Consider the following 56216-nt stretch of genomic DNA (forward strand, 5'->3'; position numbering starts at 1 on the left):
GAACTCCATTTCTGGCGCAACAACCGGTTTCCAGCCTCGGTTGTGATACAGCTGGACCACGCGTTTCAACACGTTGCGTGGGCTGTAAGGGATCGGATCACCATCCCGGTCATAGGCGTCGTGGATCACCTGCAGCGTCCAGTCCCCGGTCCAGGGCGCGGCTGAAGCCGTCGAATAGTCGGGCTTCAAGATCATGTCCTTTTCGATGAACCCGTCGTCACCTGCGGCTTCACCCCAGTCCCCCGTGATGGTCTGGAAGAATATGCTGTCGGGCAGGTGAAAATAGGATTGCTTGGCGAATTTCGTCGCAGGCACGGCCTTGCCGCGTGCAATTCCGGGAAGGTCCGAGATGATACATTCAACCTCGTCCAGCCGCTGTCCGTGGAAATAGGCTTTGGCGGCTTCCGGCAGTTTATCAGTCCAATCAGCCATCAGGCTCTCTCTTTCTTTAAAAACTCGGCCATATGGCGCGCGATTGTGGCGTTGTCATCCGGGGCGGTTTCACGATTTGCGGCCTCGCGCATCAGGTCTTCGGGGACGACGCCTTTTCCCCGTGTGCGCATCAGGCCCGCGACAAAACCATTGGTGAATTCAGGGTGGGCCTGAACCGTCCAGATCGTGTCTCCATAAGCCAGCATCGCGTTTTCGCAAAATGCGTTCTGACCAAGAACGCGCGCGCCTTCGGGCAACTCGACAACCTGATCCTGATGCCAGGCATTCAGCCAGACTGTGTTGCCGTCAAACTCGTATTCAGTGCGTCCGACGGCCCATCCGCCCTTGAACTTCTCGACCTTGCCGCCCAGTGCCTGCGCGATGATCTGATGCCCAAAGCATACGCCGATCAGTGGCTTTCCGCTTTGCTGTATCTCTCTGACCAAGTCTTCCAGCGGGGCGATCCACGGCAGGTCTTCGTACGCGCCGTGGCGCGAACCGGTTATGACCCAGCCATCTGCGTCATCCGCGCCGCTTGGGAATATGCCGTCGACCACGGCGAAGGTCTGGAACTCAAATCCGTTGCCACCGAGAAGTGCAGGAAACAGCTCATCATAGTCGCCGAATTCGCCATGCAACGCATCTGGTGTGTGGCCGGTTTGTAATATGCCGATTTTCATGTGTCACCAAATTTGATCAAATTAACTCTAGCTGAGTCCGAATGAGGCGGCAAGGGGGGTCAAACCGCTTCGAGATAGCTCAGCCAGTGATCTTCAGGAGCGATACGCTCAAATCGTTCAATTTCCTGTCGCTTGGTCATGATCAGGTACTGGATCAGATCCGCCGGGAAAAGCCGGGCGACCAGGGGGTCGGTCTCAAATCTGTCAATTGCGGCCGCCCAGTCTGGCATCAGTTGAGGCAGGTCTTCGATATCGTAGGCATTGCCTGTGATCGGGGCAGGGGGCCGCAGACCGTCTTCGATCCCGGCAAGGGCTGCACCCAAAACCGCGGTCAGCATCAGGTAGGGGTTGATGTCGCCACCTGCGACGCGGTGTTCGATGCGCCGCGCTGCTGTTGCCCCGCCCGGGATTCGAATTGCGGCGGTTCTGTTCTCATAGGCCCAGCAGGCCCCGGTCGGGGCATGCGCACCCGGTACAAGCCGGGTGTAAGAATTGCCGTGGGGCGCAAAAATCAACGTGCTGCCTGGCATGGCCGCCACACAACCCGCGACGGCGGAATGCAGAATGCCGGTCCCTTCAGGCCCGCCATTGTCAAACACATTGCGCCCCCGATGGTCCAGCACCGAGAAATGCACATGCATCCCATTGCCTGCATCATCGGCATAGGGTTTTGACATAAATGTTGCAGCAAACCCGTGTTTGCGCGCCAGGCCGCGTGTCAACGCCTTGAAAAGCCACGTATCGTCGGCACAGCGCATGGCATCCTGATGATTCAGGTTGATCTCGAACTGGCCAACGCCACTTTCCGAGATGGCGGTTTGGGCGGGGATGTCCATGGCGGCGCAGCCATCGTAGAGGTCTGTGAAGAAATCCTCAAACGCATCCATTTCAGCGACCGACAGAACGGATTCATGCAGCAGGCGGCGCCCGGTGATCGGGTTCAACGGAGGTTGTGGTTGCGCGCCCGAAGCATCGATGAGTGTGAATTCCAGCTCGGTCGCCGCAACGACCGACCAGCCGCGTTTGGCATAACGGTCAAGAATGGCAGACAGAGCGTGGCGCGGATCACCCGCAAACGGGGTACCTGCATCGTCATACAAGCTCATCGGAACCAGCGCCGTTTCTTTCGGAAGCCAGGGCACGGGCACCGGGCCCCGGTCGGTTGGGCGCAGCACGCCATCCGCATCACCGGTTTCAAACACCAGCGGGCTGCCGTGAATATCCGCGCCCCAGAGATCGACATTGAGTGCCGAGAACGGCATGCGCACGGCGCCTTTCTCCAGCTTGCCCGCATACTCAGGGGGCACGCGTTTGCCCCGCATCTGACCGTTCAGGTCACATGCAGTCACGCGAAAACTGTGCAAGGCGCTCAGGTCCATTGGGGGCTCCGTCAATTCTGTTTCCCCGTGATGTACTTCAATGGATCAGATTTGTCACCAAATTTGATCAAATTTTGATATTTGGGACAGATGTGACTGCTCGGCATAGTTTTTGGGCGAGTACGAAATTGGTCTTGCGGACAAAGCTCGCGCCTTGCGTTTCCTTCAGTGAAAACATCACGGAAACATCTGTTAAGCCATTGATCATATTATCCAATGGCGTTGTCTGCGGCAAGTCAGGGAGCGGCTGGATTTTCCCAGTGTTGAAAGCGCGGCGATCGGATTTGATACGACGTCCGAACCCGCAAATCAGCTTCGTTTGCCCAGTCCTCAAGAATTGGCTTATTTTGGCGATTTTTCTATGATAGCTGCGGGTTTCGTATTCTTGAGGATGGTTGAGTTGACTGCACGTGGAAGAGATAACATTCAACACCATGCTACTCTGAGCATTGCCCCCATGATGGATTGGACCGACCGCCACTGTCGGTATTTTCATCGGCGGCTTAGCACGGAAACCTTGCTGTATACCGAGATGGTAACGGCACCGGCGCTTGTCCGAGGAGGGGCGCTGCATCTGTTGGATCATTCACCGCAGGAACATCCCGTGGCTTTACAGCTGGGCGGGTCCGATCCGGAGGAGCTGGCGCAAGCGGCGAGATTGGGTGCAGATGCAGGATATGATGAGATCAATCTGAACTGTGGATGCCCGTCGGACAGGGTGCAGTCTGGTACTTTCGGGGCGGTTCTGATGAAAGATCCGGCGCGGGTTGCAGAATGCGTCGCAGCAATGCGCGAAGCGGCGAATGTAGATGTCACGGTCAAATGCCGCATCGGTGTGGATGACCAAGAGCCCGAAGAAGTTCTGCCTGCGTTTCTTGAGCAGATCAGTGCGGCGGGCTGTCAAAGAGTAACGATCCATGCGCGCAAGGCGTGGTTGCAGGGGCTGAGCCCTAAGGAAAACCGCGATGTTCCACCGCTTGATTATGACCTTGTGCATCGGATGAAAGCCGCGTTTGCGGATCTGCATATATCGATCAATGGTGGTATCGCCAGCTTGGATGAAGCAGCAACACATCTGGACGCGGGTCTTGACGGTGTCATGATTGGTCGGGCGGCCTATCATCAGCCCGGTGATATCCTGGCAGATGCCGACTGGCGCATCTTTGGCGTTGGAACCGTTCGCGATCCGCTGACGGTTGTTCAAGAAATGGTGCCCTATATTGAAAGGCACCTTGCCAATGGCGGGCGTTTGCACCAGATCACGCGGCATATGCTGGGTCTCTTTGCGGGGCGCCCTGGTGCGCGGGCATGGCGGCGCGCCTTGTCCGAAGGGGCCGTGCATGAAGGGGCCGGGCCAGAAGTCATGCTACAGGCCCTGGACCATATTGCGCCGATGGTCGAGGTTTAAACGGCAAGGGGGGGACGATGCCCGAGACAATGTTGCTGGCCCAGATGATGGGCCTTTTGCTTGTGATCGGTGCGCTGGCCGGTGTGCTTGCCGGGCTGTTGGGAGTGGGAGGCGGTATCGTTCTGGTCCCCGCGTTCTTCTATGCGTTTCAGACGCTTGGCTATGGCGGCCCGCAACTGATGCAGCTTTGTCTGGCGACGTCGCTGGCCACGATCATTGTAACGTCGATGCGGTCTGTTCTAGCCCACAACAAGAAGGGTGCCGTGGATTGGGATATCCTGCGCGGTTGGGGTCCGGGTATTGTCGTCGGCGCAATTGTCGGAGTGCTGGTCGCATCGGCGCTGCGGACCGAGGCTTTGCAGGCACTGTTCGGAATTCTGGGCATGGTGATCGGTGCCTATCTTGGGTTGGGTCGCGCAGAATGGCGGTTGGGCGACGCAATGCCCAACGGAATCAAGCGGGCCGTCCTGTCCCCTCTGGTCGGGTTTCTTTCCGTTCTGATGGGCATCGGTGGAGGCAGTTTCGGTGTGCCGCTGATGAGCCTCTATAACACCCCTATCCACCGCGCGGTCGCGACCGCGGCCGGGTTTGGCGTGATCATCGCCGTACCCTCGGTCATTGGGTTCTTGTTTGTAGATATCGCGCCCGAGCATCGCCCCCCGTTGACCATTGGCGCGGTTAATCTTGTGGCCTTCGGGATCGTTGTCGCAATGACAATGATCACCGCGCCCTGGGGGGTAAAGCTGGCCCATGCGATGGACCCAAAACCGTTGAAACGTGTCTTCGCCGTGTTCCTGACGCTGGTCGCGCTGAACATGCTGCGCAAGGCCGTGGGCTTATGAGCGATTTTTCTGCCCGGGGCTGGGTGAAATTCCCGTATGATCCGGTTTTGGCCGAATGGGTGAACCACGCTTTGCCTGCCGCACGGGCGTCGACAACGGACCCGGCCCACGCGGAATGGTTGGATTGCGAAGGTACGTGGTTCATCGGTGTCGACGCACTATCCAATGACACGAAGGGCAGGGTCGGGCAGTCCGGGCCTCTGACCGGAAAGGCCATGGCGTTCATCGACAAACACTTTGGAGATTTACCGCTGCACAAGGGGCAGGTTTCGGTTGTTTGTCCGGGTTATCCGCGCCCGCGCCGGGGCGAGAATGAAGCGGCCACCCGGTACCGTCGAAACAGGGATGCGGCCCATGTGGACGGTTTGCGCCCGACAGGGCAGGATCGCCGCCGCCGGGTTGATGAACCTCATGCCTGGATTCTGGGCATTCCACTGACTGAGGCCAGCTCAGACGCGTCTCCGATGGTGGTGTGGGACGGCAGTCATGACATTCTGCGGACCGCGTTCAGGCAGGCGCTTGAAGGGATGCCACCTGAGGTCCTGCACGAAGTAGACATAACCGACATCTACCAATCCGCCCGTCGCGAGGTGTTTGCGACCTGCCCAAGGATCGAGTTGCCTGCAAAGCCGGGAGAGGCCTATTTGCTTCACCGCCATTGCCTGCACGGCGTTGCTCCTTGGGCCGAAGGGGCGACGGCGGGGCAGGATGGTCGAATGATCGCCTATTTCCGCCCCGAATGCGCCGGTGGAGTAGCCGAATGGATCGAATCCGCCTAACGTCCTGTCATTATTTGGCTTTGGAGGTTTTGACCGATGATGACGGTTCATACGAATTCTGACGGTGCACTCATAGAAGTCGAGTTGTCGGGGCAAGTGACCAGCGCCGATTACACCAATACTCTGGTTCCCGCCATCGAGTCTGCGCTAACGGAACACGACACGGTTCGGCTACTGGCGATCATACAACCTGAATTCCAGGGGTATGATCTGGGCGCAGCCTGGTCCGACACCAAGCTGGGGTTAAGCCATTGGCGCGGTTTCGACCGGATCGCAGTTGTTGCTGATCAGGGTTGGGTGCAGACAAGCGTTCGTCTGGCGGCCCCCATCCTGCCCTGTCCGGTTCAGGTGTTTGATCTGGCCGAGCTTGAGGCGGCCCGACGCTGGATGCGCGAGTCCCTTGGGTCGATCCACGTGACTGACCTGAGCGGTCCATGTGTTCAGATCAGCCTATTGGGCAAGCTGGACCCTGAATGGTACAAACAGGCAGAACGTGATCTGGATGCAGTGTTACAGGACCGGCTAGGGTTTCGCCTGCTGATAGACCTCAGGGAGTTTGACGGCTGGCAAGGGCTGTCAGCGCTTGCGGCGCATTTTCGGTTGGCCAGCCGACATATCGGACAACTGGACCGAGCTGCCATCGTTGGGGACAAAAGCTGGCAGCGCATGGCGCAGAAGGTCGCCAGCCATGTGTTAGGGACCCGGACACAGTTTTTCCCGTCCGAAGAGTACGAGAACGCCAGGGCTTGGCTTGCCGCCGGATAAAACCTTCGACTGTGGAACGCCTGAGCAGGCAACACCCAATCGGTCAAGGTCGTGATGCAGCCTCAAATCCGGTCGTGCGATGTCAGGCATGATTCGACTGCTGACGGCGGGTTTCCCGCAGCTTCGGCCCCAGCTTTCCCAGTCCCGGCAAAGTCGGGTCGAATAGTGACGTTAGGAAATTATGTGCTTTTGAGAGTTTTTCTTGATTGAGGCGTCAAAAACGATCAAAGGCCGCGTGTTTTCCCCTACTTGTGACGGGAAATACCTTTAGCCACACCCTGTCGCTGCGGGTTACCACTCACGTTGAACCTCAATGTTCAAGAGCTAGACCCCCTCGGAGCTCGAACTCGACCCGCAGTGGCACGGTTACTGGAAACGGGACGTCCGCAATGCCACTTAAGACTTTGATCGGAAGACTCACTAATACAAGAAAGACCAAACGTGCAGCTGACGTGCTGCAATCGGAATGCGCGCGCAATGATGATCGGCGGCCCAAAACCAGCCAATCCGAGATTGCGCTTCTGTTTCAGAAAGAACTGCGTGGCACCGCGCCGAACACACCTATCCCGAGACGGGTCACACAGCCGCCAGAAATGTCATCAAAACGTATTCACTGATCGATCAGGAGCCATTCATACGAGCGGCACGCCCGCCGCGCCGCTTGCTGAGTCGCGGTTTACGAGACGGCAGGTCGTTCATGATTTCAGCGCGTTCGCTGCTGTCCATCCTGGACCAGCGAGAAATCTCGTCAATCGTGCGGTAACATCCGGTGCAGATACGCTCGGCCGGATGGACAACACAAATCTGGACACAAGGGCTTTCGACCTCATTGCGCTTCCAAACCATATTCGTCATCGATCGGTCTCCGACCTGTTACAAAAAGCGCAGTCTGTCCAGTGCTCCCTGCAAGATATAACCTGCTGCAACGTGATCAATAACCTGTCCGCGACGTTTTCGTGACGTATCCGCCTCAAGCAGTGCTTTTTCTGCCGCAACCGTACTCAGCCGTTCATCCCAGAATCCGATTGGTAAATCCGTCAGACGGGACAGGTTTCGCGCAAATGCCCGCGTAGACTGGCAGCGCGGACCCTCTGTGCCGTCCATGTTTTTGGGAAGACCCAACAGGATGCCGCCAATCTCGCGATCCGTAGCAATTTCGATCAACCGGGCGGAATCGAGTGTGAATTTCTTGCGCCTTACGGTCTCCAACGGGCTGGCCACGCCCCGCCTCCGGTCGGAAACCGCGACGCCGATGGTCTTTTCACCCAGATCCAGCCCTATCAGCGCTTGCATCGGGGGAAGCGCATTGGCGAAGTCTTCGAAAACGTCGTGGATCATTGCGCAATCCCGGCTTGCAGGGCTGCGGCATCAATGATCTGCAACGCCTCGGTGTTTCCGGCAAACACCTCCAGCGCCTCATTGTGGATATCCATGGCCCGTTGGCCCTGGCCCAGAACACCCAGAGCGGCGATCAGACGAGCCCATTCTTCGGGCGCGCCGCCTTCCGTCGCCAGGCGGTCGGATAACTGATCCACCATTCCCTGAATCATCTGTTGCCGTTCCTCGGGACTCATTTCCGCCGCTGCAGCCATGTCTTCGCGACTTGGACCAGACGGCGCGCTCAGGTCTGGTGGATTGAAAACCCCTGCCCGAAAGGCCAACTCATCAATCTGATCCCGGATCGCCCCCGCCCACGGCGCGCCTGCCGGGGCTTCCCTCAGCGTTTCGACCCAAATGCGGTAGGCAAGGTCCGGTCGACCTGTCTGAACCAGCATTTGCCCCCAATAATATCGGGCCGGGCCGTGATGGGGATCGCGATTCAAAGCTTCGGCAAGGGCTTTTTCAGCTTCGGGCGACACATATCCGCCCGCAGCCAGGATCATCATCTCGGCAAAATCCGCGTAGTGCTCGGCTGTGGCTGCGTCGCCTGACAGTTCGATCACCCTTTGTTGCGCGGTATATCCATCCTTGAAGTTCCCCGAATTGGTCTCATGCTGCGCCAAAAGCATTTGCCCTTGCAAATCATCCGGGCGGGCCGCAACGGTCTCTCGCAACTGCTTGAGAAGAGACGCGTAATTTTCGTCAAGATGCGCCGTTTGAGGTGGGGTCGCCAGCTCTTCTGCGGCGCTCTGGGACGGACGATTGGCGCGCACCTCCTCGGCCAGTTCCAGCCGCGCGGTCAGGGGCATGTCGGGCAACCCGACGGCACCAATACGATGATACATCGCCATCGCGCCCCCAATGATGATCAGCATGACAACCGGGATCGTCACAATCGAGACGGTCCGCGATGGCCCAGCACCCGAGCCACCCTTTTTCATCTGTTCATCAGCGGCAAGAATTCGTCGAGAGATTTCGGTGCGGACCCGTTCCGCATCGGCCTCACCAATCACCCCGCGCGCCAGATCCCGGTCCACACCGGACAGCTGTTCGCGATACACACGCAGATCGTAAGCCGCCGCAGGTTCATCCCCACGGCGTTTACGCAGCAGTGTGAAACTCAAAAACACCGCGATCAACAGCGCGACAAGAAAAATCAGAACCCAGAACGTCATGGTCCCTCCGAAGATGCTGTCCTGACTTAGACCTGTGCGACGTCCAACAAAAGGGACAAATGGCCGCGAATGAACGACATGTCGCAATAGTGCGATATTGCGGCGTTGCGCGGCGCGGTTAAACTGTCGCCGCGCGGCATATCTGCGCGCAATCACCGAACCGGATGGATTCGCTTATGAAACACTACTCAGCCTTTGCTGTCGCGCGGGAGGCCCTGCGCTATCACACCGGATGGGAACGCGCTTGGCGTTCGCCCGAGCCCAAGAAACGTTATGACGTCATCATCATCGGTGCTGGCGGGCATGGTCTTGCGACCGCGTATTACCTTGGCAAGAACTACGGCATTCAGAATGTCGCGGTGATCGAAAAAGGCTGGCTGGGTGGTGGCAACACAGGTCGAAACACAACGATCATCCGCTCGAATTACCTGCAGGACCCTTCGGCGGCGATCTATGAAAAGGCGCGTGGCCTATACGAGGATCTGAGCCAGGATCTGAACTACAACATCATGTTCAGCCCGCGTGGCGTGATGATGCTGGCGCAGACCCAGCACGAGATTCGCGGTTACCAGCGAACCGCACACGCTAACGCCCTGCAGGGTGTAAAGACCGAATGGATCACCCCCGAACGTGTCAAGGAACTGGTGCCAATCATCAACCTGGACGGCCCCCGCTATCCGGTTCTAGGGGCGCTGTGGCAGGAACGCGGCGGTACTGCCCGTCACGATGCCGTCGCGTGGGGCTATGCGCGCGCCTGTTCAGCCATGGGTATGGACATCATCCAGCAATGCGAAGTCACGGGTGTCCGATCTCAGGATGGCCGTGTCGTCGGCGTAGACACCACCAAGGGTGCCATCGATTGTGACAAGCTGGGTATCGTCGTTGCGGGCCACTCCGGTCAACTGGCCGAGATGGCGGGCTTCCGCCTCCCGCTGGAAGCCATTGCATTGCAGGCGCTGGTATCCGAGCCGATCAAACCCTGCATGGATGTGGTTGTCATGGCCAATACCGTGCACGGCTACATGTCGCAGTCCGACAAGGGCGAGATGGTGATCGGGGGGGGGACCGACGGGTTCAACAACTTCACCCAGCGCGGCAGTTTCCATCATATCGAGGAAACCGTCCGCGCCCTCGTCGAAACCTTCCCGATGATTTCACGCCTCAAGATGCTGCGCCAATGGGGCGGTATCGTCGACATGACCGGTGACCGCTCACCTATCCTGTCGAAAACTCCGCTGGGCGGGTGCTTTATCAACTGCGGCTGGGGCACCGGCGGTTTCAAGGCGATTCCCGGGTCCGGCTGGGGCATGGCACAGCTGATGGCCACAGGTCATTCGCCGTTGACCGAGGCCTTCTCGCTGGACCGCTTCAAGGAAGGCCGCTTCATCGACGAAAGCGTGGCCGCCGGGGTGGCACACTGAAGGTGGTTCCGAGGTTGCCAAATAACAGAATTCCGGTTGGCCGCTGCGCCAACCAACCGCCAAAAGGATGACAACATGCTGATCCTGAATTGCCCTTACTGCGGCGTTGATGCCGAAGAAACCGAACTGGCCGCCGGTGGCGAGGCGCATCTGAAGCGTTTTGGTCCCGGCTCGTCGGATGACGAGTTCCACGACTACCTGTTCATGCGCGAAAACCCCAAGGGCGTGCACTTTGAACGCTGGCGCCATGCCAATGGCTGCGGCAAGTGGTTTCATGCGGCACGCTGCACAAGCACGCTGGAAGTGTTCGGCACTTACACGGCTCAGACCTCTGAGCCGCCGCAGGACATCAAAGAGGCCATCGCCGCAAAGCGCCCTGGATGGACCTGGAGAGAGTTCTCCTGATGCTTCATCTTTTCAAAGATACTCCCGCCGGAGGCTCCGACGCCTCCACCCGCGAAAGGTCCGCACAATGAGCACCCGTCTCGCAAAACAAGGCCGGCTGATTGATCGGTCGAAAAAGGTCACGTTTACCTTCAATGGAACTTCGATGCAGGGCTATGAGGGCGACACGCTTGCCTCGGCACTGCTGGCCAACGATCAGATGATGATGGGCCGGTCGTTCAAGTACCACCGCCCCCGCGGTGTCGTTGCAAGCGGCGCCGAAGAGCCGAACGCCCTGGTCGGGCTGGGGCAGGGCAACCGGTTTGAACCGAACCAGCGCGCCACCACGACCGAGTTGTTCAACGGTCTGACTGCGATTTCGCAAAACCATTGGCCTAACTTGGACTTTGATATTGGGGCAGTGAATACAGCCTTTGCCCGGTTCCTGCCGGCTGGCTTCTACTACAAGATGTTCATCCACCCCAAACCGTTCTGGAAGCATGTCTACGAGCCGTTCATCCGTCAGTCTGCCGGTCTGGGCAAAGCGCCCGACAAGGACAGCCGCGATGCCGATACCTATGAGCACTTCTATGCCTTCACCGATGTTCTGGTCATCGGTGGCGGCGTGGCTGGCCTACAGGCGGCAAAGGCGGCAGCAGCTTCGGGTGCCAAGGTTCTGCTGATTGAGCAGAGCGCACATTGGGGCGGTCGCGCTCCGGTTGACGGCGGCACGGTCAATGATGAGCCTGTGGATAAGTTCGTGGAGCAATTGGTTTCCGAACTCGAAACAATGGACAACGTCACCATGCGCTCCCGCTGCATGGGTGCGGGCGTATATGACCATGGTTACATGCTGGGCTATGAACGCCTGACAGACCACACGCCGGGCGTGCAAGGCCCGCGCCACCGCCTCTGGCGTATCCGTGCCAAGCAAATTGTGACTGCAACCGGCGCAATTGAACGCCCGTTGTCCTTTGCTGGTAACGATGTTCCGGGTGTGATGCTGGCTTCTGCTATGCGCGATTATGCCGTGAACTGGGGTGTCACCCCGGGCGAGCGTGTCATCGTCGCCACCAACAATGACGACGCCTATCGCACCGCGATTACGCTGAAGCAAGCGGGTGTGGATGTTTTGCGTATTGTTGACGCACGGGCAACGGCTGGACCTTTGGCAGAGGAAGCCCGCCAGTTGGGGATCCGCGTTGATCCGGGCAAGGCCATTGCCAAGGTCAAGGGCGGCAAGCGCGTCAAAAAAGTCGCCATCTGCAACCAGGAAGGTGTTGGCGGCGCACGTGAAGAGGTTGAAGCAGATGCAGTGGCCATGTCGGGCGGCTGGTCGCCGGTCGTTCATATGTGGTCTCATTGCGGTGGCAAGCTGACCTGGGATGACGCGAATGCCTTTTTCCGCCCCGATCCCTCGCGCCCGCCGCTGGGCGCAAACGGTGAGGGCTTTGTTCTGGCCGCCGGGGCATCGAATGGTGCGTTGGCGCTGGGCGATGTTCTGACCGACGCCCACACGGCGGGAAAAGCCGCAGCCAAGGCCGCAGGTTTCAAGCCGAAAAACATCAAGGCTCCTGTTGGCGAAACCACTGCAGAAGCTCCTATGGAGGCTGTCTGGCTGATGCCAGCAAACGCAGAAATCCAGCTGCGCATGAAATCCTGGCTCGACTTCCAGAATGACGTCAAAGTCTCGGACGTCCAACTGGCTGCGCGCGAGGGCTATGAGAGCGTTGAGCACACCAAGCGTTACACCACACTTGGTATGGCGACGGATCAGGGTAAGTTGAGCAACATCAATGGCTTGGCAATTCTTGCTGATGCGTTGGAGTCCGAAATCCCGAAGGTCGGCACCACGACCTTCCGCCCGCCTTATACACCCATCTCGATGGGCGCAATCGGCGGTGAAGCGCGGGGTGAAGTGTTCCAGCCGATCCGACAGACACCAATGCACAACTGGCACGACAAGAACGGCGCCGATTGGGAGCCGGTCGGCCACTGGCGCCGGACCTACGCCTATGTCCGTCCCGGTGAATCCGTGCATGACGCCGTGAACCGTGAGGTGAAGAACACCCGCGAAAACCTTGGCCTGCTGGACGCCTCGACGTTGGGCAAGCTGATCGTCAAAGGCCCTGACGCAGGCAAGTTTCTGGACATGTTGTACACCAACATGATGTCCACGCTGAAGGTCGGAAAATGCCGCTATGGCCTGATGTGCTCGGAAAACGGCTTTCTGATCGACGACGGCGTGGTCGCACGCATCGATGAGGACACATGGCTGTGCCACACCACCACCGGCGGTGCCGAGCGTATCCATGGTCACATGGAAGAATGGCTACAAACCGAATGGTGGGACTGGAAAGTCTATGTCGCCAACGTGACCGAGCAATATGCTCAGGTCGCTGTAGTCGGCCCGAACGCCCGCAAGGTTCTAGAAAAGTTGGGCGGCATGGACGTCAGCCGCGAGACGCTGCCCTTTATGGAATGGCGAGATGGCAAGATCGGCGTGTTCGACTGCCGCGCCTATCGCATCTCGTTCTCGGGCGAGTTGTCCTACGAGATCGCCGTTCCCGCCTCGCAGGGTCAGGCGTTCTGGGATGCCCTGATGGAAGCAGGCAAGGAATTCGGTGTGATGCCTTACGGCACCGAATGTCTGCACATTCTTCGGGCCGAGAAGGGCTTTATCATGATCGGCGACGAAACCGACGGCACCGTGATCCCCCAGGATCTGGGGCTCCACTGGGCACTGTCGAAAAAGAAAGAAGACTACCTTGGCAAACGCGCCCATTCGCGCAGCCATATGGCCGACCCAGAGCGTTGGAAACTGGTCGGGCTTGAGACTGTGGATGGTTCTGTTCTGCCTGATGGCGCATATGCAGTGGGCGAGGGTGTGAATGCCAATGGTCAGCGCAACATGATCGGGCGTGTCACTTCGACCTATTTCTCAGCGAACCTTGGCAAAGGGATCGCTATGGGCCTGATCAAGCACGGCCCGGACCGGATGGGTGAAATCGTCGAGTTCCCGGGCACCGACGGCAAAACGTACAAAGCCAAGATCGTGGACCCGATCTTCTTCGACAAGGACGGGGAGAAGCAGAATGTCTGAACCCATCAGCGCACTGAACCACGCCAGCTATGATGGCATCGCTAATGTCAGGGAATGTGGCCTGCAAGGCATGATCACCCTGCGCGGCGACTTGTCCGACAAAAGCCTCGCCAAGGCCGTCAAGGACGCGACTGGGCAGAATGTGCCCGGTCAGCGCGCGGCGCTGGTCAGCGGCGATACCGGCGTATGCTGGATGTCACCAGACGAGCTGCTGGTGCTGGTCCCTTATGCCGAGGTCGAGGCCAAACTGGCCGCAATGATCAAAGCTTTGGGAAAAACTCACGCACTGGCCGTCAACGTCTCGGATGCCCGCGCGGTCTTCACGATATCAGGCGCCAGCGCACGAGAAGTGTTGGGCAAAGTCGCTCCGGTTGATCTGTCGACCGAGGCCTTCCAACCCGGCCAAATCCGCCGCTCGCGCCTGGCGCAAGTGGCAGGTGCGTTCTGGATGGACGATGCCGAAACCTTCCGCGTGGTCTGCTTCCGTTCGGCTGCGGATTACGTTTTCAAACTGCTGAAGGTTGCGGCGCAACCGGGCAGTGAGGTTGGCGTTTACTGACCAAAACTATTGCGCGTTAGAATTGAACCGTTCGCGATATGCGGGCGGTTTTTTCACGCTTACAGCCTACCATACAAAATCTGTAAGTTAGTGCTTTCCGTTGGTTCAGTGTTGAATTTGTGAGCGTCACACTCATAATCAGAGAAAGTTAACTAAGACTCGCGTATTGCATGTGGACAGCCTGAACTCTAAGTGTTTTAAAGCTAATCAAAAAAGTATACAGGAATTTGACGTTTAATGAATTTTATCAAGGCAGTCGCATTTTGCGCCTCGATCGTTATTGCATTCCCCGCAGTTGCTATTTCCGAAACGTACAAAGAAAGCTTTGAATGAAATTTTGGCAAAGGTATTGCTAATCGCCCGACCCCTGAGCGCGTGGTCTTCTCAATAGATAGGCTTGGCCGTTCAGCGTTGTTGCAGGAAGTAGACATCCCCAAGATTGACACCAAGTTCAGCACTGGTGAAGTGAAACGCGACTCCCCAAAAGTGCTTTTGATTGGATGGGGCGCACAGAATTATGTTTATACAGCCAGTGGGCGAACATACGCGACGAATGAATCGCGATACGATGCGATTGACCTGCTAAATTTAACATTTACGCTGAATCTGAATCGGAACACAATGAAAGCCATTGTTAAGTCTACCTCCACTTCCAGCTACCTGCCACGTGACGGCTTTGCGAAAGGCAAATGCAAAGTAATCGTGGTACCGGCCTCTTGAAACGTGGGATTGGTATGATGAAGCTTTCTGTTTTTGTTCTGATCGCCGGGATGTTTGCGGCGACTGCGCAGGCTGATGTCAAGAACTACGCATGTGATCTCCATAGCATTGAAGGAAGGGGATGGATTCCTCCCAAGGTTTATCTGAGTGTGGATAGCGAAAACAAACGCGCCCGAGCTTTCGATGGTGCAATACGCGCTTCGAATGAACTAGCAGGCATTTCCCCAGAAACCCCGGCTAACACGAAATTCAAAGTAACGCGAAATGGTGAATATCGTTTGTCTTAGCACTTGACCCTACAGGCTAAAGTGTCGGGTAGCTACAGGGTTGCTTACACGGCAACATTCGATCCCAATACCAGCAACTTAAAGCTCCGCGCCAGTTTCCCGCAAGCGAACGCGTCAAACCGACCAAGCGGCAGCGGGGCGTGTAAGCCCGTCTCGTCGCCGAGTTTGTACTGAGAGGCAGATCGGTTGAATCCCTGTTCGAGGGTTTCAACCGGTTAGCAAAAAAGTTTTGAACCCGGAGAGTGCGGAGGCGTCGGTAAAGCACTGTGATCCGGTTCCGGTCGCTTCACTGGTTCGGCAGGTTGGGTAAAATGTAAGAAGCTCTGCCAATTCCTCCATACGATCCAACCGCGTCTTCGAATCCAACAGTCCCGCATGTGTTGAAAGATAAAGGGCTGGGCGCTGTTCCTTCAGCCATGGCACCAGCGTCGGCAGCACGGAAAATTCGGCGCCTTCGATATCCATCTTCACCAAAGACACGGCGGACAGATCGTTCACTGCGGCGAACTGATCCCAGGCAATCGTCAGGGTATCGGTTCCGTGCGCGCCGTCGTGCAGAAGGGAGCTGGTAGAATCTCCGGGCTCTCCACGAACCGAGGCCATGCGGGCGACACCGAACTTATCCGACAGTGCGACACCCAAAGCGGAAACGTTATGAATGTCATTCAGGTCGAGGTTCCAAGCCAGGTGACGGAACGCTGTGGGGTCGGGCTCAAAGCACCAGACATGGCGTGCCTTACGCGCACCATAAAGAACCGTGGGCCCGATCCATGCGCCGATATCCAAGTAATCGCTTTCAGGCGAGAGATACTTGTCCATCACGGCAAAGGTTTCAGGCTCCCACTGGCCAGTGGAGGCTTTACGCCAGAACTTTGAATGATAAGGGTCCAGACGAAACGGTTCGCCGTTCAGGTTGCCCGCATAGTAACCGCGGGCGCGGTAGAACATCTTGCGCGCCTGTGTCAGCATCGCCTGCCTCCGGGTTTTCTTGTCTCGGCCCTTGACCTGCGGCGGCTGCCAAAGCATTTAACCGTGGGAACCGCAACTCAAATTTAAACAGGGGGCCGACATGGCTTTTGAACTTCCTGATCTTCCTTATGCACATGACGCGCTGGCAGCCAAGGGTATGTCCGCGGAAACACTGGAATATCACCACGATCTGCACCACAAAGCCTATGTCGACAATGGCAACAAGCTGATCGCCGGCACCGAATGGGACGGCAAGTCGCTGGAAGAGATCATCGTTGGCACCTACGACGCAAATGCCGTCGCGCAGAACGGTATCTTTAACAACATCAGCCAGCTGTGGAACCACAACCAGTTCTGGGAAATGATGGGCCCCGGCGACAGCGCCATGCCCGGTGAGCTTGAGAAAGCTCTGACCGAAAGCTTTGGTTCGGTTGACGAATTCAAATCGCAGTTCAGTGCGGCAGGTGCCGGTCAGTTCGGCTCGGGCTGGGCGTGGCTGGTCAAGAACGCCGACGGCTCGTTGGCTGTGACCAAGACCGAGAATGGTGTGAATCCGCTGTGCTTTGGCCAAACCACTCTGCTGGGTTGTGACGTATGGGAACACTCATACTACATCGACTTCCGCAACAAGCGTCCGGCTTACCTGTCGAACTTCCTCGACAATCTGGTGAACTGGGAAAACGTCGCGTCGCGGATGTAAACCATTGAACCGACGCTGGTTTATCAAGGGCCTGCTGGCGGTGACGCTGGCAGGCCTAATCACATCAGTCTACGGATTTTTCATCGAACCCGCCTACGGCTGCGCGTGCGAAAATGGCGCGTCCGCCGAGAGGATTGGACAGCGCCACCGCTCAGGATTGCCGTGCTGGCCGATTTGCATCTGGGCGAGCCTTTGGTCGGGCTGGACCGAATAAAACAGGTGGTACGGCGCACGAATGCGCTTGCGCCGGATATGATCCTGCTTCTGGGTGATTTCTTCGCAAGCCACAAAGGCGTTTTACGTCTTGTCGAAATGAACGATCTGGCACCGGTTCTTGCTAAGCTTGAGGCCAAGAACGGTGTCTTTGCGGTACTTGGCAATCACGACTGGTGGGATGACCGGCAGGCACAGCGCCGTGGTGCTGGCCCCAACCGATATGTCGATGCGCTGGAACAGAGCGGAATTACGGTTTTGTCGAATGCCGCCATCAAGCTAGAAGCTTTTGGTATCTGGTTGGCGGGTCTTGAAGATCAGCTTGCGATCTGGCGTAACGGTAAACCGGAGGGGCTGGATGATCTGTCGGGGACACTGGCGCAAATCACCGACGACGCCCCGGTTGTGATGATGGCGCATGAACCCGACATCTTCCCTCAAGTGCCCGACAGGGTGGCCTTGACGCTGTCCGGTCATACGCATGGCGGTCAGATCCGCCTGTTTGGCTGGTCGCCGATCGTGCCCTCTAAATACGGCAACAGATATGCCTATGGGCATGTGCGCGAAGGTGGGCGGGACCTGGTTGTTTCCGGCGGTATCGGATGTTCCATCCTTCCGGTTCGCTTTGGTGTGACCCCCGAGATCACGGTCATCGAACTGTCTGCCTAAAGGCTTGAGGCTTCGCCAAATCGACCAGCCCCATTTCTTACCCGCATATGTGCGGCAACGATGCACCGCAGCGTTCGGTCAAACACCTACGCGACCTGCCGGGTTTACCTCAGCTTGTCGCGCAGGGCTGTCATCGCTGTCTCCGCATCCTCAGCCCAGATAACAAAGTCGCCCAGTGACCGATCTGCAAATCCTTGGCCGATCACCTGGTGCAACAGGGTTTTCAACGCGTCCCAATAGCCGTTCACATTGACGATCACGATGGGTTTGTCGTGCAAGCCCAGCTGCCGCCAGGTCAGCGCTTCAAACAGCTCGTCCAGTGATCCTGGCCCACCGGGCAGGACCACGACGGCGTCAGAATTCATGATCATGACCTTTTTCCGCTCGTGCATGGTTTCGGTGATCACGAAATGGGTCAGGTCGGTCTTGCCGACCTCTCGTTTGACCAGGTGTACCGGAATGACGCCAAAGGTCTCGCCACCGGCCTGTTGCGCGGCACGAGCAACTTCACCCATCAGCCCGACATCCCCAGCGCCATAAACAAGTCGCCAGCCTTCCTGTGCAAGCAGGTTTCCAAACTGTCGTGCGGTTTCAGAATAAGCCTTCTCGGCCCCATTGCGTGACCCGCAATACACACAGACGGATTTCTGAGACATGAAAGAGAGGCTCCGGGGTTGTGTCAGAGGTTTTGACCCGTGATAGCGGGATTGATAGATTGGCTCAACTGTCCGCTGGAAGGCTTTTGAAGACAAAGCTTTTGTACGGTGGGGTGAAGGGAAAACAATGGACGCCAAATCGGGAAACGGAAGCTCGGGCAATTTTGTCTGGGGTGTGATTGCGGGCCTGGTTGCCGTGCTGGGCGTTGGGGGTGTGTATCTGTCCGGCGCTTTCACCAAAGCGCCAGAGCCTGAGGCGGGCGCACCGCAGGAACCCGCATCTGTTGCGGCCACACAGCCGCAGGAACAAGTGGCCGAAGCGCCCGCAGGAACCACCACAACAGAACCAGCTGAGCAGGCCGCCGTAACACCGGATGCGGCACCAACCGCTGAACCCGCTGAAGATACGGCTGCAGCGACAGATGTGGTTCCAGACACAGAACCTGCAGCGGCCCCGACGGAAGAGAATGCACCGGCACCCGTGGCCCCCCCGGTTTTGGATCAGATTTTTGTTGAAGCAGACGGAACGGCGCTTTTGTCAGGTGACGCCGAGCCGGGCAGCCAGATTGAGGTTCTGCTGAACGGTGAAACCGTGCACACATTCACGGTGGACAGCAGCGGGCAATTCGCCGAGTTTGTCTCGATCCCCTTCAGCGATTCCGCGCAGGGACTAGTCCTGCACAGCAAAAGCAGCGGGCAAACAACCCGGTCTGATGACTATCTGATCGCCGCCCTGCCCAAGCCGGTGGAAGAAGAGCCGGTTGCGCAGCAAACTGATGCTGCCGATCAGGGCGAAACAGCCGAGAGTGATGAACAAATAGCCGCTGCAGTGGTCGACCCAGAGACCGAAACTCCTGCTGAGACCGAAACATCAGACCCTGTAGCGACCGCGCCGGATACCGGCGAAACGCAGGTTGCCGACGAAGCAGTAGAGACAACTGAAACTGGTCAGCAGATCGCGGTACTGCGGTCGGGCGAAGAAGGCGTTGAGCTCGTGCAGCCGCCCGTGGTTCGGGATACCCCGCCGGAACAGGTCGCGCTGGATACCATCGGGTATTCTGAAACCGGTGATGTCCAGTTGACCGGGCGAGTACAGGACGGCGCGGCCATCAGGGTGTATCTGGACAATCGTCTGGTTGCCGACCTCGCTCCGGAACAGGATGGATCCTGGCGGAGTGATCTGGACGGCATCGACCCCGGTGTTTACACGTTGCGTGTTGACGCGGTGAACACGGACGGGAAGGTCCTCAGCCGGGTCGAAACCCCCTTCAAGCGCGAGCCTGTTGAAGTTTTGGAAGCAGCATCAGGTGGCGGTGACGGAACGGCGGCGCAGGACACCCCGGCAATCCGGTCGGTCACTGTGCAGCGGGGCGACACGCTGTGGGCGATCTCGCGTGACCGCTTTGGCGATGGCATCCTGTATGTGCGCCTGTTCGAAGCCAACCGCGACTTGATCCGCGACCCGGATCTGATCTATCCGGGGCAAATCTTTACGATACCGGAATAATCAACGCGCTGGCCCGTCGCGGGCCAGAGCCTTTCTCTGACCGCAGACAAGGTACGTGATGAGACGAACATCTCCGATGGCCTCGAATGACGGGGTGCAGAGCGGCGGGCGCAGTTCAGGCTGGCGCACAATCCGCAAGGTTGCGCCCTACCTCTGGCCGCAGGACGAGGTTTGGGTAAAGCGCCGCGTGGTTATTGCCATGGCGATGCTGGTTCTGGCCAAACTGATCGCGGTTTATACACCGATCCTTTACAAAGGCGCCGTTGACTCATTGGCAGGTGAAGGCGTGCCGCCGCTAGCGCTGGGCGCAGTGGGTGTGACGGTTGCCTACGGCGTGGCGCGCATGATGACGGTTGGGTTCCAGCAATTGCGGGACGCCGCCTTTGCCCCTGTTGGACAGCGGGCCTTGCGGGCGCTGGCGCTGGAGACGTTCCGACATATCCATAACCTGTCCATGCGCTATCACGTCTCGCGCCGCACCGGCGGGCTGAGCCGTATCATCGAGAGGGGCGTCAAAGGCGTGGAATTCCTGCTGCGCTTCCTGCTGTTCTCAATCGGGCCGCTGATCCTTGAGCTGTTGCTGGTTGCGATCATACTGATGTGGTTGTTCGACGTCTGGTATCTGGTGGTCGTCGCCGTCACCATAGGCCTATATATCTGGTTCACTTTTGCCGTGACCGAATGGCGGGTAAAGCTGCGGCGTGAGATGAACGATCAGGACACCGAAGCCAATCAGCGCGCCATTGACAGTTTGCTGAACTTCGAAACCGTCAAGTATTTCAACGCGGAATCCCGCGAAACTGCACGTTACGACGTGTCGATGAAAGCCTATGCCGGGGCGGCGCTGAAAACCGCCTATTCGCTGGCGTTCTTGAATTTTGGCCAATCCTTCCTGATCACCTGCGGCCTGATCGGAGTCATGGTTCTGGCCGCAATTGGCGTTCAGAATGGAAACCTGACCGTGGGCGATTTTGTCATGGTCAACGCGTATATGATCCAGATTACCGTTCCATTGAACTTCCTGGGGACGGTCTATCGCGAGATCAGGCAATCGCTGGTAGATATGGGGCAGATGTTTGATCTGCTCGAACAACCCGCCGAAGTCATCGATCACCCCGATGCACCCGACCTTGCGGTCAATGGTGGCGAGGTAACACTTGAAGATGTGCATTTTGGTTATGACCCTGAAAGGGAAATCCTCAAGGGTGTTTCCTTGACGGTTCCGGCCGGACAGACGGTCGCGATCGTAGGGGCGACGGGGTCTGGAAAATCGACCATCGGGCGGCTGTTGTTCCGGTTTTATGACGTGACCAAAGGCGCGCTGAAGATCGACGGGCAGGATGTTCGGGATGTGACCCAAACCAGCCTGCATGCCGCGATCGGCGTTGTGCCACAGGATACGGTGCTGTTTAACGACACCATTCGCTACAACATTGCGTATGGGCGCGACGATGCCACCCCGGAGGATGTCGAGGCCGCAGCCCGTGCCGCCCAGATTCATGACTTCATCACTTCGCTGCCTGACGGATACGACACCATGGTGGGTGAGCGCGGCTTGAAACTGTCCGGCGGCGAAAAGCAACGGGTTGGCATCGCGCGGACATTGCTGAAGAACCCTCCGATCCTGTTGCTGGACGAGGCGACCTCGGCCCTGGATACCGACACGGAACAGGATATCAAGGATGCGCTGGCGCGCGCTGGGGAAGGGCGGACCGTGATCACGATTGCCCATCGCCTCAGCACCATTGCCGAGGCTGATCGGATCGTGGTTCTGGAAGCTGGCGAGATCATCGAACAGGGCACCCATGACGAGCTGTTGGCGCGGTCCGGGCGATATGCTCAACTGTGGAACCGCCAGCAATCCGACAGTGAGGCCGCCTGAGGGGCTCATCTTGCCCTGCGGAATGTGCTAGGATGCGCCGTGCATGTAGGTGGACGCCATGATCAATGGATTAGCAAGACGATTAGTATCTGTAGCCGTTGTGGTTCTTCTCCCGGCTATGGTCGCGGCTGACCCGATTGAGGGCGTGTGGAAGACCGAACCTGATCGAAAGAACCTGATCTCGCATATCCAGATATCCGCCTGCGCGGACAAGTTCTGCGGCACGATACTTTCGGCTTTTGATTCTTCCGGCAAAGAAGTTCAAACGCCGAATATCGGGAAAAAGCTGTTCTGGGACGTGTCGAGCGAAGGCGGCGGAAAATATGGTGGGGGTGAGTTCTGGGTTCCCCTGATCGACGTTGATGCTGTTCCGCAGATGACGTTGCAGGGTGACAAGCTCATGGTCAAAGGCTGTGAACATTCGATTTGCGCGCACCAGACCTGGTCCCGACTGTGACGACAGAAAACGAAAAGGACCGGAAATCCCGGTCCTTTCATTCTTATTCTGCGGCTTTTAGCGGCGATCCAGGAATTTGATCCGTGGGCTCGTCTTGCAAACCGGTCTCGGATTGGTGCGGCTCATCCCACACAATCTCGGTCGCCTGTAGTTTGCGGGCCGAGCGACCAATAGCCATGTCCTGCGCGATCTTACTGGACCGCCCCGCGGTCATACGGGCAAGCCCGCGGCTGAGCCAGACAGCGTAAGTCGTCACCCAGACACGCAGCGCCAGAAGCGACGGCGTCACGATCAGGGTGAGAACAGTGGCGATGCCAAGACCAAAGACAACCGCTGTGGCCAGCTGTTTCCACCACAGAGCGGTGGGACTGTCGATGGAATAGCCGCCATTGATAAAGTCCAGCGAAAGCCCAAACATCATTGGGGTCAGACCTGCCATCGTGGTCAACGTAGTCAGCAGAACCGGGCGGATACGCGATTCCGCGGTGCGGACGATTGCCTCGATCCTTGGCATATAGGCGCTGTATTCCTGATAGGTATCGATCAGAACAATGTTGTTGTTCACCACAATTCCTGCCAGAGCAACGATGCCGGTGCCGGTCATGATGATCGAGAAGGGTTGCTCCATCACGATCATGCCGATCAGAACCCCGGTGGTCGAAAGAACAACCGCCAACAGCACCAACACCGAATTGTAGAACGAGTTGAACTGGGCGAGCAGGATAACGAACATCAGCCCCAAAGCACCCATGAAGGCATTCACCAGAAATGCGCCGGATTCTTCCTGTTCTTCCTGATCACCGGTCCATTGCCAGCTGATCGAGTTGGCGAAGGGGCTGGTTTCCAGCCATTCGGTCAGTACAGAGATCCGCTCATTCGGGTTGATCAGGGCGAACTGCGCGTCTCCCGCGTCAATCACGCTACGTAGCTGGTCTATATTCTCTGCACCGGTCAATTGAACCAGTTCGTAGGACTTTCCTACGTCGCCGTCCAACACGGTGCCGGTTGGAGTGTAGCCGTCGGTCACTTCGCGCGTTATAGCCAGACGTTCTTCTTTCCCGTCCGGCCCTTTGGTCACAACCTTGCTCAGCCCCGGTTCAACATCCGCTTTGACGTCATAGTAACGTTGCTGGTCGACACGGTTGATCTGGGCCAGTTTGGCCATGGGTTCCCGGGTTACGAAGTTCGACAGCGGAACCAACCCGTCCGGAGTGCGGACCTTGAGCGTATCCAAAGTCGACAGCACGCGATCCTCTTCCGGCAATCGGACACGGATCTCGATCTCTTCATCCGTATTGTCTGGGCGCATCTCACCCAACAGGATGCCGCGTGTCACAAGCTGCACCATGGCACCAACAGTGGCTACATCAGCGCCGAACCGACCAGCTTTGGCCACGTCGACATCGATCTGCCAATCGATACCAGGCAGGGGCAGGGTATCTTCGGTTTTGATCAGCCCCGGCGTTTCGTCAAAGACCTGGCGCGCGGCGATGGTGGCCGATCTCAATTCGTCCCAACCGTCCCCCTTGATACGCAGGTGAACCGGTTTGGCCGAGGCCGGGCCCTGTTCCAATGCCAGGATTTCAACAACGATACCGGGTATTGTCGCCAGTTTGGCGTTCAGATCGCCGATTACATAATCGCCATCATATTCGGGTGCCACAAAGTGGCGCTCAAACAATCCCCACAAAGCGGATTCCGAAACGTTCGGACGATCTTCCCATGGGATAATTTCAAACTGGACCCGCCCCACCGTGTCCGCCGGTGCCTGCGCGCCGCCGGTATTCTGGTCAAGACCGCCTTCGCCGGCAAAGGAAAAGACGTTGATTACCGCCGGATGAGATCCAATGATCTGTTCGGCCTGCAGGACCATCTTGTCTTTTTCTGCCAGTGACAGGTTGCCACGGGCACGGACGTAAGCTGTTGCCTGTTCCGGTTCGCTTTCAACGAAAAATTCGACACCTCTTGATTCCTGTGGGAACCAGACGAAGGTCACAAAATACACGGCAGAGAAAACTGCCGCCAGCGACACGATCGGCATAATCGGGTTGCCGACAAGGAACCGGATCACATGTCCGAAAGGTGTGTGTTCGTCAGCGGTGTGGACGTGGTTTTCTTCCGCCCGCTCGAACTTGGCCGCGCTCAGTGTTACAGACCCGGCAAAGGCCCCGAACAGGAACAGCAGGGCACCAGCGACCACTCCTCCGGGCAGTAGATAGTCAGGGTTCAGAACCTGCATCGCACCCAAGAAGATCATATAAAGCGACGGGGGCACCATCACTGCCCGAACCCACCACCGGGTACGCGCACGGAGCCAGTTCGAAGACCGGTCGAAAACGCGGCTCAGACGCCCCGAAACACCGCCCATGACCGGCAGGTAGATCAGCGCCACAATCAGCGACGCCGACAGAACAAAGATCAGCGTGACGGGCAACATCCCCATGAATTCGCCCGGGACACCGGGCCAGAAGAGCATGGGCAGGAAGGCACATAGCGTCGTCGCGGTCGAGGATACGATGGGCCAGAACATGCGTTGGGCCGCCTCGACATAGGCATGCATCGGGCCGACGCCTTCCTTTATTCTCTTGTCAGCATATTCCACGACCACGATGGCACCGTCGACCAACATCCCTACGGCCAGAATGAGGCCGAACATCACAATGTTCGAGATACTGATGCCCATGACCGCCAGAAATGCGAAACACAGCAGGAACGAGGTCGGAATTGCAAAGCCCACCAAAAGCGCGGCCCGCGTACCCAAAGAGGCCAGAACCACGATCATCACCAGAGCGATTGCGGTCAGAACCGAGCCTTCAAGCTGGCTGACCATCGAACCGACAATGCGGCTCTGGTCGTTCGACGTTCCAAGCTCGACCGCAGCCTGAAGCTCGGGCGGCCATTTGGTCTTGGCCTGAGCTATGGTTTCTTTCACCTGCGTAACGGTGTCGATCAGGTTATAGCCCTTGCGTTTGACAACTTGCAGCGCGACGGTCGCCTCGCCGTTGAAGCGGGCGGTACCTTCGCGATCTTCAAATGTGTAGTTGATCTGCGCAAGCTCACCCAGCGTTACAACCCGGTCGCCATTGACCTTGATCGGCAAGCCATAAACATCCTGCGCCGTTTTGAACGACGATGGAATCTTGACCGAGAATGTACCCTGCGCAGTTTCGACCTCGCCTGCCGCGATCAGCTGGTTATTGTTTCGCACGACATTGATCAGCTCGTCTGCGGTCACGTTGTATGCTTCAAGCCGCAATGGGTCGATAACGACCTCAAGCAACTCGTCACGATTGCCCGCGATACCCGCTTCGAGAACGGAATCCAGCGCCTCAAGCTCGTCCTGCAAATCCTTGGCGACACGGGCCATTGTGCGTTCCGGAACGGCACCGGTCAGATTGACGATGACGATCGGGAACTCGGAAAAGTTGATTTCCGTCAGCGAGTATTGTTCCGCACCTTCGGGAAAATCAGCCTGGGCCGTGTTCATGGCATCGCGCACGTCCGCCATGATCGAGGTCTTGTCCCAGCCAAATTCAAACTCCAGCGCGACCCCGGCATAACCTTCGGCCGCAGTCGACGTCATTTCCTTGAGCCCGTCGAGATCCGCCAGTTCGGTCTCCATCGGCTTGACCAAAAGGTTTTCTGAGTCTTCCGCTGAAATCCCGGGAAACTGCACCGAAACGAAAAGGGCAGGGATTTCGATATCCGGCTCACCCTCTTTCGGAAGCGAGACATAGGCAAAGCCGCCTACGACCAGCGAAATGGCGATGAACGCCATTACCATTCGGGCCCTGCCTGCGGCCCATGCGACGATACCCGTCATTGCGAGGCTTCCCGATAAGTTGGTGCAACGGTAACACCGCGGATCACGAATTCCTGCCCGACCACAATGATATCAACCGTTTCCGGCAAGCCATCGATCCAGACACCTTCGGCTGTGTCGCGCAAAATGCGGACCGGCATGAAATCAACCACATTGCCTGCGCCAACTGTGCGCACACCCAATTGACCTTCGTTGCTGAGTGTCAGCGCCGATTGCGGCAGCAGGTGGGCTTTCGTACCTTCAGCCGCGATGAGGATGGTGGCTGTCTGACCGTCGCGAATGGTCAAGTCGGGGTTCGGAACGGTGATTTCCACCTCGAATGTACGTGTTGTCTCGTCCGCTGACCGGCTGAGGAACGTGACCCGACCGCCCAATTGCCGACCGGTCACAAGCGTTGCCGAAGCCTCGGACCCGACAAGCACCCGGTTGACCTCGGTCTCGGGAACGAAGCCGACCAGCTTGATCGGGTCCAGTTGAATGACAGTCGCGCAAAGCGATCCGGGTTGCATTAGGCTGCCCAGTTCCGCGGTGTCGCTTTCCAGCAAACCTTTGAAGGGGGCTTTGATGGTCAGGCGGCCAATCTCTCGCTGTGCGGCCTCGACTGCTGCTGCGGCGGCTTCGATGCCCGCGCGCGTGGCCTCCAGCCCGGCTTCGGCGGATTTCACACCGGCTTTTGCAGAGCTCATCACAGCTTCGCTGGAAATCCGGCGGGTTTCCGACGCATATCCGGTTTCAGCCAGCTTGCGTGAGGCTGTCAGATTGATCTCGGCCTCGGCCACAAGCGCATGTGCCTCTATCAGGCGTGCTTCGGCTTCGGGAATGCGGCTTTGGGCTTCCAGCTTGCCCGCCATGGCCTCGGCCAGTTGTGCCGGGCGCGTGCCGGGGTCAAGTTCGCATAATATATCGCCCGCCTCAACAAACGCACCTTTGCGTTTGGGCTCAGAGACAACGGTGGACGTGGTTTCCGCAAGCACTTCGACCTGCCGGTTCGCCTTCGTCTGCCCGCGCAGCAGCACGGCGCTGTCAATTTCGCGCGCTTGCGAGCGCACGGCGACAACGCCCACGGCAGAGATATCGGAGTTTTCGGTTTCCGTGGCTTCGACTTGTGTTGCTTCCACGGCATCACCGCGTCCGGCAAAGGCGAACAAGGTGTCACGTTCAAACACCAGAAAATACAGTGCAACAATCACGAGAAGGGCGTTGATGAATGAAATCAAACGCATAAAGTGTTTCTCCTAAGAATCTGCGCCATTAATACTTGGGCTGTCACGCCATGAAATGGGGTCTGTTCGGCATCTTTTCCATACTGAACTGAATAGTTCGGTTTGCATTTTTTCGCAAGAGGGAAGCAAAGCGGTGAAAATGCGCATATTCGGACCCTTGGCTTGGCGTTGGTGCCGGGGTATGACATGGCGCACTAATACAAGATAGACAGCCCGGGGGCTTGGATGAGCGATATAGACAGTTTCATTGATGAGGTCACCGAAGAGGTGCGCCGTGACCGGATCTATCTGTTGCTGCGTCGCTGGGGCTGGGTGGGTGTCGTCGCCGTCGTGTTGATCGTCGGCGGTGCCGCTTTCAATGAATACCGCAAGGCGCGGGGCACGGCGCAAGCTCAGCTATTGGGTGACACGATTCTTGCTGCATTGTCCGAAAATGACCCGGCGGCAAGGGCTGCTGGTCTTGCACAGGCAGAGGCGATGTCACCGGGCGGGAAAGCCGTGCTGGACATGTTGTTGTCTGCGTCACAGGTCGAATCCGGATCCCGAGAAGACGCGGTCACCAGCCTGAACGCGGTTGCCGTTCAGGGCGACCTGCCCGAGATTTACCGCGCGATTGCAAGCTTCAAGTCGCTGCTGTTGCAAGGCGATACCTTGCCTGCCGCCGACCGGCGGCAACAGTTCGAGGCGTTGGCGGCCCCCGGAGCGCCGCTGCGGCTGCTGGCGGAAGAGCAGTTGGCCCTGATTGACGTGGCCGAGGGGAATGTCGATGCTGCGCTGGATCGATTGCAGGCGCTGCGGCAGGATGCAGAGGTTGGGATCGATCTGCAACAGCGCGCGGCGCAAATGATCATTGCTTTGGGTGGGGAACCTGAACCATTGGTGGCGCAGCAAGGCTGACCAGGCGGGACAAAAGACTTAACGACAGGCGAGTTCGGAATATCATGGTAACAAGATTTTTTTCCCGTACGGGATTGCCTTTTGCGGCTCTGGCCTTGACAGCACTGGCGGCCTGTGAGCCGCCCGAAGCCATTCTGCCCGGTGAACGCGAGGATATTCGCCCTGTTTCAGATCTGGAAACGGTCGAAAAGCGCGGCTCGCAACCGATCAGCCTGCCGGCGCAACAGGTCAACGCCAACTGGTCACAAAGTCCGGGAACGTCCGCATACCGAACCACGCATGCTGCTTTGCGCGCAACACCACAGCGGATCTGGTCTGTTTCGATCGGGCAGGGCGACTCGCGCAAGCAACGCATAACTGCCGAGCCGGTGGTTGCGGGCGGATTGATCTTTACACTGGATTCAGGGGCGACCGTTTCAGCGGTCACCCAGCAGGGGCAGTTGGCATGGGAAACCGATCTGATCCCGCCAAGTGATGGCGACTCGGATGCAACAGGGGGTGGTTTGGCTTATGCCGACGGCGTCCTTTATGTGTCGTCAGGGTTCGGTCGGCTGACCGCGCTGGACGCCAAATCGGGTGCCGTGCGCTGGCAAAAACGCCTGGAAGCGACCGGCAGCGGCGCCCCGCTGGTGAATGATGGCCTGTTATACGTGGTGGCCGGAGACGAAACCGGCTGGGCTGTAAACACCAAGGACGGACGCATAGCCTGGCAATTCGAAGGCACACCCAGCGTCGGGAACGTTCTGGGTGCGCCTGCGCCTGCAATCGCATCTGATCTGGCGGTATTTGCCTTTGGCTCGGGTGACGTGGCGGCCACTTTCCGCCGCGGTGGTATCCGCCGCTGGAACGCGTCTGTTGCAGGGGGGCGTCGCGGGCGCGCCGCGGCGCAAATCGTCGATGTGACTGGCGGTCCGATGGTTGTCGGCAACAGTATCTACATCGGCAATCACTCGGGCCGGACCGTCGCATTTGATGCCGCTTCCGGTGAGCGCCGGTGGACAGCAGACGAAGGTGCGGTCGATACGGTCTGGCCTGCGGGCAACAGCATCTTCCTGATCAGTGATCGCAGCCAGCTGGTGCGTCTGAACGCGGCGGACGGGTCTGTCATCTGGGCGCAGGATCTGCCGGGCTTCGTCAAGGACAAGCGTGGCCGCCGGGGACCGATCTTTGCGCATTACGGCCCAATTCTGGCCGGGGGTCGTATTGTGGTTGCGTCCAACGACGGGTTTCTGCGGTTCTTCAATCCAGTTGACGGAACACTGGTTCATCAGGCTGAGGTTCCCGGAGGCGCGACAGCATCCCCTGTTGTGGCCGGGCAGACGCTGTATGTTGTTTCGACCAAAGGTGATCTACACGCTTTCCGTTGACGGCAAGATGCGTTAAAGGGCGCAACTTGAGTCTTGAAAGTAGAGTATCATGTCGCTGACCCTCGCCATCGTGGGGCGCCCGAACGTGGGCAAATCCACATTGTTCAACCGCCTCGTAGGCAAACGTCTGGCGCTGGTCGACGACCAGCCTGGTGTGACGCGTGACTTGCGCGAGGGCGAAGGGCGTCTGGGCGATCTGCGCTTTACTGTGATCGATACGGCCGGACTTGAAGACGCGACAGATGACAGTTTGCAGGGCCGGATGCGCCGTCTGACCGAACGCGCGGTAGACATGGCCGATGTCTGCCTGTTCATGATCGATGCGCGGGTCGGGCTGACGCCCACGGACGAGATGTTTGCAGAAATCCTGCGCAAACGGTCCAAGCATGTAATCCTTGCGGCCAACAAGGCCGAAGGCAGCGCAGCGGATGCCGGGGTGCTCGAGGCATATAACCTGGGTCTGGGTGAACCTGTGCGTCTTTCTGGTGAACATGGCGAAGGGATGACAGATCTTTATGCTCGGCTTATGCCTTTGGCCGATGCAGCCGAGGAAAAGCAGGTCGAAGAAGCCCCAAAAACTGATATTGAGCTGGATGAAGACGGTGAGGGCGAAATGCCCCTGATCACGTCTGCCAAGCCGTTGCAGGTGGCCGTGGTTGGCCGTCCGAATGCGGGCAAATCCACGCTGATCAACAAGATCATCGGCGAAGACCGCCTGTTGACGGGGCCCGAGGCCGGGATCACCCGTGACGCTATCAGCCTGCGGATCGATTGGGCCGACCCGGACGGAGAAAGCACTCCGATGCGGATCTTTGACACAGCAGGAATGCGCAAGAAAGCAAAGGTACAGGAAAAGCTGGAAAAGCTTTCGGTGTCAGACGGCTTGCGCGCGGTGAAGTTTGCCGAGGTTGTCGTCGTACTTCTGGACGCGGCCATTCCATTTGAACAACAGGACCTGAGAATTGCCGATTTGGCCGAACGCGAAGGCCGGGCTGTTGTTGTTGCCGTAAACAAGTGGGACGTCGAGGAAAACAAGCAGGAAAAGCTGCGGGAACTGAAAGATGCCTTTGATCGCTTGCTGCCGCAGCTGCGCGGGGCCCCTCTGGTTACCGTCTCGGCGAAAACGGGTCGCGGGCTTGAGAGATTGCGCGCCGCCATCCTGCGCGCCCATGACGTCTGGAACCGCCGTGTGCCAACTGCGGCGTTGAATCGGTGGCTGACTGCCATGCTGGAACAACACCCGCCGCCAGCCCCACAGGGCCGCCGCATCAAGCTGCGCTATATGACCCAGGCGAAAACGCGGCCGCCGGGTTTTGTTGTGATGTGTTCTCATCCCGATAAGATGCCCGAAAGCTATACCCGCTATCTGGTCAACGGGTTGCGTCAGGACTTTGACATGCCTGGCACCCCAATCCGCCTGACGCTGCGCGGGCAGGGCGACAAGAACCCATATAAGGGTCGGCGCAAGAAAAATGCGGGCGCGCTGGCCAAGCATCTCAAGGGCCGCGCGTAACTGCGCCAATTTTCAGCATCTTACCTCACGGGGGCGTGACAGTTTCTGTTCTCCGCGCTAGCATTCATGCGTGTGCATTTGTTTGGGCACGCACTGCTTGCATGCGGACTAGCCGCACCTAGATTTGAACAGAAAACTGAACGGCCATCGTAAGGAGACGGCTGGATGGATTTGAGGGAATATACAAGACATTACGCGGTGCAGGACAACAGATTGGCCGCGGCAAGTTATTTTGGCACATTTGCGGTGTATTTTGCGTCGCTGACCCTTGCGATCACCTTCGTTGATCGCTGGTACATCATGATACCCGCCGGGATCGTGTTCGCCTTTGCCGCAGTACGGCTTTATGTGCTGCAACATGATTGTGGGCATCACTCTCTGTTTGAAACACGGATTCAAAACGAATGGGCAGGGCATGGTCTGTCACCTTTCACTTTCGCCCCGTTCGAGGTGATGAAGCAGAACCACAATCTGCACCATGCGGGCATCGGAAATCTTGAACATCGCGAGACAGGTGAAATTCATACGATGACTCTGCGAGAGTGGAATGCGGCTGATTGGAAAACGCGTTTTTTTTACAGGCTGTATCGCAATCCGTTCATCCTGGTTCCGGTCGGCGCGTTGTTCACCTACTTCATCCGATACCGCTGGCCCAAGAATACGGCGCGTTTTGGCGCTAAAGGTGTGGTGTTGCACAACCTGTCAATCATCGTGTTTCTAGGATTGTTGTATCTGATTGCGGGTATGACCGGCATTTGGGTCTGGTTGGTGTTTTCCTTTTTGGGTGGAATGCTGGGCGTCTTCCTTGTTTATCTTCAGCACAACTTCGAAGATACCTATTGGGATCGCCGCCCCGATCTGAACCCTCAGACAGCAGCGCTTGAGGGATCATCCGCACTGGATTTCGGATGGTGGTTCGATATGGCTGTGGCCTGCATCACGTTGCACGACATCCACCATTTCAACGCGCGTATCCCATCATATCGCCTGCGTGCCTGCCATTATAACCTGCCGCCGGAATACACCCCCCGCCGGATTAAGTTTCCCGAGGCCGTGGCCGCATTGAACCTGAAGCTATGGGACGAAGATGCCAAGCGCCTTGTACCCTTTCCGAGAGACAACCGAGCCGCTAGTCTTGCCCATAACTAAGCTGGCAGAACAGGGGTTATCACGACGCTGCTTGCTGCTTCGTATATCAGGTGTATATACGAAGTTATAGAACGACACAGAAAGGACCCATAATGACCGCAGTGACCGAAATAAAAGGTGTAGGGGACGCGCTTGGCCGGGCCCTTGTTGCCAATGGCTTCAAGACCGCCGAGGCAATAGTCAAGGCCGCTCCTGCTGATTTGGTCAAGGTCCCTCGGATCGGTGAGGCGCGCGCGTTGGTTTTGATTGCATCTGCCAAAGAAGCCGTTGCCGCAAAACCGGCTGCTGCGAAGCCTACAACAGGCCGAACTGCGGCCCGGACTCCGGCGGTGCGCAGGCCTTCCGCACGCAAAGCCGCGTCCCGTAAAACAATCGCCGCAGCCGCAGCCGAGAATCGGGTCGAGGAAGCCGCACGCAAGGCGGCAGAAGAAAAAGCAGCGGCCGAAAAAGCCGAAGCTGCGGAAAAGAAAAAGGCCAAAGCCAAGGCCAAGGCTGAAAAAGCCGCGAAGAAGCGTAAAGAGATGGAAGCCGCCTTTTCAAAGGCGAAGGACAAAGTGAAAGCCAAATCCAGCAAGGACAAAAAGTCCAAGAAGGACGGGAAAAAGAAGGACGGCAAGAAAGGCGGAAAGAAGAAGGACAAGAAAAAAGCGAAGAAGTAAACTTCTTCGCCTTCTGCTGATGTCCTTACCGGTGCCCGACGGCGCCGGTTATGTTTGTCAGGCCAAAGAACCGTCCGATTGCAGGGTCAGCTTGCCGCCCAGATAGGGGCCAAGTACCTCGGGCAGCGAAACAGTTCCGTCTTCATTCTGCCCATTCTCCAGAACAGCGATCAGGCAACGCCCAACAGCCAGACCGGAACCGTTCAGAGTATGAACAAATTCAGGTTTGCCACCACTTTCAGGACGAAAACGGGCGTTCATCCGGCGTGCCTGAAACGCGCCTGTGGTCGAGACCGAACTGATCTCGCGATAGGTGTCCTGTCCGGGCAGCCACGCTTCGATGTCATAGGTGCGGCGCGCGCCAAAGCCCATATCACCGGTGCACAGAACTACGGTTCGATAGGGAATACCCAACTGTTCCAGCAAATCCTCGGCGCAGCGCAACATGCGCTTTTGCTCGTCATCTGACGCGTCGGGATGGGTGATCGAGACCATCTCGACCTTTTCGAACTGGTGCTGGCGCAGCATCCCTGCGGTGTCCTTGCCCGCACTTCCGGCCTCGGACCTGAAACAGACGGTATGGGCGGTCATACGGATGGGCAGGGCAGCCTCTTCAAGAATGTCACCAGCCACTGAATAGGTCAGCGTAACCTCGGAGGTCGGGATCAGCCACCAGCCATTGGTCGTCTGATAACTGTCGTCGCCGAATTTAGGCAATTTATCAGTGCCATACATCGCCTCATCCCGGACCAGAACCGGTGTCTGCATTTCTGTCAGACCGTTCTTGTCGATATGTGTGTCCAACATGAACTGGGCCAGCGCGCGGTGGATGCGGGCAACCCCCTTGGACAGGTTCACAAATCGGCTGCCGCTGGTTTTGGCGGCGGTTTCGAAATCCATTGCGGCTGCGACGGCGGGAATGTCGTAATGCTCTTTCGGTGCATAGCTGAAATCGCGCGGGGTGCCCCAGCGGTTGACTTCGACATTGTCGTTTTCGTCCGCGCCTTGCGGCACGTCATCGGCGGGCAGGTTGGCGATGCGGGCCAGTTGATCGGTCAGCAAGGCATCCAGATCCTTGGCCTCGGTCTGCATCCGGGCGACTTCGGCCTTTTTCTCGGCGACAAGCGCGCGCAGGCGTTCGAATTCAGCCTCGTCGCCGCGTCCCTTAGCAGCGCCGACTTCCTTGCTGGCCTTGTTTTGTTCAGCCTGCGCGGTTTCGGCGGCCAGAATCTTGGCACGCCGGCTTTCGTCCAGCCTCAGCAGATCTGACGACACCGGCGCGTCCCCACGGCGCGCTAGGGCGGCGTCAAAGGCGGCAGGGTTTTCGCGAATGGCGCGGATGTCGTGCATGTCTCAGATCCTTGAATGCGTGAATCACTGAACCCGCTTATGCACCATCTGTGGGGCAGGGTGTAGCACCGGTTACGACTTATCAGCGTCTTCGTGGGTTTCATGCGTCAGGTGGCCATCCCATGCCCCGGCCGGTATTTTTGGCTCGGGCGGGTCAGCCACATAAGAAGGCGTCATGATCTGCACATTGTTCTCGTTAAATACAGCGACAATGTTTCGATGCAGGTCCGAGCGGATTTTGGGGATGATGCTGCCACGGGTGGTGTAGCCGTTGATCTGATAATTGATCGCGTAATCGGCCAACGCGGTCCACAACACAAAAGGTTCGGGATTGACCTTGATACCTTTGGTGCGGTTGGCGGCCTCGATCAGCATCGCCTCTACCTTCTCAGGGGGTTCTTCGTAGCCGATGCCGACTGTCGTGTGCAGTAATAGTCCGTCACCATTGGTTTTCTTTGAAAAGTTAACGACATCTGAGTTCATCAATTGTGCATTGGGGATCGAGATCAGCTCGTTCTTGATCGACTTCAGGTGGGTCTCCATCAGTTTTATCTGAACCACATCGCCGATGTGGTCCCCGATCTGGATACGGTCGCCGATTGAGGTAGACCTGCGGTAAATCACAAACAGCCCGGCCAGCATGTTGGACACGACTGAGTTTGCGCCCAAAGACAGCATGGCGCCAACCAGAATGGTCAACCCCTGGAACGCAGCAGAATCTGAGCCCGGAATATAGGGAACCGCAAACACCAACGCGATCAGAATAACGACGACACGGGCAATGTTGAACGTCGGGTTGACCCAGTGTTTCTCGAAATCACCCATTTCGAACGAACCTGCTTCGACCGCATCAAAGAACACGCGCAGCCCTTTGATGATGTACAACGTCACCCATGTGATCAGGCCCAGCATGATCAGATTGGGGATATAGCTGAGGATGCCCCGGAAGATAAGCAGCACGGGCTCTGTCAGATAGGTCAGCAGAAGCTGTGCGAAATATCTGGTTTCCGCAAATGCCAAAAGAACAAAGGACAGGTAATAGTAGAAACCGAGAAAGAAGATGATAAGCAGCACGAAGTTCAGACCATAGCGGATAAGGGCCGCGATTGCTTCGGCCTGAACGCTTTTGGCTGTCGCCGTTTCGACATCCTTTAAGTAGCGTTTTACCAGCTTCAATGTGCGACGCCTGATCCGACGGTGCAGCCACAGGATAGTGACAACAAACAGGGCAAATCCCAACGTCCAGGCAGCCGCTTCAATAGCACCGGAAACGCGCGCCTGATCGGTTCGGTTGGCTCGGTACGCCTCAATGGATTGTTTGATCGCATTGCCATGCAAAACGCTCAGAACACTTAGTTCCATCTGATCCAGTTCAGCGTCAGCTTTAGTAACGATCGAGATTCTTTGGCCATCGGCCAGAATCCAGATGCCAAACTCGGTCTCTTCATATGTGATCTCGACCAAAGGTGCTTCCGACGCTTCCGCAACCACAATGATCTTGTCCTGTACGTCCTCGGCGCGCTCCGGAGCAGGCAGGGCGCTTGATCCGCGCACCTGAAACAGAATGTCCCCGTCTACTATGACCGGGGCCATGAACGTGTCCGATCCCGCAGTCTCGGACAGGGGGGATTCCGCGGGTGCTTCCTGCGACAAGGCCGCACTGGACAGCCACACGCTCACCGACAGGGCAGTCAGTAAATAAAGCAACGAAAGGAAAGGTTTGAGTGGCCGCGTCATGTGTCCCCCTTCGGATAAACTATACCCGGTATTGGTTATGTTCCTAGGGCATATCTGCAACGTTTTGCCCGTGGTTGCCGGGACATGCCCGTTTTCAGGTGAGTTACATGACCGCCTTTGCTTGCAAACCGACATTTCAAAGCATAGGTTCCGCCCAAATTTGCGGAACTGTGCCGCAAGACTAGAACAAAGGAATGTCCCATGGATGGTGGCGCAATCGCCCAGTTTCTCCCGCTGATCCTAATCTTTGCGATCATGTATTTCCTGCTGATCCGTCCGCAGCAAAAGAAGATGAAGGAACATCAGGCCATGGTTGATGCCGTGCGTCGCGGTGATCAGGTGATCACTCAGGGGGGCGTGATCGGCAAGGTATCGAAGGTCAAGGAAGGCGATAACGAGATCGAGGTCGAAATCGCCGAGGGCGTCAAGATTCGCGTGGTCAAATCGACCATCGCTCAGGTTCTGAACAAGACTGAGCCGGCGAAGTAACTTCGCGCGACAATTCCTTGAAAAGGCAGGGTAATGCTGCAATTTGATACCTGGAAGCGGGTTCTGATCTGGCTGGTCTGCGTGACCGGCCTGCTCATGGCCCTGCCAAACGCATTTTACACGCGGGTCGAACAATCCAACGACGCCAAGGCCGCGATCGAGTTGGGCAACGACACACCCCAGATGCAGGCTGAAGCCGCGCAATGGCCGAGTTGGTTGCCGTCATCCCTGGTCAATCTTGGCCTCGACCTGCGCGGCGGCGCGCATTTGCTGGCCGAAGTACAAGTACAAGACGTCTACGGCTCCCGGATGGAGGCGATGTGGCCGGAAATCCGCGACGCCCTGCGCGATGAACGTGCCACGGTGGGAACCATCCGCCGTCAGGACTCGGCTGCGGATGAGATTCGCGTGCGCATTAGCCAGCCCGAAGGAATGCCACAGGCATTGGAGGTTGTCCGCGGTTTGGCCCGGCAAGTGCAGACCCTGACAGGTGTAGGAGCCACAGATATCGAAGCCCGCGCGGATGGTGACACAATTGTTGTTCAACTGTCCGAAGCAGAAAAACTGGCCTCGGATGACCGCACGGTGCGTCAGGCGTTGGAAATCATCCGCCGCCGGATCGACGAAGTCGGTACACGTGAGCCCACAATTCAGCGTCAGGGGACGGATCGTATCTTAATTCAGGTGCCGGGTATCGGCAGTGCGGGTGAACTGAAGGAAATTATCGGAACAACAGCACAGTTGACCTTCAACCCGGTTGTCGGGCGCGGAACCGATCCGGATGCCGTTGCAGGCGTCGGCGAAAAAATCGTGCCGTCGATTGACGAAAACGGCGTTTATTACACCATCGAATCCGCTCCGGTCGTGACAGGAGAGGAACTGGTCGACGCGCAGCCATCCTTCGATCAGAACGGCCGCCCTGCGGTCAGCTTCCGATTCAACACATCCGGGGCACGCAAGTTCGGGGATTATACCCGTGACAATATCGGCGCACCCTTTGCAATCGTTCTGGATGACGAAGTGATCTCGGCCCCCGTGATCCAAAGCCATATCCCAGGCGGATCGGGTATCATCACCGGTAATTTCACCGTTGAGGAAAGCACCAATCTGGCCGTCCTGTTGCGTGCAGGTGCTTTGCCTGCAGGGCTGGAATTCCTGGAAGAACGCACCATCGGGCCCGAACTGGGGCAAGATAGTATCGACGCAGGCAAAGTTGCCACAATCGTGGCCTTTGTCGCCGTGCTGGTATTCATGGCGCTCAGCTATGGCCTGTTCGGTGTCTTCGCCAACATCGCGCTGATCATAAACGTGGGCCTGTTGTTCGGTTTGCTGTCCCTGATCGGCGCAACCCTGACTCTGCCGGGGATTGCAGGGATCGTTCTGACGGTCGGTATGGCGGTGGATGCCAACGTACTGATCTTTGAACGCATCCGCGAAGAACTGAAATCCGCCAGAGGTCCAGCCCGCGCCATCGATCTGGGCTATGAAAAGGCGTTGTCGGCCATTCTGGACGCCAACGTAACCACTTTCATCACCGCCGTTATCCTGTTTGCCATGGGCAGCGGCCCTGTGCGCGGGTTCGCGATCACTCTGGGCCTGGGTATCCTGACATCGGTCTTCACCGCGATCTTCGTGACGCGCCTGATGGTTGTCATGTGGTTCGAACGCCGCCGACCAAAAACGATCGAGGTTTGACATGAGACTGAAACTCGTACCCCAAAGCACCTCGTTCGACTTTTTCAATCGCTGGAAAATCTGGCTTGGAATCTCCGGCCTGATGATGGTGATTGCGTTCTCCTCATTTCTGCTGCAGGGGCTGAACTTCGGCATCGATTTCCGCGGTGGAACCACGATTCGGACCCAAAGCGCACAAGAAATCGACGTGGGTGTTTACCGCGATGCTTTGTCTCCGCTGCAACTGGGTGACGTCACCATCACCGAGATTTTTGATCCAAGCTTCGGTCCCGATGAAAATGTCGCAATGATCCGTATTCAGGCTCAGGAAGACGCCGAAGCGGTCACAGCAGACGTGATCACCCAGGTCGGCGAAGCGCTGGCTGCCGCAGACCCCGGACTCAAACTGCCGTTTGAAAGTGTCGAATCCGTTGGTCCAAAAGTGTCGGGTGAGCTGATTCAGACGGCCGTTATCGCGGTTGTCTTGGCCATCGGTGCCGTTCTTGTCTACATCTGGCTGCGTTTTGAATGGCAGTTTGCACTTGGGGCGGTTGCCGCATTGGTGCACGACGTGATCCTGACCATTGGCATCTTCTCGGAACTGCAAATCCGCTTTGATCTGGCGATCATAGCGGCGTTGTTGACCATCGTCGGCTATTCGCTGAACGACACCGTGGTCGTCTTCGACCGGGTGCGCGAGAACCTGCGGAAATATAAACAGAAAGATCTGAAAGAGGTTCTGAACTTATCGATCAACGAAACCCTGAGCCGGACGGTGATGACCTCGGTCACAACTTTGCTGGCGCTGATCTCGCTTTATCTGCTGGGCGGGGACGTCATCCGCGGATTCGTCTTCGCGATGATCTGGGGTGTCGTCGTCGGGACCTATTCGTCGGTCTTCGTGGCTTCGACCATCCTGCTTTGGCTGGGGGTCAAGCGCGACTGGTCCAAACCGTCGAACACGGCGGGCAACCAGTTTGCCAATATTGATGCCTGAGGCCCTGCAACAGGCCCTGGCCCTGCCGGGCCTCACTTGGCTGATCCTGACTATCGGAGCCGCGGGACTTGTCCGCGGCTTCACAGGTTTTGGCACCGCGATGATCTTTGTGCCGGTGGCGACCCAGTTCCTGCCTATTGCAGATGTGGTCTTTCTGATGGCCGCCACCGGAATCGCATCAACATTTGCCTTGGCGCCTCAGGCGTGGCGGGATTGCGACAAGTTCGAAATTAGCACTCTGGGCTTTGCTGCAACCGTAACCGTTCCATTGGGGCTGTGGATTATGGTGCAGGTGGACTCGGTTGCGTTGCGCTGGGTTGTCTGTGGCATCACCGGTCTGACCCTGCTGGCCGTGGTTACCGGCTGGCGATGGGAGGGGAAACTGGGACTACCCGGACGTCTCGCCATCGGCGGCAGCGCGGGCATTGTCGGCGGCATGACCGGGCTGACTGGTCCGGTTGTCATCGTGTTCTATCTGGCCAGTTCCACAGACGTGCGCAAGATTCGCGCCAACACCATCATTTTTCTGGCATTGCTGGACGTCGTCATCGTTTTCAACATTCTCATCAGCGGTGCTGCAGATTTGTCGATCCTGTGGATTGTCCTGCTGCTGTGCGTGCCTTATCTGATCACTACGCTTATCGGCAAAGCACTGTTCGACCCGAGACTCGAACGGATCTACCGCCTTGCGGCCTATTCGGTCATCCTTATCGCCGTCATTTCCGGGCTGCCGCTTCTGGATTGAAGAAGGGACATCATGCGTCTGAATCAGATTACTTTTACAGATGCCAAACCCGTAGACGGTTATGGCCCCGGTTTTTTCCGAATTGGCGGTGATGTCTTCCACGGCGCTGTCCTGACAGGCCCGGCAGGCCCTGCAGAGTGGGGCGGTTATGACGACCGACACCCCCTTCTGGAATTGGCGGGTAGGATCGACGTCCTGCTCATCGGTACGGGCGCGGACATGGCCCACATCCCTCAATCCCTGAGGGTTGAGCTGGAGAATGCCGGACTTGGTGTCGAAATCATGAACTCCCCTGCCGCCTGTCGCACCTACAATGTGCTGCTCGCCGAAGGTCGTCGTATTGCACTCGCGCTGATCCCTGTCTGACGGGATCCTCTTCATCTGGCCGAAAATATCCCGGGGAGTGTGAGGGGCTGGCCCCTCACTCCGACATGAGGCAGCGGTGGTGCGCTGGCATCCTGCGGCAAATCTCGCCTTTTGCCCCTGCTGACAATCCGTTAAGCGGGTCTCATGACTTTGACTGTAACAGATCTGTCGATCACCCGTGGCGGTGTTCCCGTCCTTGAGGGCCTCAGCTTTCAGCTGCCGCCGGGCAAAGCTCTGATCCTGCGCGGCCCGAATGGTATTGGCAAAACGACCCTACTGCGTACGTTGGCTGGCTTGCAGCCTCCGCTTGAAGGCAAGATCGAAGGGGCCGAGGACCAGATCGCCTACGCGTCCCATTCAGACGGGCTCAAACCGACGCTGTCAGTGACTGAAAACCTGACATTCTGGGCCTCGGTCTTTGGCACATATGACATCCAGCCGGCGCTGGACGCATTTGACCTGAACGAACTCGCCGACCGTCACGCCGGCAACCTGTCGGCAGGTCAGAAACGGCGTCTGGGGCTGGCGCGGATGCTGGTCACAGGGCGGCCGATCTGGATGCTGGACGAGCCGACCGTCTCGCTGGACAGAAACGCTGTGCAAATGTTTGCCGACGCTGTGCGGGCACATCTGGGGCAGGGTGGGTCAGCCCTGATCGCCACCCATATCGACCTTGGCCTAGATGGCGAGGTTCTGGACGTCGGTCCGAACAAGGCCAAACCCAAACCCATCGACGATTTCGACGGAGGTTTCCTGTGATCGCCCTGTTGCTGCGCGACCTGAAACTGGCTTTCCGCGCGGGCGGCGGGTTTGGGCTGGGTCTGGCCTTTTTCCTGATCGTGACCGTGATGGTGCCGTTTGCGGTGGGGCCGCAATCCTCGCTTCTGTCCACGATTGCGCCCGGTGTGCTCTGGCTGGGGGCCTTGCTGGCCTGCCTTCTGTCGCTTGACCGCCTGCTTGCACTGGACTGGGAAGACGGCTCGCTGGACCTGCTGGCCACGGCACCGCTGCCACTTGAATCGGTTGTCACTGTCAAGGCGCTGGCCCATTGGCTGACCACTGGTTTGCCGCTGGTTCTGGCCGCGCCGTTTCTGGGCGTACTTCTGAACCTGCCGGTGCCGGGGTTCTTCTGGCTGGTCATCTCGCTGTTGATAGGTACCCCGGCCATGAGCGTCATCGGGACATTTGGTGCTGCGCTGACCGTTGGTCTGAAACGTGGCGGGCTATTGCTGTCGCTTCTTGTGTTGCCGCTTTACGTCCCCACCCTGATATTCGGGGCCGAAGTTGCCCGACGCGGTGCAACAGGGATGGAGGTGCAGACACCACTGCTGATGCTGGCCGGGATCACGGCGGCGACCATTGCATTGTTGCCCTTTGCCAGCGCTGCCGTGCTACGTATCAATCTGCGGTGAACCGCGACAAGTTTGATGGATGTCAATTGAGAACCACCCCAACTCGGACTAGATAGGGCCCATGTCAATCGCAGCCAAAGCCAACGCCCTCTGGGAATATGCCAACCCTCGCAAGTTTCTTGAAACCAGCGAACGGGTCCTGCCGTTTTTCTGGATTGTCTCGACCATCTGCATCGTTGTCGGTCTGACATGGGGCTTTTTCTTTACACCGGACGACTACAAGCAGGGGTCGACCGTCAAGATCATCTATCTGCATGTTCCGGCGGCCCTGATGGCGATCAATTGCTGGCTGATGATGCTTGCCACCTCATTGGTTTGGCTGGTGCGTCGCCACCATGTCAGCGCGCTTGCGGCACGCGCTGCTGCACCGATCGGGATCGTAATGACCCTGATAGCGCTGCTGACGGGGGCCATCTGGGGACAGCCCATGTGGGGCACATGGTGGGCCTGGGATCCGCGCCTGACATCGTTCCTGATCCTGTTTCTGTTCTACCTTGGCTATGTCGCCTTGTGGGAAGCTATCGAAGATCCGGATACCGCAGCCGACCTGACCTCGGTTCTGTGTCTGGTGGGGTCGGTCTTTGCGATCCTCAGCCGGTATGCGGTGAATTTCTGGAATCAGGGCCTGCATCAGGGCGCATCGGTCATGCGGGCGGGGGCCGTTACCGGGGCGGATACGGAAGAGAAGGTCAGCAATGTCTTTTTCTACCCCCTGCTGGCCTGCATCATCGGATTTGTTCTGCTGTTCATCGCCTTGGTGTTGTACCGCACCGGAACGGAAATTCGCGCCCGTCGTATCAAGGCGCTACAGGCACGGGAAAGGGTAGGCGGATGATCCCCGATCTTGGAAAATATGCAGACGCCGTTTTGTCGTCTTATGCCGTTTCCATTGCCCTTATCGTGGCACTGGTTGCGTTCAGCGTGATGCGCGGGCGCAAGGTGCGTGCGGAAATGGAGAAGGTCGAACAGAGGATGTCGCGCAATGGCTAAAATCTCGCCCCTGATGATTGCGCCGCCTCTGATTTTTGGCGCATTCGCGGTTCTCGCAGGCATCGGCATGTTTCGCGAAGATCCCAACGCCTTGCCCTCGGCCCGCGAAGGGCAACCGGCGCCGCCCGTGGTTCTCACCGAGTTTCCGGGAAAGACCCTTTTCGACGATGAAACGCTGCGCAACGGAGAGGTCAAGCTGGTCAACTATTGGGCCAGTTGGTGCGCGCCATGCCGCGCCGAGCACCCCAACCTCGAGGCTCTGGCGGCTGAAGGCATCCCGGTTTACGGCATCAACTACAAAGACAAGCTGAGCAATGCCGAGGCTTTCCTGGATGACCTTGGTGATCCGTACACCGCCATGGGCCGCGACGAACAGGGCCGAATGGCGATTGACTGGGGTCTGTACGGCGTTCCCGAGACCTACGTGATCGACGGTGACGGAACGATCATTCTGCGCTTTGCTGGCCCGATTACGCAGCGTGTCATTGCAAGCACCATCCGGCCTGCGCTTGAGAAAGCTGCGGGCGGTTCATAAACGATAGCCTCCCGTTACGGACAAAACTTCACCTGTGATGAACGAGGCCGCGTCCGACGCCAGAAACCTGATCACTTTGGCTATATCCTCGGGCCGTCCGGCCCGGCCCAACGCAGTATCCTTCACGAAAAGTTCTGTCAGTTCTTCCGAACGAGGCGCTTCAGGAATGTTGATCGCACCGGGGGCCACAGCATTGACGCGTATCCCGTTTGGCCCCAACTCTTTGGCCATGGCACGGGTCCACAGGTTCAGAGCCGCCTTGCTGGCACCATAAGTGACAGCATCACGGGGCGGCAACACTGCATTCATCGACGAGATACTGACAATGGCGGCGCCCCGTTCCAAATGTGGCAAAGCTGCAGCCAGCAAAGCAGCGGGGGCTAGCAGATTCATATCCAGAATGGCGCGATGCTCCTCCGCTTGGAACTCCTCTTTTGGCGTCGATCGAACCAACCCAGCATTGTTCACGATCACATCAAGTCGTCCAAACCGCTCCATCACTTGCGCAATCACCGCCGCAGGTTGATCAGGAGCCGTCAGATCCGAACGGATCGCCAAAGCTTCCCCCCGCAATAGCGTCGCCCGAGGGTTGGTGGACAACCAAGTGAACGCCACCCTATGGTCGCGGCTCAACTCCTCTACGATGGCGTGTCCAATACCCCGCGCCCCGCCTGTTACCAACGCCACCTTTTCCATAACCACCTCCTGTTTTCAGAGTGCCGCGTATATCCAACTTCTTCTGCTGAATAAAACTTTGGAGCGCGAGGCAGAGCCTTGCAAAAGAAAGGACGCCCGAAGGCGCCCTCAATACCTACTTATCCGCTGCGTTCCTCAGCCAGCCTTCGCCAGATTCCTCAGCACGTATTGAAGCACGCCACCGTTTTCGATGTATTCGATCTCAGGCGCGGTATCGATCCGGCATTTCAACTGGATGGTCGTCTCAGCCCCATCTGCGTAGGTGATGGTGCAGGGCACGTCCTGCAACGGCTCGACCGTATCCAGCCCGTGAATTGAGACGGTTTCGTCCCCCTTCAGACCCAGAGTTTTGCGGGTATCTCCACCGGTGAATTCGAACGGGATCACGCCCATGCCAACCAGATTGGACCGGTGGATACGCTCAAAGCTCTCGGCGATTACGGCCTTGACGCCCAGCAGCGCCGTGCCCTTGGCCGCCCAGTCGCGGCTTGAGCCCGCGCCGTATTGTTCGCCGCCGAACACGACCAGCGGGGTGCCATTGGCCTGATAGGCCATCGAGGCATCGTAGATCGACGTCTGTTCGCCATCCGGACCTTTGGTGTATCCGCCTTCAACTCCGTCCAACATCTCGTTCTTGATGCGGATATTGGCGAAGGTGCCGCGCATCATGACTTCGTGATTGCCCCGTCGCGAGCCATACGAGTTGAACTCGCGCGGCTGAACCTGACGGTCGGTCAGGTATTTGCCCGCCGGCGTCGTGGTAGCGAATGATCCCGCAGGTGAAATGTGGTCGGTGGTCACCATGTCGCCCAGAATGGCCAGAACCTTGGCGCCTTCGATGTTCGAGATCGTGCCCGGTTCCGCCCCCATACCCTGGAAATAGGGCGGGTTCTGGATGTAGGTCGACGTTGGCGGCCAGTCATAGGTTTCCTGTTGCGGAACCTCGACGCTTTGCCATTTCTCATCCCCCTTGAAGACATCCGCATATTTCGACTGGAACGCTTCGCGGGTTACGGTTGCTTCGACCAGTTCCGCGATTTCGCTTTGGGTTGGCCAGATGTCCTTCATGAAGACGTCGTTGCCATCCTTGTCCTGACCGATGGGCTCGGACGTCAGATCGATGTCGAGCGTACCTGCCAGCGCATAGACAACAACCAACGGCGGCGAAGCCAAGTAGTTTGCGCGGACATCCGGTGAGATACGGCCTTCGAAGTTCCGGTTGCCGGACAGAACCGACGTGGCGACCAGATCGCCCTCGGCAATGGCTTCCGAGATTTCTTTCTGGATCGGGCCCGAGTTGCCGATGCAGGTGGTGCAGCCGTACCCAACAAGGTTGAAACCGACCTTGTCCAGATCTTCTTGCAGTCCAGCGGCCTCAAGATAAGCAGATACAACCTGCGAACCGGGTGCCAGCGAGGTTTTAACCCAAGGTTTGCGGTTCAGACCCAGAGCTGCGGCTTTGCGAGCCACAAGGCCTGCACCGATCATCACGTAAGGGTTCGACGTGTTGGTACAGGAGGTGATCGAAGCAATTACAACCTTGCCCGACTCCATGGTGTAGTCTTCGCCCTTGACGGCGACTTCCTTGCCCATGGGGCGCTTGAAGGTCTCTTCCATTTCCTTGGTGAAAGCGGCCTTGGCGCCGGTCAGCGCGACGTAGTCCTGCGGGCGTTTCGGGCCTGAAATTGCAGGAACGATTGTGCCCATGTCCAGTGACAGAGTGTCAGTGTAGATCGGCGCATAGTCCGGGCCTCTCCAAAACCCGTTTTCCTTGGCATAGGCTTCGACCAGCGCGATGCGGTCTTCGTCGCGGCCGGTGTTGCGCATGTAGCGCAGGGTTTCTCCGTCGATCGGGAAGAAGCCGCATGTCGCTCCGTATTCCGGCGCCATATTGGCGATGGTTGCACGGTCAGCCAGCGGCAGGCGGTCCAGCCCCTCGCCATAGAATTCGACGAACTTGCCCACCACGCCCTTGGCGCGCAACATTTCGACAACCTTCAGAACAAGGTCTGTACCGGTGGTGCCTTCGACCATAGAGCCGGTCAACTCAAAACCGATCACCTCAGGGATCAGCATCGAGATCGGCTGACCCAGCATTGCAGCCTCCGCCTCGATTCCGCCAACGCCCCACCCCAAAACGGCCATGCCGTTGACCATGGTGGTGTGGCTGTCGGTGCCAACCAGCGTGTCGGGATAGGCAACTTCTTCGCCGTTCTGATCGGTGTCCGTCCAGACTGTCTGCGCCAGATATTCCAGGTTCACCTGATGGCAGATACCGGTGCCGGGAGGCACTACGCGGAAATTGTTGAACGCGTTCTGACCCCATTTCAGGAACTGATAGCGTTCCATGTTGCGCTCGTATTCGCGGTCGACGTTCATCTGGAACGCACGCGGGTTCCCGAACTCGTCGATCATGACCGAGTGGTCGATAACCAGATCGACCGGGTTCAGCGGGTTGATCTTCTGTGCGTCACCGCCCAGGCCTTTGATCCCGTCGCGCATGGCGGCCAGATCGACCACCGCGGGAACACCGGTGAAGTCCTGCATCAGCACGCGGGCAGGGCGGTATGCAATCTCGCGCGGGTTCTTGCCGCCATTGGCACCCCATTCGGCAAATGCCTTAATGTCATCGACCGAGACCGAAAAGCCGCTGTCTTCAAATCGGAGCATGTTTTCCAGCACGACTTTCAACGCGGCAGGAAGGTTGGAGAAATCACCCAATCCGGCCTGCTGCGCGGCGGGGATCGAATAGTAGGAAATGGATTTGCCATTCACGTTCAGGCTGCGGCGTGTCTTGGCGGTATCCTGTCCGACTTTAATGGGCATCTGGTGGCCTCCCTTCTCAAATGGCTTGGATTTCGGGCATCGCTGAGTGTTATCTGCATCACCCAAGCCGTTGGTTCAAGGTTCAATAGCACTGGATTTGCAATTTTGTATACCATTGCACACATTTAGGCAGTGAATTGCAGAAGCCGCCCTCAAGAAACGTTGATTGGCGGTTGAGCGGCAAAACGGCTATCCCAGAAAACACCCGTACAATCCGAGAGTTTTTATGTTCAAACCCGCTGCTTTGACCGCCCTCGTATCCTGCCTGTTCGCCACTCAATCCATGTCCGGTGAGGATCCTGTGGTGGTTGAGCTGTTCACCTCACAGGGGTGTTCATCTTGCCCGCCGGCGGACCGGATCATGCATGAGCTGGCGAAACGCGACGATGTCATCGGGCTGGCACTGCATGTCGACTATTGGGATTACATCGGCTGGAAGGACGAATATGCCGATCCTGATCACACGTTCCGGCAACGGGCTTATGCCCGCGAAAACGGAAAATCCATGATCTATACGCCCCAGATGATCATAAATGGTCAGCACGATATCGTCGGCGCTCAGGCTCAGGAGCTCGACCGTCTGATTGATGCGCATCTAACGGCCGCCCCCGAGGCAGCGGTGACCGCGACCCGAGACGCAGACGAAGTGACCGTGAGTGTGACACCTGTGGAATTGCCCGAAGGTGAGACCTATGACGTGCGTATCGTTCAGTATTCGCCCCTGCGCCATGCCTCGATCCGTCGTGGAGAGTTAGCCGGGCGGGAGTTGGATTATGCCAATGTTGTCGAAACCTGGCAGATTGCGGGCCAGTGGGATGGGCAAACACCGCAGACTTACTCGGCGCAGCTGGAACTAGACTTGCCAGCCGTCGTGCTTGTGCAAAGGGCCGGTCACGGGCCGATTGTTGCCGCGACATGGGCCAAGTGATCAGGGCAGGTTGTCCGGTTGGACGCCAAGCCCGTTCCAGCTTTTCCAGCGCCGATGGATCCAGAACCACTGTCCCATATGCTGCCGCACGATCTGTTCCAGATCGTCATTGGTGAACTGAGTCATCGTCTTTGGGTCCGTGTGCGGAACGGGATCATGCAGGATGATTTCAAAGTCGATGCCATTAGGCTGGCGCACGGCATAGCACGGTATAAGTACGGCCTTGTACTTGATGGCCAGTTCTGCGTTCAACACGGATGTCACGGCAGGCTTGCCGAAGAATGTCAGCTCTTCGCCCCCCAACGCATGCAGGTCGGATACGATAGCGATAATTCCACCGTTCTTGAGTGACCGGACCATTTCGACCATACCGCGCCGCCCCTGTTCGAACATCGGCGCGCCGGTTTTGTAAAAAGCTTCGACATAGGCGTCGTTGAAATAAGGATTGGCCATCCGCCGGTAAAGGCATCCTATCGGTTTGCCGCTGTGTTTCTGCAGGGCGACGCGTGCGGCCAGATAGTGACCGAAATGCGCCGTGATCATCATCACCGGGCGCCCTTCGGCGATCGCGGCGTCAAATGCAGCAATACCGGGCCCGGATATCTTGGCGTTCACCTGACGTTCGATAAAACCTTCGGGTGAGAAATGCTCCATTATTGCCCGACCGGCATTATCCGACACGTCACGATAGATCTTTGTGATCTCGACGTCAGACAATTCAGGGCAGGTGAGCTTTAGATTCCGGCGGACGCGGGTGCGAAATCCAACGACGGGTGCAAGGGTTTTCATGATTGCACCCATGGTCGCTATGCGCCTTTCATAAGGAAGCAGGCGCATAGCGCTGATGATTCCCTGCAGGAACATATTGGCGACATAGTATTTTCCAAGCTCAAACCGGCTGAGCTCCGACTTTTCGACGGGCATGGAGGTGTCTCACCGCGTGTTGCGAAATGTTGCCTAAGACATACAACCCGGTACCCGTAACCTCAAGCACCCAAGCGAAATGGCCGCCCCAACGATTTTGTGGGAGCGCCTGTTCCTGCCTCAACCCGTGCTTTCGTCTTCTTCCTTTTCAATCAGCGTAATTGTTCCGGCGTCAGACAGGGCACGAACCGCCCCAACAATCTGGGTCATGGCATCTTCGGCCTCAGATTGCTTGACCCGCCCGCGTTCCGCGATTTCCTCGCGCAGGTTTTCTGCCATACGAGAGGAGATATTCGACAGCAGAAACTCGACAGATGCCTTGTCATCATCCGCGGCGGCACCAGCCAGGGCCGCGACCAGAACAGGCTGATCGACTTCCCGCAATATCGCTGGAACATCACGGGGCGAAATCCGGCTGGAGATATGGGCGAAGGTAAAGATCGACCGGCGCACCAGATCGGCAAAATCAGCGTCGTCCTCATCCAGCGCGTTCAGCAGGTCGTCGCGCGTGGCGGACGCAGACTGGTTCAGGATTGCACCCACCCGCGCGCCCGGACCGTCATTGAAGGCCTGAACAGGCCGCTGATCCAGCTGAGCAGCCAGTGACCAGCCAATACGCTCAACCGCTTCGGGTGTGACATTTGCTGTTTTCGAGATTGCGTAGGTGATCCGCCTCGCCACCGGACCCGGCATGTGCCCCAGCATCTGCGCCGCCTGTGCCGTATCCATTTTCGATAGCATCACAGCGGCCACTTCGGTGCTTTCCGCCTGTGCCATGGTCGCAAGGTTCTGGGCTGGAATGTCGCGCAACCTTTGCCAGGGATCACCGATCTGACGAACTCCGGCAATTTTGCGCAAACGTGCCGCTGTTGCGGGTGTGATTTTTCCACTGACGGCATCCAAGGCCCCGGCAAGCCCATGTGGAAAGGCCAGACCGACATTGTCCAGGGCTTCGCTGAACTCCTGTGCCACGGCACCCAGGGTCACGCGATCCACAAGACCCATTTCCCCCAATTGATGTGTCAGTTTTTCTTGCAGGTCGTCGGGAAGCTCCTCCAACGGAAGATCGGCGCCTTCGTTCAACAACAGGCGCACGACGACGGCCGCCTTCTGACGGCTGGTCAAAGATCGGGGAACAAGGCGCGGGCTGTCGCCACCCCCTGCGGAAAACGGGGCCGAAGCCCCTTGAACCGTCTGAATTAATGCGTTGGTGTTTTGCATCTGCCTGTGGAGCCAAAGTTTTCAAACCACAGGCAGATTAGAGATAGTCGGGTTAAATAACCCTGAACCTTAATAACTGTATGTCAGACCCGTTCGGATCGCTTCACGCAGCGACGCCTCGGCCCAGGTGCCTTCTCCGCCACGGGCCTTTATTTCGCGCCATTGCTCGATCGCCAGATCGGTTTGGCCTTCGGACACAAACCCCTGCGCCATGTAGCTGCGCGCCAAAAGATTGTCTGGGTTGGCATTGATCGCGTTTTGATAAAAGACAATTGCCAGTTCAAGCTCGCCCATCTTGCGATAGGTGAAACCCCAATAGGTCAGGACACGATCGTCGTCCTGATCCATGATGCGCAGAATGTCCTGAGCGTGCCCGTATTGCCCGTCATAAGCCAGTTCGCGGACGGCATTATACAGCTGATCATCTGTCAGGTTTGACTTGTCAGGTTTGACGCATTTTCCACGGGTTTCGTCATATACACGGCCGAACAGGCATTTCTTGGTTGTATTCGTCGGTTTCGGCGGGCTGCTGCTGTCACCGCCTGCGGCATGGACAGCAGGCGCGAAGGCAAAGGTTTGCAAGGCAAGGGCAGAAGCTAACAAAAGGCGCATTTCTTTACTCCGTTCTCGGGGCTCTTATTGAAATCATAGTGCGATCTACAAAAAAGCTAACAGGGGAACGGACGCTTTTATTCACGAACTGGACAAAAATTGTCAGCTGTTGACAGATTTCGCGCAGCTTTTTGTTTCAGTATCCCACGCCGTACCGGGAGCGCAGGATTGGGTCTGTTTGGAATGCTGCTCGCAGGCAAGCCCGGCCGAGGCCACAAGAACCAGTGCCAATGCGCTTAGGATTGTTCGGATCATGATGTTTCCCTCGTATGGAAAAAGCACATGCAGGATACCGCATTTCCGTTGATCTGGCAAAAAGCAAGGGGGTGCTCTGCACGCGGCAGAGCACCCCCGGCTAACAGACTGAAAAGATGTCCGTTATTCTCCAAACACGCGCGCAAAGATCGTATCGACATGCTTGGTGTGATACCCGAGGTCGAATTTCTCTTCGATCTCCGCAGGGCTGAGTGCGGCAGTTACATCAGCATCCGCCAACAGTTCCTCCTTGAAGTCGGTGCGGTGTTCCCAAACCTTCAACGCGTTGCGCTGTACCATGGCATAGGCGTCCTCACGGCTTACGCCCGCTTGTGTCAGTGCCAACAGAACCCGCTGACTCATGACAAGGCCGGGAAACTTGTTCATGTTCTCGATCATGTTCTCGGGGAAGATCAGCATCTTGTCGACCACGCCTGTTAGCCGTGCCAGCGCAAAATCCAGCGTGATCGTGGCATCCGGACCGATCATGCGCTCGACCGAAGAATGCGAAATATCGCGTTCGTGCCAGAGCGCAACATTCTCCATCGCCGGTATTACGGCCGCGCGGACCATGCGCGCCAGACCGGTCAGGTTTTCGGTTAGCACCGGATTTTTCTTGTGCGGCATCGCCGAGGAGCCTTTCTGGCCCATCGAGAAGAACTCAGCCCCCTCCAGCACCTCGGTCCGCTGCATGTGGCGGATTTCGATGGCAATGTTTTCGATGCTGCTGGCGATAACGCCCAGCGTGGCAAAGAAGGCCGCGTGGCGGTCGCGCGGAATGACCTGCGTGCTGATCGGCTCAGGCACCAGCCCCAGCTTGTCACAGACATGTTCCTCGACCGCGGGATCGATATTGGCAAAGGTACCAACCGCACCGCTGATCGCTCCGGTGGCGATTTCCGCACGCGCATCGCGCATCCGGGACAGGTTGCGGTCCATCTCGGCGTAGAAGCGGGCAAAGGTCAGACCCATGGTTGTCGGTTCGGCGTGGATGCCGTGGCTGCGTCCGATACGAACCGTGTTCTTATGTTCCATCGCGCGGCGCTTGAGCGCGGCCAGAAGCCCTTCCAGATCGGCAATCAGGATGTCGGCGGCGCGGGTCAGCTGTACGTTGAAACAAGTGTCCAGCACGTCCGAGCTGGTCATACCCTGATGCACAAAACGCGCCTCTTCACTGCCGACATGCTCTGCAAGATGGGTCAGGAAGGCGATAACGTCATGCTTGGTGACGGCCTCGATCTCGTCGATGCGGGCGACATCGAATTCCACATCCTTGGCTTTCCAGACAGCGTCCGCATTTTCGCGCGGGATCACGCCCAGATCCGCCATGGCGTCGCACGCGTGCGCCTCGATCTCGTACCAGATGCGGAACTTGGTCTCGGGCGACCAGATGGCGACCATGTCGGGGCGGGAATAACGGGGAATCATAGGCGACGGCACCTTTATTGCAGATTGGATGAGGCGTTGGCGCGGGGTTTAGCCGCGTGCGGGGTAGGGAACAAGATGCGAGAGCGCATATGAGACGGTTTGCCCTGATTCTTGCCGTCTGTTCGGGCTTTTCAGCAGCAGACGGGTTCGGGAAACTGTCTTGCAAAGGACTTGGTGTGGCAGTGACGGGCAGGGTGCCGCTACAAGGCAGGTTTTGTACCCGCACTGGTTCTCACGGGATCATGCCGCCAGTTGGGGTTGATGCCCGTCTTGACCTTGCTGCCAAGCGATGCTGGACAAACAGCACATTGACTGTTCAATCTGAAAGGAAGGAAATAATCAGGTTATTGAGATATGCGTTTGTTTTCACGTTCGATACTTGCCCTCTGTGGTGCTTTTTGCGTCGGCGCAGCTGCACCAGCACTGGCTGACACACCCGTGACCTACACCGAGGAAGGCCGAGTGCTTTTTCGGTTTGACGTACCCGACTTCTGGATCCTTCGCACCGGCGGCCCGCGCGAGATTGAGGATACCGAACTGGGCGACGCCCGCGCGGTCGCGCGGGTTATGGGGCTCCGGCCGGTGACAGACGACGCAGTGTGGATGGGTTTCGTATCACCTGCGGGGGTTGGAACAATTCAGGGCGGCGTCCGGTACTTGCAGGATATCGACAAGTTTCTGGTCAAAGACCCTACGACGACCAGCACCAGCGATACCCGTATCGGCGGATTGCCAGCCCGCGTGTTTCGGGGCACCGGGCACCGGGACGGCAAGGGAGTAAGCTTTACCGCCACCGTCATTGACCTTCCGCAAGGCCGGGTTGCCATCGCAGTTGCTATTCTGCGGGACGGGGCAGACCCGATTTATGCAGATGATCTGAACGCCGTTTTCGCGTCGTTCCGGGCACTTCAGTGAGGGAGGGAGCGATGAGCGTTAGACTGATCAAACGGATGTCCCTTACGCTAGGGTTTGGGATCGCGACTTTGACGCTGTCGGCCTGTGACGGTGTGACGGTTGGGGTCGGGTACGGGTATGACCCGTTTTACGACTCGATGCTGTGGAACGACTACTACCATGACGTTAATGTGGATATTGACGTTGATCGTCCCAACCGACCTGATCGACCAGTGCGCCCCGAGCGTCCGAAACCGCCTGTTGCCAAACCTCCCGCGCGCCCGCGCCCACCTGTCGCGCGCCCACCTGTCGCGCGCCCGCCGGTTGCCCGCCCGCCCATTCATCGACCGAGCCCGCGACGCTAAGGAACAAAAGGCCGCCTGTCAGGCGGCCTTTCTTATGAAAGAAGCTCGGTCGTTATGTGGGCCGAGCCTTCAAGCGTCCGGTGAACCGGGCACTTGTCCGCAATCTCAAGCAAACGTTGCCTTTGCTCCTGATCCAGCGGGCCGCTCAGGCGGATTTTCCGGCGAAACTGGTCCACCTTGCCGTCATTCACCAATCCGGCATCCTGCGCGTGAACCTTGTCATGACACACATCGACGCTGACATTTGTCAGGGGCCAGCCTTTGCGCCGGGCGTACATGCGTATTGTCATCGATGTGCAGGCCCCCAGACCGGCCGAGACAAAGCCATAAGGCGACATGCCCTTGTCCGTACCGCCATAAGATGCGGGCTCATCCGCGACCAGATGGTGGTTTGGACCCGCCTGAATATCCTGCATGAACCCGCCCGGATCTGCTTCGGTTATGCGCACAACGCCCTCTGGCGCACCCGGTGGCGGAGCGGGTGGGCACAGTTTCACATAGCGTGAAACCCAAGCAGCAATAACATCCGCTGCATATTCGGCGTCAGAGGCGCGCGTGATCAGATGATCGGCGTTGTCGAGAGTTACAAAGCTTTTGGGGTGTTTCGCGGCCATAAAGATCGCGCTCGCATTGTCGATGCTGACCGTTTCGTCGCGTGGAGCATGAAGGATCAACAGGGCAGCTTTGAGGTCGGCGATTGCAGATGACAGGGCTGATTTGGCAATATCGTCCACAAAAGCCTTACCAATTCGGAAGGGGCGACCACCCAGAGAGACCTCGGCACTGCCGTCCTCTTCGATCTGAGGCAGCGCCGCCTCAAAGTGATGCGATACATGGGCGGGGTCCGCCGGAGCACCCAATGTCACGACGGCTTTTACAGTCGGAATACCAGCCCGCGCCCGCAACACCGCCGCGCCACCAAGCGAGTGGCCGATCAGCAGTGCAGGTGCCATGTTTCGACCGGCCAGATATTGCGCGGCTGAAATCAGGTCCTCGACATTCGAAGTGAAGGTCGTGTTGGCGAATTCGCCTTCTGAATGGCCCAGCCCGGTGAAATCGAACCGAAGCACCGCGATACCCATGGCAGCCAGACGGGCAGAAATGCGCCGGGCGGCCGGGATATCCTTGGAACAGGTAAAGCAATGGGCGAACAGGGCCGTTGCCAGCACTGGTCCGTCCGGCAAATCCAGTCGCGCCGCCAATTGGCTGCCGTCATGTCCGGCAAAAGTGATGCGTTCCGTGGGCATGTCGGCTCCTTAAGTGGTACGGGGGAACACGCCCAATACTGTGTATTTGACCCTTCGGTCACAACCCTTAAGTCACACGCGTAACGGGAAGGTGAGAACGAATGGGTGTTTCACAGACTGCACAAGATCCCCGCCGTTTTTGTGTTGCACGGTGGCGGAACTCTCACTTTCTATTAATATCAAGAACGATGATGACAATCAGAACAAACATTCGTTTCACTTATGTCTCTGCACATCCCATCTGTAGTTCATGAAAGCTGAAACAGGAGACACAGATGTCACATGCAGATATTGCGCCCCAGATACCCGACCTGCGTTCACGTATGATCCTGGCCATTATTCTGGCCGGCGTTGCCGGGTTCGCGGTCGGCCAATCCTGGCCCGCACCCCAAGGTGGTTCACAGGTTCAGATCAGCCCTGCCACGGAAGACTGGCATGGAAACGTCCGCCGGTCCCATTGGTCGGAGTGAAGGCCCGGCCTTATTCGATCCCCATCAATTGGGGGTCAAAGGGATATCTGGACAGGTTCTCATACCCGGTTTCGGTAATGAGAACCTGATCCTCAAGCTTGATGCTGAAATCGCCACCGACTTCGCCGACACAGGCTTCGACGCACAACACCATGCCTGGCTCCAGCGGATAGTCATAGGCGCCTTCGACGGCTTTGTCCGGATACGCGACCAGCGGCCATTCATCACACAATCCCACTCCGTGCATCAGGCAGCCGTATTTCTGCGCCTGAAACTTGTCGTCAAGCCTGTGCGACATGGCCGTAAGTTCCGGGATCATCACACCGGGCTTCAGCATTTGCATGTTGGTCATGATGTGTTCATGCGCGTGCTGCATGGCATAGATCATGTCAGGGCGGGGCTTTTGGTCACCAATCCACCATGTACGCGAGATATCGATGCAAATCCCGTAAGACCCGATCAGGTCGGTGTCGAAGGCGATGATTTCGTTTTGCTGCGTGATGCGCGGGCCGCATTCCTGGAACCAGGGGTTCGTGCGTTGGCCTGACGCCAACAGGCGGGTCTCGATCCACTCGCCACCGCGCCGGATGTTTTCCGCGTGCAGAACAGCCCAGATATCATCCTCGGTTGTCCTGCCATTGCCGACATTGGCGCGCGCAAAGCTCTCCATTTCCGCTACAGCGGTTTCACAGGCGTGATTGGCACAGCGCATGGCCAGAATCTCATCTGGCCCCTTCACGGAACGGGTCTTTTCGGTCAGCTCTTCGCCTTCCATGACCTCAAAGCCCTGCGCCTCAAGCGCGCGCAGACCGTGCAACATGATCTTGTCGACGGCCAAACGTTTGTTGCCGCCGCCATGCGCATCGATCAGCACGCGCACCTCGTTCGAGAAGACATCTGCCGCTATATTCACCTTGTCGCCACGGTCGAAGTAAAACAGATCCGCGCCTGAACGCTGCTCGCGCACCAGCGGATTGAACGTGCTGAGAAAAGGTGAGTTCTTGTAGTCCCAGATCACCATATAGCCATCGGCACATAACAGCACCGCGCGAAACGG

55 protein-coding genes (2 of these 55 cut by a window edge) are annotated in these 56216 nt (G+C 57.7%); 33 read left to right on the forward strand and 22 right to left on the reverse strand.

Going from position 1 to position 56216, the window contains the following annotated elements; translation table 11 throughout:
* The 4 genes from ACR0ID_RS00560 to ACR0ID_RS00575 form a co-directional block, all read right to left on the reverse strand.
* Positions 1–432: the beginning of a glutamine synthetase family protein gene (locus tag ACR0ID_RS00560; protein WP_480473449.1), read on the reverse strand. It extends 927 nt beyond the left edge of the window; only the first 432 of its 1359 coding nucleotides appear in the window; its start codon is at positions 430–432; its stop codon lies beyond the left edge, outside the window.
* Complete coding sequence (locus ACR0ID_RS00565) at positions 432–1112, reverse strand: type 1 glutamine amidotransferase (RefSeq protein ID WP_480473448.1); 681 nt, start codon at positions 1110–1112, stop codon at positions 432–434. Before ACR0ID_RS00565 ends, ACR0ID_RS00560 begins: the two co-directional genes overlap by 1 nt.
* Positions 1113–1171: 59 nt before the next feature.
* The gene (locus ACR0ID_RS00570; protein ID WP_480517565.1) at positions 1172–2491 is read right to left on the reverse strand and encodes a glutamine synthetase family protein; all 1320 of its coding nucleotides are present in this window, start codon (positions 2489–2491) and stop codon (positions 1172–1174) included.
* A gap of 67 nt (positions 2492–2558) precedes the next feature.
* The gene (locus tag ACR0ID_RS00575) at positions 2559–2924 is read right to left on the reverse strand and encodes a hypothetical protein (RefSeq protein WP_480603165.1); all 366 of its coding nucleotides are present in this window, start codon (positions 2922–2924) and stop codon (positions 2559–2561) included.
* Positions 2925–2948: 24 nt separating this feature from the next.
* Between ACR0ID_RS00575 and dusA the strand changes: the two genes are divergently transcribed.
* The 4 genes from dusA to ACR0ID_RS00595 are packed head-to-tail and all read left to right on the forward strand — an operon-like array spanning position 2949 to position 6285.
* Positions 2949–3899 (forward strand): tRNA dihydrouridine(20/20a) synthase DusA, encoded by a 951-nt coding sequence (dusA, locus tag ACR0ID_RS00580; RefSeq protein ID WP_480603167.1) that lies wholly within the window; start codon positions 2949–2951, stop codon positions 3897–3899.
* Between the two features lie 17 nt (positions 3900–3916).
* The gene (locus tag ACR0ID_RS00585) at positions 3917–4741 is read left to right on the forward strand and encodes a sulfite exporter TauE/SafE family protein (RefSeq protein WP_480603169.1); all 825 of its coding nucleotides are present in this window, start codon (positions 3917–3919) and stop codon (positions 4739–4741) included.
* On the forward strand, positions 4738–5520 hold the full coding sequence (locus ACR0ID_RS00590) for a hypothetical protein (protein WP_480603171.1): 783 nt from the start codon (positions 4738–4740) through the stop codon (positions 5518–5520). The genes ACR0ID_RS00585 and ACR0ID_RS00590 overlap by 4 nt, the downstream gene beginning before the upstream one ends.
* 36 nt (positions 5521–5556) lie before the next feature.
* The gene (locus ACR0ID_RS00595; RefSeq protein WP_480603173.1) at positions 5557–6285 is read left to right on the forward strand and encodes a SpoIIAA family protein; all 729 of its coding nucleotides are present in this window, start codon (positions 5557–5559) and stop codon (positions 6283–6285) included.
* A 621-nt stretch (positions 6286–6906) separates the two neighbouring features.
* On the opposite strand, the gene ACR0ID_RS00600 is transcribed toward ACR0ID_RS00595, so the two are convergent.
* The 3 genes from ACR0ID_RS00600 to ccmI are packed head-to-tail and all read right to left on the reverse strand — an operon-like array spanning position 6907 to position 8840.
* Entirely contained in the window at positions 6907–7140 is a 234-nt protein-coding gene (locus tag ACR0ID_RS00600; protein WP_209503450.1) for a DUF1289 domain-containing protein, read from the reverse strand.
* Between the two features lie 18 nt (positions 7141–7158).
* Positions 7159–7623 carry a Holliday junction resolvase RuvX gene (gene ruvX / locus ACR0ID_RS00605; protein ID WP_480603175.1) on the reverse strand — a complete coding sequence of 155 codons (465 nt, stop codon included), beginning with the start codon at positions 7621–7623 and terminating at the stop codon, positions 7159–7161.
* Positions 7620–8840: a c-type cytochrome biogenesis protein CcmI gene (gene ccmI, locus ACR0ID_RS00610; RefSeq protein WP_480603176.1), complete on the reverse strand. Its 1221-nt coding sequence runs from the start codon at positions 8838–8840 to the stop codon at positions 7620–7622. The genes ruvX and ccmI overlap by 4 nt, the downstream gene beginning before the upstream one ends.
* Positions 8841–9016: 176 nt before the next feature.
* Here ccmI and ACR0ID_RS00615 point away from each other — a divergent pair, with 176 nt between their 5' ends.
* The 5 genes from ACR0ID_RS00615 (at position 9017) to ACR0ID_RS00635 (ending at position 15314) form a co-directional block, all read left to right on the forward strand.
* Positions 9017–10261 carry a sarcosine oxidase subunit beta family protein gene (locus ACR0ID_RS00615; RefSeq protein WP_480517547.1) on the forward strand — a complete coding sequence of 415 codons (1245 nt, stop codon included), beginning with the start codon at positions 9017–9019 and terminating at the stop codon, positions 10259–10261.
* 75 nt (positions 10262–10336) lie between these two features.
* Positions 10337–10666: a sarcosine oxidase subunit delta gene (locus ACR0ID_RS00620; protein ID WP_480473438.1), complete on the forward strand. Its 330-nt coding sequence runs from the start codon at positions 10337–10339 to the stop codon at positions 10664–10666.
* Positions 10667–10733: 67 nt separating this feature from the next.
* On the forward strand, positions 10734–13748 hold the full coding sequence (locus ACR0ID_RS00625; RefSeq protein WP_480603178.1) for a sarcosine oxidase subunit alpha family protein: 3015 nt from the start codon (positions 10734–10736) through the stop codon (positions 13746–13748).
* Positions 13741–14307: a sarcosine oxidase subunit gamma gene (locus tag ACR0ID_RS00630; protein ID WP_480517543.1), complete on the forward strand. Its 567-nt coding sequence runs from the start codon at positions 13741–13743 to the stop codon at positions 14305–14307. Before ACR0ID_RS00625 ends, ACR0ID_RS00630 begins: the two co-directional genes overlap by 8 nt.
* A 737-nt stretch (positions 14308–15044) precedes the next feature.
* A complete protein-coding gene (locus ACR0ID_RS00635) occupies positions 15045–15314 on the forward strand; it encodes a hypothetical protein (RefSeq protein WP_480603180.1) in 270 nt (89 codons plus the stop codon).
* Positions 15315–15521: 207 nt separating this feature from the next.
* On the opposite strand, the gene ACR0ID_RS00640 is transcribed toward ACR0ID_RS00635, so the two are convergent.
* On the reverse strand, positions 15522–16283 hold the full coding sequence (locus ACR0ID_RS00640; protein ID WP_480603182.1) for an FkbM family methyltransferase: 762 nt from the start codon (positions 16281–16283) through the stop codon (positions 15522–15524).
* 100 nt (positions 16284–16383) lie between these two features.
* Here ACR0ID_RS00640 and ACR0ID_RS00645 point away from each other — a divergent pair, with 100 nt between their 5' ends.
* Positions 16384–16983, forward strand: a complete 600-nt coding sequence (locus ACR0ID_RS00645; RefSeq protein WP_480603184.1) for a superoxide dismutase — start codon at positions 16384–16386, stop codon at positions 16981–16983.
* 105 nt (positions 16984–17088) lie between these two features.
* Positions 17089–17865, forward strand: a complete 777-nt coding sequence (locus ACR0ID_RS00650; RefSeq protein WP_480603186.1) for a metallophosphoesterase — start codon at positions 17089–17091, stop codon at positions 17863–17865.
* Positions 17866–17969: 104 nt separating this feature from the next.
* On the opposite strand, the gene ACR0ID_RS00655 is transcribed toward ACR0ID_RS00650, so the two are convergent.
* Positions 17970–18521, reverse strand: a complete 552-nt coding sequence (locus ACR0ID_RS00655) for an LOG family protein (protein WP_480553808.1) — start codon at positions 18519–18521, stop codon at positions 17970–17972.
* A gap of 127 nt (positions 18522–18648) precedes the next feature.
* Between ACR0ID_RS00655 and ACR0ID_RS00660 the strand changes: the two genes are divergently transcribed.
* From ACR0ID_RS00660 to ACR0ID_RS00670, 3 genes are read left to right on the forward strand one after another with little or no spacing between them, the layout of a single operon-like run.
* Positions 18649–20028 (forward strand): LysM peptidoglycan-binding domain-containing protein, encoded by a 1380-nt coding sequence (locus tag ACR0ID_RS00660; RefSeq protein ID WP_480603188.1) that lies wholly within the window; start codon positions 18649–18651, stop codon positions 20026–20028.
* A 58-nt stretch (positions 20029–20086) separates the two neighbouring features.
* The gene (locus ACR0ID_RS00665) at positions 20087–21910 is read left to right on the forward strand and encodes an ABCB family ABC transporter ATP-binding protein/permease (RefSeq protein WP_480492940.1); all 1824 of its coding nucleotides are present in this window, start codon (positions 20087–20089) and stop codon (positions 21908–21910) included.
* Between the two features lie 58 nt (positions 21911–21968).
* Positions 21969–22367 (forward strand): DUF2147 domain-containing protein, encoded by a 399-nt coding sequence (locus ACR0ID_RS00670; protein ID WP_480473428.1) that lies wholly within the window; start codon positions 21969–21971, stop codon positions 22365–22367.
* Between the two features lie 43 nt (positions 22368–22410).
* Here ACR0ID_RS00670 and ACR0ID_RS00675 read toward each other — a convergent pair whose 3' ends face one another.
* A complete protein-coding gene (locus ACR0ID_RS00675; protein ID WP_480603191.1) occupies positions 22411–26190 on the reverse strand; it encodes an efflux RND transporter permease subunit in 3780 nt (1259 codons plus the stop codon).
* Complete coding sequence (locus ACR0ID_RS00680) at positions 26187–27413, reverse strand: efflux RND transporter periplasmic adaptor subunit (protein ID WP_480553804.1); 1227 nt, start codon at positions 27411–27413, stop codon at positions 26187–26189. The genes ACR0ID_RS00675 and ACR0ID_RS00680 overlap by 4 nt, the downstream gene beginning before the upstream one ends.
* A 225-nt stretch (positions 27414–27638) precedes the next feature.
* Here ACR0ID_RS00680 and ACR0ID_RS00685 point away from each other — a divergent pair, with 225 nt between their 5' ends.
* The 5 genes from ACR0ID_RS00685 (at position 27639) to ACR0ID_RS00705 (ending at position 32998) form a co-directional block, all read left to right on the forward strand.
* Positions 27639–28310 carry a hypothetical protein gene (locus ACR0ID_RS00685; RefSeq protein ID WP_480603193.1) on the forward strand — a complete coding sequence of 224 codons (672 nt, stop codon included), beginning with the start codon at positions 27639–27641 and terminating at the stop codon, positions 28308–28310.
* Positions 28311–28354: 44 nt separating this feature from the next.
* Complete coding sequence (locus ACR0ID_RS00690) at positions 28355–29677, forward strand: PQQ-like beta-propeller repeat protein (protein WP_480473424.1); 1323 nt, start codon at positions 28355–28357, stop codon at positions 29675–29677.
* 49 nt (positions 29678–29726) lie between these two features.
* Positions 29727–31190: a ribosome biogenesis GTPase Der gene (der, locus tag ACR0ID_RS00695; RefSeq protein ID WP_480603195.1), complete on the forward strand. Its 1464-nt coding sequence runs from the start codon at positions 29727–29729 to the stop codon at positions 31188–31190.
* A 165-nt stretch (positions 31191–31355) separates the two neighbouring features.
* Complete coding sequence (locus tag ACR0ID_RS00700; protein WP_480492943.1) at positions 31356–32339, forward strand: fatty acid desaturase; 984 nt, start codon at positions 31356–31358, stop codon at positions 32337–32339.
* A 92-nt stretch (positions 32340–32431) separates the two neighbouring features.
* Positions 32432–32998 carry a helix-hairpin-helix domain-containing protein gene (locus ACR0ID_RS00705; RefSeq protein WP_480603197.1) on the forward strand — a complete coding sequence of 189 codons (567 nt, stop codon included), beginning with the start codon at positions 32432–32434 and terminating at the stop codon, positions 32996–32998.
* Positions 32999–33055: 57 nt separating this feature from the next.
* On the opposite strand, the gene serS is transcribed toward ACR0ID_RS00705, so the two are convergent.
* Both serS and ACR0ID_RS00715 read right to left on the reverse strand, forming a co-directional pair.
* Positions 33056–34348: a serine--tRNA ligase gene (gene serS / locus ACR0ID_RS00710; RefSeq protein WP_480517521.1), complete on the reverse strand. Its 1293-nt coding sequence runs from the start codon at positions 34346–34348 to the stop codon at positions 33056–33058.
* A 72-nt stretch (positions 34349–34420) separates the two neighbouring features.
* A complete protein-coding gene (locus tag ACR0ID_RS00715) occupies positions 34421–36085 on the reverse strand; it encodes a mechanosensitive ion channel family protein (RefSeq protein WP_480603199.1) in 1665 nt (554 codons plus the stop codon).
* Positions 36086–36286: 201 nt separating this feature from the next.
* Between ACR0ID_RS00715 and yajC the strand changes: the two genes are divergently transcribed.
* The 10 genes from yajC (at position 36287) to ACR0ID_RS00765 (ending at position 43293) form a co-directional block, all read left to right on the forward strand.
* Complete coding sequence (gene yajC / locus ACR0ID_RS00720; RefSeq protein ID WP_209503494.1) at positions 36287–36574, forward strand: preprotein translocase subunit YajC; 288 nt, start codon at positions 36287–36289, stop codon at positions 36572–36574.
* A gap of 33 nt (positions 36575–36607) precedes the next feature.
* A complete protein-coding gene (secD, locus tag ACR0ID_RS00725) occupies positions 36608–38269 on the forward strand; it encodes a protein translocase subunit SecD (protein WP_480492947.1) in 1662 nt (553 codons plus the stop codon).
* A 1-nt stretch (position 38270) separates the two neighbouring features.
* A complete protein-coding gene (secF, locus tag ACR0ID_RS00730) occupies positions 38271–39245 on the forward strand; it encodes a protein translocase subunit SecF (RefSeq protein WP_480473417.1) in 975 nt (324 codons plus the stop codon).
* On the forward strand, positions 39226–39990 hold the full coding sequence (locus ACR0ID_RS00735; protein ID WP_480603202.1) for a TSUP family transporter: 765 nt from the start codon (positions 39226–39228) through the stop codon (positions 39988–39990). The genes secF and ACR0ID_RS00735 overlap by 20 nt, the downstream gene beginning before the upstream one ends.
* A gap of 12 nt (positions 39991–40002) precedes the next feature.
* Positions 40003–40356 carry an Mth938-like domain-containing protein gene (locus tag ACR0ID_RS00740; protein WP_480603204.1) on the forward strand — a complete coding sequence of 118 codons (354 nt, stop codon included), beginning with the start codon at positions 40003–40005 and terminating at the stop codon, positions 40354–40356.
* Between the two features lie 144 nt (positions 40357–40500).
* Positions 40501–41115, forward strand: coding sequence for a heme ABC exporter ATP-binding protein CcmA (gene ccmA / locus ACR0ID_RS00745; RefSeq protein ID WP_480603206.1), 615 nt, complete (start codon positions 40501–40503; stop codon positions 41113–41115).
* Positions 41112–41768, forward strand: coding sequence for a heme exporter protein CcmB (gene ccmB, locus ACR0ID_RS00750; protein WP_480473413.1), 657 nt, complete (start codon positions 41112–41114; stop codon positions 41766–41768). The genes ccmA and ccmB overlap by 4 nt, the downstream gene beginning before the upstream one ends.
* Before the next feature lie 61 nt (positions 41769–41829).
* Complete coding sequence (locus ACR0ID_RS00755) at positions 41830–42603, forward strand: heme ABC transporter permease (RefSeq protein ID WP_480473412.1); 774 nt, start codon at positions 41830–41832, stop codon at positions 42601–42603.
* Positions 42600–42758, forward strand: coding sequence for a heme exporter protein CcmD (gene ccmD / locus ACR0ID_RS00760; protein ID WP_209503508.1), 159 nt, complete (start codon positions 42600–42602; stop codon positions 42756–42758). The genes ACR0ID_RS00755 and ccmD overlap by 4 nt, the downstream gene beginning before the upstream one ends.
* Positions 42751–43293, forward strand: a complete 543-nt coding sequence (locus ACR0ID_RS00765; RefSeq protein WP_480492951.1) for a DsbE family thiol:disulfide interchange protein — start codon at positions 42751–42753, stop codon at positions 43291–43293. The genes ccmD and ACR0ID_RS00765 overlap by 8 nt, the downstream gene beginning before the upstream one ends.
* On the opposite strand, the gene ACR0ID_RS00770 is transcribed toward ACR0ID_RS00765, so the two are convergent.
* Together ACR0ID_RS00770 and acnA are read right to left on the reverse strand one after the other, a co-directional pair.
* Positions 43288–43989: an SDR family NAD(P)-dependent oxidoreductase gene (locus ACR0ID_RS00770; RefSeq protein WP_480603209.1), complete on the reverse strand. Its 702-nt coding sequence runs from the start codon at positions 43987–43989 to the stop codon at positions 43288–43290. The genes ACR0ID_RS00765 and ACR0ID_RS00770 overlap by 6 nt on opposite strands.
* A 135-nt stretch (positions 43990–44124) precedes the next feature.
* Complete coding sequence (gene acnA, locus ACR0ID_RS00775; RefSeq protein WP_480603210.1) at positions 44125–46815, reverse strand: aconitate hydratase AcnA; 2691 nt, start codon at positions 46813–46815, stop codon at positions 44125–44127.
* Positions 46816–47041: 226 nt separating this feature from the next.
* On the opposite strand from acnA, the gene ACR0ID_RS00780 reads away from it, so the two are divergent.
* Positions 47042–47743, forward strand: coding sequence for a DUF1223 domain-containing protein (locus tag ACR0ID_RS00780; protein ID WP_480603212.1), 702 nt, complete (start codon positions 47042–47044; stop codon positions 47741–47743).
* On the opposite strand, the gene ACR0ID_RS00785 is transcribed toward ACR0ID_RS00780, so the two are convergent.
* The 5 genes from ACR0ID_RS00785 to purB all read right to left on the reverse strand — a co-directional run bounded on the left by ACR0ID_RS00785 (position 47744) and on the right by purB (position 52183).
* On the reverse strand, positions 47744–48667 hold the full coding sequence (locus ACR0ID_RS00785) for a lysophospholipid acyltransferase family protein (RefSeq protein WP_480603213.1): 924 nt from the start codon (positions 48665–48667) through the stop codon (positions 47744–47746).
* 120 nt (positions 48668–48787) lie between these two features.
* On the reverse strand, positions 48788–49888 hold the full coding sequence (locus ACR0ID_RS00790; RefSeq protein WP_480603215.1) for a flagellar motor switch protein FliG: 1101 nt from the start codon (positions 49886–49888) through the stop codon (positions 48788–48790).
* 69 nt (positions 49889–49957) lie between these two features.
* Positions 49958–50500: a tetratricopeptide repeat protein gene (locus ACR0ID_RS00795; RefSeq protein WP_480603217.1), complete on the reverse strand. Its 543-nt coding sequence runs from the start codon at positions 50498–50500 to the stop codon at positions 49958–49960.
* A 102-nt stretch (positions 50501–50602) separates the two neighbouring features.
* Positions 50603–50755, reverse strand: a complete 153-nt coding sequence (locus ACR0ID_RS00800) for a hypothetical protein (protein ID WP_480517497.1) — start codon at positions 50753–50755, stop codon at positions 50603–50605.
* A gap of 123 nt (positions 50756–50878) precedes the next feature.
* Positions 50879–52183, reverse strand: coding sequence for an adenylosuccinate lyase (gene purB / locus ACR0ID_RS00805; RefSeq protein WP_480517495.1), 1305 nt, complete (start codon positions 52181–52183; stop codon positions 50879–50881).
* Between the two features lie 354 nt (positions 52184–52537).
* Between purB and ACR0ID_RS00810 the strand changes: the two genes are divergently transcribed.
* Complete coding sequence (locus ACR0ID_RS00810; RefSeq protein WP_480603219.1) at positions 52538–53098, forward strand: hypothetical protein; 561 nt, start codon at positions 52538–52540, stop codon at positions 53096–53098.
* Between the two features lie 11 nt (positions 53099–53109).
* Positions 53110–53442, forward strand: a complete 333-nt coding sequence (locus ACR0ID_RS00815) for a hypothetical protein (RefSeq protein WP_480480363.1) — start codon at positions 53110–53112, stop codon at positions 53440–53442.
* 32 nt (positions 53443–53474) lie between these two features.
* Here the strand turns inward: ACR0ID_RS00815 and ACR0ID_RS00820 are convergent, their stop codons facing one another.
* Positions 53475–54689, reverse strand: coding sequence for a bifunctional alpha/beta hydrolase/OsmC family protein (locus ACR0ID_RS00820; protein WP_480603220.1), 1215 nt, complete (start codon positions 54687–54689; stop codon positions 53475–53477).
* 275 nt (positions 54690–54964) lie between these two features.
* Between ACR0ID_RS00820 and ACR0ID_RS00825 the strand changes: the two genes are divergently transcribed.
* On the forward strand, positions 54965–55159 hold the full coding sequence (locus tag ACR0ID_RS00825; RefSeq protein WP_480473400.1) for a hypothetical protein: 195 nt from the start codon (positions 54965–54967) through the stop codon (positions 55157–55159).
* Positions 55160–55169: 10 nt separating this feature from the next.
* Here the strand turns inward: ACR0ID_RS00825 and dddP are convergent, their stop codons facing one another.
* On the reverse strand, positions 55170–56216 hold the 3' portion of the coding sequence (gene dddP, locus ACR0ID_RS00830; protein WP_480603223.1) for a dimethylsulfonioproprionate lyase DddP. 297 nt of this gene lie beyond the right edge of the window; only the last 1047 of its 1344 coding nucleotides appear in the window; the start codon falls outside the window, past its right edge; it ends in the stop codon at positions 55170–55172.

This window comes from Ruegeria sp. AL2, from assembly GCF_056540845.1.

Excerpts from the sequence above, each read along its gene's own strand:
- ACR0ID_RS00565 (WP_480473448.1), bottom strand. The coding sequence starts at position 1,112 with ATGAAAATCGGCATATTACAAACCGGCCACACACCAGATGCGTTGCAT.
- ACR0ID_RS00570 (WP_480517565.1), bottom strand. The coding sequence starts at position 2,491 with ATGGACCTGAGCGCCTTGCACAGTTTTCGCGTGACTGCATGTGACCTG.
- dusA (WP_480603167.1), top strand. The coding sequence starts at position 2,949 with ATGATGGATTGGACCGACCGCCACTGTCGGTATTTTCATCGGCGGCTT.
- ACR0ID_RS00585 (WP_480603169.1), top strand. The coding sequence starts at position 3,917 with ATGCCCGAGACAATGTTGCTGGCCCAGATGATGGGCCTTTTGCTTGTG.
- ACR0ID_RS00590 (WP_480603171.1), top strand. The coding sequence starts at position 4,738 with ATGAGCGATTTTTCTGCCCGGGGCTGGGTGAAATTCCCGTATGATCCG.
- ACR0ID_RS00595 (WP_480603173.1), top strand. The coding sequence starts at position 5,557 with ATGATGACGGTTCATACGAATTCTGACGGTGCACTCATAGAAGTCGAG.
- ACR0ID_RS00600 (WP_209503450.1), bottom strand. The coding sequence starts at position 7,140 with ATGACGAATATGGTTTGGAAGCGCAATGAGGTCGAAAGCCCTTGTGTC.
- ruvX (WP_480603175.1), bottom strand. The coding sequence starts at position 7,623 with ATGATCCACGACGTTTTCGAAGACTTCGCCAATGCGCTTCCCCCGATG.
- ccmI (WP_480603176.1), bottom strand. The coding sequence starts at position 8,840 with ATGACGTTCTGGGTTCTGATTTTTCTTGTCGCGCTGTTGATCGCGGTG.
- ACR0ID_RS00615 (WP_480517547.1), top strand. The coding sequence starts at position 9,017 with ATGAAACACTACTCAGCCTTTGCTGTCGCGCGGGAGGCCCTGCGCTAT.
- ACR0ID_RS00620 (WP_480473438.1), top strand. The coding sequence starts at position 10,337 with ATGCTGATCCTGAATTGCCCTTACTGCGGCGTTGATGCCGAAGAAACC.
- ACR0ID_RS00625 (WP_480603178.1), top strand. The coding sequence starts at position 10,734 with ATGAGCACCCGTCTCGCAAAACAAGGCCGGCTGATTGATCGGTCGAAA.
- ACR0ID_RS00630 (WP_480517543.1), top strand. The coding sequence starts at position 13,741 with ATGTCTGAACCCATCAGCGCACTGAACCACGCCAGCTATGATGGCATC.
- ACR0ID_RS00635 (WP_480603180.1), top strand. The coding sequence starts at position 15,045 with ATGAAGCTTTCTGTTTTTGTTCTGATCGCCGGGATGTTTGCGGCGACT.
- ACR0ID_RS00640 (WP_480603182.1), bottom strand. The coding sequence starts at position 16,283 with ATGCTGACACAGGCGCGCAAGATGTTCTACCGCGCCCGCGGTTACTAT.
- ACR0ID_RS00645 (WP_480603184.1), top strand. The coding sequence starts at position 16,384 with ATGGCTTTTGAACTTCCTGATCTTCCTTATGCACATGACGCGCTGGCA.
- ACR0ID_RS00655 (WP_480553808.1), bottom strand. The coding sequence starts at position 18,521 with ATGTCTCAGAAATCCGTCTGTGTGTATTGCGGGTCACGCAATGGGGCC.
- ACR0ID_RS00660 (WP_480603188.1), top strand. The coding sequence starts at position 18,649 with ATGGACGCCAAATCGGGAAACGGAAGCTCGGGCAATTTTGTCTGGGGT.
- ACR0ID_RS00665 (WP_480492940.1), top strand. The coding sequence starts at position 20,087 with ATGAGACGAACATCTCCGATGGCCTCGAATGACGGGGTGCAGAGCGGC.
- ACR0ID_RS00670 (WP_480473428.1), top strand. The coding sequence starts at position 21,969 with ATGATCAATGGATTAGCAAGACGATTAGTATCTGTAGCCGTTGTGGTT.
- ACR0ID_RS00675 (WP_480603191.1), bottom strand. The coding sequence starts at position 26,190 with ATGACGGGTATCGTCGCATGGGCCGCAGGCAGGGCCCGAATGGTAATG.
- ACR0ID_RS00680 (WP_480553804.1), bottom strand. The coding sequence starts at position 27,413 with ATGCGTTTGATTTCATTCATCAACGCCCTTCTCGTGATTGTTGCACTG.
- ACR0ID_RS00685 (WP_480603193.1), top strand. The coding sequence starts at position 27,639 with ATGAGCGATATAGACAGTTTCATTGATGAGGTCACCGAAGAGGTGCGC.
- ACR0ID_RS00690 (WP_480473424.1), top strand. The coding sequence starts at position 28,355 with ATGGTAACAAGATTTTTTTCCCGTACGGGATTGCCTTTTGCGGCTCTG.
- der (WP_480603195.1), top strand. The coding sequence starts at position 29,727 with ATGTCGCTGACCCTCGCCATCGTGGGGCGCCCGAACGTGGGCAAATCC.
- ACR0ID_RS00700 (WP_480492943.1), top strand. The coding sequence starts at position 31,356 with ATGGATTTGAGGGAATATACAAGACATTACGCGGTGCAGGACAACAGA.
- ACR0ID_RS00705 (WP_480603197.1), top strand. The coding sequence starts at position 32,432 with ATGACCGCAGTGACCGAAATAAAAGGTGTAGGGGACGCGCTTGGCCGG.
- serS (WP_480517521.1), bottom strand. The coding sequence starts at position 34,348 with ATGCACGACATCCGCGCCATTCGCGAAAACCCTGCCGCCTTTGACGCC.
- ACR0ID_RS00715 (WP_480603199.1), bottom strand. The coding sequence starts at position 36,085 with ATGACGCGGCCACTCAAACCTTTCCTTTCGTTGCTTTATTTACTGACT.
- yajC (WP_209503494.1), top strand. The coding sequence starts at position 36,287 with ATGGATGGTGGCGCAATCGCCCAGTTTCTCCCGCTGATCCTAATCTTT.
- secD (WP_480492947.1), top strand. The coding sequence starts at position 36,608 with ATGCTGCAATTTGATACCTGGAAGCGGGTTCTGATCTGGCTGGTCTGC.
- secF (WP_480473417.1), top strand. The coding sequence starts at position 38,271 with ATGAGACTGAAACTCGTACCCCAAAGCACCTCGTTCGACTTTTTCAAT.
- ACR0ID_RS00740 (WP_480603204.1), top strand. The coding sequence starts at position 40,003 with ATGCGTCTGAATCAGATTACTTTTACAGATGCCAAACCCGTAGACGGT.
- ccmA (WP_480603206.1), top strand. The coding sequence starts at position 40,501 with ATGACTTTGACTGTAACAGATCTGTCGATCACCCGTGGCGGTGTTCCC.
- ACR0ID_RS00755 (WP_480473412.1), top strand. The coding sequence starts at position 41,830 with ATGTCAATCGCAGCCAAAGCCAACGCCCTCTGGGAATATGCCAACCCT.
- ccmD (WP_209503508.1), top strand. The coding sequence starts at position 42,600 with ATGATCCCCGATCTTGGAAAATATGCAGACGCCGTTTTGTCGTCTTAT.
- ACR0ID_RS00765 (WP_480492951.1), top strand. The coding sequence starts at position 42,751 with ATGGCTAAAATCTCGCCCCTGATGATTGCGCCGCCTCTGATTTTTGGC.
- ACR0ID_RS00770 (WP_480603209.1), bottom strand. The coding sequence starts at position 43,989 with ATGGAAAAGGTGGCGTTGGTAACAGGCGGGGCGCGGGGTATTGGACAC.
- acnA (WP_480603210.1), bottom strand. The coding sequence starts at position 46,815 with ATGCCCATTAAAGTCGGACAGGATACCGCCAAGACACGCCGCAGCCTG.
- ACR0ID_RS00780 (WP_480603212.1), top strand. The coding sequence starts at position 47,042 with ATGTTCAAACCCGCTGCTTTGACCGCCCTCGTATCCTGCCTGTTCGCC.
- ACR0ID_RS00785 (WP_480603213.1), bottom strand. The coding sequence starts at position 48,667 with ATGCCCGTCGAAAAGTCGGAGCTCAGCCGGTTTGAGCTTGGAAAATAC.
- ACR0ID_RS00790 (WP_480603215.1), bottom strand. The coding sequence starts at position 49,888 with ATGCAAAACACCAACGCATTAATTCAGACGGTTCAAGGGGCTTCGGCC.
- ACR0ID_RS00795 (WP_480603217.1), bottom strand. The coding sequence starts at position 50,500 with ATGCGCCTTTTGTTAGCTTCTGCCCTTGCCTTGCAAACCTTTGCCTTC.
- ACR0ID_RS00800 (WP_480517497.1), bottom strand. The coding sequence starts at position 50,755 with ATGATCCGAACAATCCTAAGCGCATTGGCACTGGTTCTTGTGGCCTCG.
- purB (WP_480517495.1), bottom strand. The coding sequence starts at position 52,183 with ATGATTCCCCGTTATTCCCGCCCCGACATGGTCGCCATCTGGTCGCCC.
- ACR0ID_RS00810 (WP_480603219.1), top strand. The coding sequence starts at position 52,538 with ATGCGTTTGTTTTCACGTTCGATACTTGCCCTCTGTGGTGCTTTTTGC.
- ACR0ID_RS00815 (WP_480480363.1), top strand. The coding sequence starts at position 53,110 with ATGAGCGTTAGACTGATCAAACGGATGTCCCTTACGCTAGGGTTTGGG.
- ACR0ID_RS00820 (WP_480603220.1), bottom strand. The coding sequence starts at position 54,689 with ATGCCCACGGAACGCATCACTTTTGCCGGACATGACGGCAGCCAATTG.
- ACR0ID_RS00825 (WP_480473400.1), top strand. The coding sequence starts at position 54,965 with ATGTCACATGCAGATATTGCGCCCCAGATACCCGACCTGCGTTCACGT.